The 57,671-nt window shown below is 54.6% G+C and carries 47 protein-coding genes and 3 tRNA genes (1 of these 50 running past the window's edge); 37 read left to right on the forward strand and 13 right to left on the reverse strand.

The window, feature by feature from the left end; all coding sequences use genetic code 11:
* The first annotated feature begins 287 nt into the window (after positions 1-287).
* Entirely contained in the window at positions 288-1,931 is a 1,644-nt protein-coding gene (agp, locus tag B880_RS0122730; protein ID WP_017349761.1) for a bifunctional glucose-1-phosphatase/inositol phosphatase, read from the forward strand.
* Between the two features lie 40 nt (positions 1,932-1,971).
* Here the strand turns inward: agp and B880_RS0122735 are convergent, their stop codons facing one another.
* The 3 genes from B880_RS0122735 to wrbA form a co-directional block, all read right to left on the reverse strand.
* Positions 1,972-3,348: an NAD-dependent succinate-semialdehyde dehydrogenase gene (locus B880_RS0122735; protein ID WP_017349762.1), complete on the reverse strand. Its 1,377-nt coding sequence runs from the start codon at positions 3,346-3,348 to the stop codon at positions 1,972-1,974.
* Between the two features lie 78 nt (positions 3,349-3,426).
* Positions 3,427-3,654 (reverse strand): YccJ family protein, encoded by a 228-nt coding sequence (locus tag B880_RS0122740; protein WP_017349763.1) that lies wholly within the window; start codon positions 3,652-3,654, stop codon positions 3,427-3,429.
* A 21-nt stretch (positions 3,655-3,675) separates the two neighbouring features.
* A complete protein-coding gene (gene wrbA / locus B880_RS0122745) occupies positions 3,676-4,275 on the reverse strand; it encodes an NAD(P)H:quinone oxidoreductase (RefSeq protein WP_017349764.1) in 600 nt (199 codons plus the stop codon).
* 158 nt (positions 4,276-4,433) lie between these two features.
* Between wrbA and B880_RS0122750 the strand changes: the two genes are divergently transcribed.
* A complete protein-coding gene (locus B880_RS0122750) occupies positions 4,434-5,351 on the forward strand; it encodes a DMT family transporter (RefSeq protein WP_026042855.1) in 918 nt (305 codons plus the stop codon).
* Here the strand turns inward: B880_RS0122750 and rutG are convergent.
* Genes rutG through rutA form a run of 5 tightly spaced genes read right to left on the reverse strand, consistent with a single transcriptional unit; the run spans position 5,348 to position 9,696 of the window.
* Positions 5,348-6,667: a pyrimidine utilization transport protein G gene (gene rutG, locus B880_RS0122755; RefSeq protein ID WP_017349766.1), complete on the reverse strand. Its 1,320-nt coding sequence runs from the start codon at positions 6,665-6,667 to the stop codon at positions 5,348-5,350. The two genes, B880_RS0122750 and rutG, sit on opposite strands and share 4 nt — an antisense overlap.
* Positions 6,668-6,689: 22 nt before the next feature.
* Positions 6,690-7,481, reverse strand: a complete 792-nt coding sequence (gene rutD / locus B880_RS0122760) for a pyrimidine utilization protein D (RefSeq protein ID WP_017349767.1) — start codon at positions 7,479-7,481, stop codon at positions 6,690-6,692.
* Positions 7,481-7,876, reverse strand: coding sequence for a pyrimidine utilization protein C (rutC, locus tag B880_RS0122765; protein WP_017349768.1), 396 nt, complete (start codon positions 7,874-7,876; stop codon positions 7,481-7,483). The genes rutD and rutC overlap by 1 nt, the downstream gene beginning before the upstream one ends.
* Positions 7,877-7,894: 18 nt before the next feature.
* The gene (gene rutB, locus B880_RS0122770; protein ID WP_017349769.1) at positions 7,895-8,605 is read right to left on the reverse strand and encodes a pyrimidine utilization protein B; all 711 of its coding nucleotides are present in this window, start codon (positions 8,603-8,605) and stop codon (positions 7,895-7,897) included.
* The gene (rutA, locus tag B880_RS0122775) at positions 8,605-9,696 is read right to left on the reverse strand and encodes a pyrimidine utilization protein A (RefSeq protein ID WP_017349770.1); all 1,092 of its coding nucleotides are present in this window, start codon (positions 9,694-9,696) and stop codon (positions 8,605-8,607) included. The genes rutB and rutA overlap by 1 nt, the downstream gene beginning before the upstream one ends.
* A gap of 292 nt (positions 9,697-9,988) precedes the next feature.
* Here rutA and rutR point away from each other — a divergent pair, with 292 nt between their 5' ends.
* The gene (rutR, locus tag B880_RS0122785; RefSeq protein WP_026042856.1) at positions 9,989-10,624 is read left to right on the forward strand and encodes an HTH-type transcriptional regulator RutR; all 636 of its coding nucleotides are present in this window, start codon (positions 9,989-9,991) and stop codon (positions 10,622-10,624) included.
* A 61-nt stretch (positions 10,625-10,685) separates the two neighbouring features.
* Here the strand turns inward: rutR and cycA are convergent, their stop codons facing one another.
* Together cycA and B880_RS0122795 are read right to left on the reverse strand one after the other, a co-directional pair.
* A complete protein-coding gene (gene cycA / locus B880_RS0122790) occupies positions 10,686-12,077 on the reverse strand; it encodes a D-serine/D-alanine/glycine transporter (protein WP_017349773.1) in 1,392 nt (463 codons plus the stop codon).
* Positions 12,078-12,359: 282 nt separating this feature from the next.
* The gene (locus B880_RS0122795; RefSeq protein WP_237761041.1) at positions 12,360-12,980 is read right to left on the reverse strand and encodes a DUF4396 domain-containing protein; all 621 of its coding nucleotides are present in this window, start codon (positions 12,978-12,980) and stop codon (positions 12,360-12,362) included.
* A 500-nt stretch (positions 12,981-13,480) separates the two neighbouring features.
* Between B880_RS0122795 and sdiA the strand changes: the two genes are divergently transcribed.
* Both sdiA and B880_RS0122810 read left to right on the forward strand, forming a co-directional pair.
* Positions 13,481-14,203, forward strand: coding sequence for a transcriptional regulator SdiA (sdiA, locus tag B880_RS0122805; RefSeq protein WP_017349776.1), 723 nt, complete (start codon positions 13,481-13,483; stop codon positions 14,201-14,203).
* Positions 14,204-14,325: 122 nt separating this feature from the next.
* On the forward strand, positions 14,326-14,934 hold the full coding sequence (locus B880_RS0122810; RefSeq protein WP_026042857.1) for an acyl-homoserine-lactone synthase: 609 nt from the start codon (positions 14,326-14,328) through the stop codon (positions 14,932-14,934).
* A gap of 35 nt (positions 14,935-14,969) precedes the next feature.
* Here B880_RS0122810 and B880_RS0122815 read toward each other — a convergent pair whose 3' ends face one another.
* Entirely contained in the window at positions 14,970-15,194 is a 225-nt protein-coding gene (locus B880_RS0122815) for a DUF2594 family protein (RefSeq protein ID WP_017349778.1), read from the reverse strand.
* A gap of 203 nt (positions 15,195-15,397) precedes the next feature.
* On the opposite strand from B880_RS0122815, the gene uvrY reads away from it, so the two are divergent.
* The 28 genes from uvrY (at position 15,398) to B880_RS26825 (ending at position 51,017) form a co-directional block, all read left to right on the forward strand.
* On the forward strand, positions 15,398-16,066 hold the full coding sequence (gene uvrY / locus B880_RS0122820) for a UvrY/SirA/GacA family response regulator transcription factor (protein WP_017349779.1): 669 nt from the start codon (positions 15,398-15,400) through the stop codon (positions 16,064-16,066).
* Positions 16,050-17,882, forward strand: a complete 1,833-nt coding sequence (gene uvrC / locus B880_RS0122825; protein ID WP_017349780.1) for an excinuclease ABC subunit UvrC — start codon at positions 16,050-16,052, stop codon at positions 17,880-17,882. The genes uvrY and uvrC overlap by 17 nt, the downstream gene beginning before the upstream one ends.
* 69 nt (positions 17,883-17,951) lie before the next feature.
* The gene (gene pgsA, locus B880_RS0122830) at positions 17,952-18,500 is read left to right on the forward strand and encodes a CDP-diacylglycerol--glycerol-3-phosphate 3-phosphatidyltransferase (RefSeq protein ID WP_017349781.1); all 549 of its coding nucleotides are present in this window, start codon (positions 17,952-17,954) and stop codon (positions 18,498-18,500) included.
* Positions 18,501-18,676: 176 nt separating this feature from the next.
* Positions 18,677-18,752 (forward strand) — tRNA-Gly (locus B880_RS0122835).
* Between the two features lie 43 nt (positions 18,753-18,795).
* Positions 18,796-18,869, forward strand: a tRNA-Cys gene (locus B880_RS0122840).
* Positions 18,870-18,881: 12 nt separating this feature from the next.
* A tRNA-Leu gene (locus tag B880_RS0122845) sits at positions 18,882-18,967 on the forward strand.
* An 897-nt stretch (positions 18,968-19,864) separates the two neighbouring features.
* Positions 19,865-21,241 (forward strand): autotransporter strand-loop-strand O-heptosyltransferase, encoded by a 1,377-nt coding sequence (locus tag B880_RS25450; RefSeq protein WP_017349782.1) that lies wholly within the window; start codon positions 19,865-19,867, stop codon positions 21,239-21,241.
* Positions 21,242-21,315: 74 nt separating this feature from the next.
* Complete coding sequence (locus tag B880_RS0122855; protein WP_017349783.1) at positions 21,316-21,771, forward strand: phage tail protein; 456 nt, start codon at positions 21,316-21,318, stop codon at positions 21,769-21,771.
* Between the two features lie 27 nt (positions 21,772-21,798).
* Positions 21,799-23,067 carry a phage tail sheath family protein gene (locus B880_RS0122860; protein ID WP_017349784.1) on the forward strand — a complete coding sequence of 423 codons (1,269 nt, stop codon included), beginning with the start codon at positions 21,799-21,801 and terminating at the stop codon, positions 23,065-23,067.
* 27 nt (positions 23,068-23,094) lie between these two features.
* Positions 23,095-24,522 (forward strand): phage tail sheath C-terminal domain-containing protein, encoded by a 1,428-nt coding sequence (locus tag B880_RS0122865; protein ID WP_017349785.1) that lies wholly within the window; start codon positions 23,095-23,097, stop codon positions 24,520-24,522.
* Positions 24,523-24,670: 148 nt separating this feature from the next.
* Positions 24,671-26,062, forward strand: a complete 1,392-nt coding sequence (locus B880_RS25725) for a phage tail sheath C-terminal domain-containing protein (protein WP_017349786.1) — start codon at positions 24,671-24,673, stop codon at positions 26,060-26,062.
* Positions 26,063-26,134: 72 nt separating this feature from the next.
* Positions 26,135-27,409, forward strand: coding sequence for a phage tail sheath C-terminal domain-containing protein (locus tag B880_RS0122875; protein ID WP_017349787.1), 1,275 nt, complete (start codon positions 26,135-26,137; stop codon positions 27,407-27,409).
* 64 nt (positions 27,410-27,473) lie between these two features.
* Complete coding sequence (locus B880_RS0122880) at positions 27,474-28,670, forward strand: phage tail sheath family protein (RefSeq protein ID WP_017349788.1); 1,197 nt, start codon at positions 27,474-27,476, stop codon at positions 28,668-28,670.
* Between the two features lies 1 nt (position 28,671).
* Positions 28,672-29,136 carry a phage tail protein gene (locus B880_RS0122885; RefSeq protein WP_017349789.1) on the forward strand — a complete coding sequence of 155 codons (465 nt, stop codon included), beginning with the start codon at positions 28,672-28,674 and terminating at the stop codon, positions 29,134-29,136.
* The gene (locus B880_RS0122890) at positions 29,133-29,312 is read left to right on the forward strand and encodes a DUF5908 family protein (protein ID WP_017349790.1); all 180 of its coding nucleotides are present in this window, start codon (positions 29,133-29,135) and stop codon (positions 29,310-29,312) included. Before B880_RS0122885 ends, B880_RS0122890 begins: the two co-directional genes overlap by 4 nt.
* Positions 29,309-30,040 (forward strand): CIS tube protein, encoded by a 732-nt coding sequence (locus B880_RS0122895; RefSeq protein ID WP_017349791.1) that lies wholly within the window; start codon positions 29,309-29,311, stop codon positions 30,038-30,040. The genes B880_RS0122890 and B880_RS0122895 overlap by 4 nt, the downstream gene beginning before the upstream one ends.
* A gap of 17 nt (positions 30,041-30,057) precedes the next feature.
* Positions 30,058-31,698: a phage baseplate assembly protein V gene (locus B880_RS0122900; protein ID WP_017349792.1), complete on the forward strand. Its 1,641-nt coding sequence runs from the start codon at positions 30,058-30,060 to the stop codon at positions 31,696-31,698.
* Positions 31,699-31,716: 18 nt separating this feature from the next.
* Complete coding sequence (locus B880_RS0122905) at positions 31,717-32,160, forward strand: GPW/gp25 family protein (RefSeq protein ID WP_017349793.1); 444 nt, start codon at positions 31,717-31,719, stop codon at positions 32,158-32,160.
* Positions 32,157-32,591 carry a hypothetical protein gene (locus B880_RS0122910; protein WP_017349794.1) on the forward strand — a complete coding sequence of 145 codons (435 nt, stop codon included), beginning with the start codon at positions 32,157-32,159 and terminating at the stop codon, positions 32,589-32,591. Before B880_RS0122905 ends, B880_RS0122910 begins: the two co-directional genes overlap by 4 nt.
* A gap of 44 nt (positions 32,592-32,635) precedes the next feature.
* A complete protein-coding gene (locus tag B880_RS0122915) occupies positions 32,636-35,404 on the forward strand; it encodes a hypothetical protein (protein ID WP_017349795.1) in 2,769 nt (922 codons plus the stop codon).
* Positions 35,404-38,427: a hypothetical protein gene (locus B880_RS0122920; RefSeq protein ID WP_017349796.1), complete on the forward strand. Its 3,024-nt coding sequence runs from the start codon at positions 35,404-35,406 to the stop codon at positions 38,425-38,427. Before B880_RS0122915 ends, B880_RS0122920 begins: the two co-directional genes overlap by 1 nt.
* Before the next feature lie 54 nt (positions 38,428-38,481).
* Positions 38,482-40,617, forward strand: coding sequence for a contractile injection system tape measure protein (locus B880_RS26820; protein WP_017349797.1), 2,136 nt, complete (start codon positions 38,482-38,484; stop codon positions 40,615-40,617).
* 127 nt (positions 40,618-40,744) lie between these two features.
* On the forward strand, positions 40,745-42,292 hold the full coding sequence (locus tag B880_RS0122930) for a hypothetical protein (RefSeq protein ID WP_017349798.1): 1,548 nt from the start codon (positions 40,745-40,747) through the stop codon (positions 42,290-42,292).
* A gap of 23 nt (positions 42,293-42,315) precedes the next feature.
* Positions 42,316-43,248, forward strand: coding sequence for a Pvc16 family protein (locus B880_RS0122935; RefSeq protein ID WP_017349799.1), 933 nt, complete (start codon positions 42,316-42,318; stop codon positions 43,246-43,248).
* A gap of 55 nt (positions 43,249-43,303) precedes the next feature.
* Entirely contained in the window at positions 43,304-45,367 is a 2,064-nt protein-coding gene (locus B880_RS25460; RefSeq protein WP_017349800.1) for an ATP-binding protein, read from the forward strand.
* 213 nt (positions 45,368-45,580) lie between these two features.
* Positions 45,581-47,956, forward strand: a complete 2,376-nt coding sequence (locus tag B880_RS25730) for a phage tail sheath C-terminal domain-containing protein (RefSeq protein WP_017349801.1) — start codon at positions 45,581-45,583, stop codon at positions 47,954-47,956.
* A gap of 66 nt (positions 47,957-48,022) precedes the next feature.
* A complete protein-coding gene (locus tag B880_RS25735; protein WP_017349803.1) occupies positions 48,023-50,674 on the forward strand; it encodes a phage tail sheath family protein in 2,652 nt (883 codons plus the stop codon).
* A gap of 172 nt (positions 50,675-50,846) precedes the next feature.
* On the forward strand, positions 50,847-51,017 hold the full coding sequence (locus tag B880_RS26825) for a hypothetical protein (RefSeq protein WP_017349804.1): 171 nt from the start codon (positions 50,847-50,849) through the stop codon (positions 51,015-51,017).
* A 171-nt stretch (positions 51,018-51,188) separates the two neighbouring features.
* Here the strand turns inward: B880_RS26825 and B880_RS0122965 are convergent, their stop codons facing one another.
* Positions 51,189-52,682, reverse strand: coding sequence for a SulP family inorganic anion transporter (locus tag B880_RS0122965; protein WP_026042859.1), 1,494 nt, complete (start codon positions 52,680-52,682; stop codon positions 51,189-51,191).
* A 339-nt stretch (positions 52,683-53,021) separates the two neighbouring features.
* Here B880_RS0122965 and B880_RS0122970 point away from each other — a divergent pair, with 339 nt between their 5' ends.
* The 4 genes from B880_RS0122970 to B880_RS26920 all read left to right on the forward strand — a co-directional run bounded on the left by B880_RS0122970 (position 53,022) and on the right by B880_RS26920 (position 57,123).
* Positions 53,022-53,453 (forward strand): MarR family winged helix-turn-helix transcriptional regulator, encoded by a 432-nt coding sequence (locus B880_RS0122970; protein WP_017349806.1) that lies wholly within the window; start codon positions 53,022-53,024, stop codon positions 53,451-53,453.
* Between the two features lie 500 nt (positions 53,454-53,953).
* Positions 53,954-56,185, forward strand: coding sequence for a TonB-dependent receptor (locus B880_RS0122975; RefSeq protein WP_017349807.1), 2,232 nt, complete (start codon positions 53,954-53,956; stop codon positions 56,183-56,185).
* Between the two features lie 601 nt (positions 56,186-56,786).
* Positions 56,787-56,921, forward strand: a complete 135-nt coding sequence (locus tag B880_RS27250; protein ID WP_272947544.1) for a hypothetical protein — start codon at positions 56,787-56,789, stop codon at positions 56,919-56,921.
* Between the two features lie 37 nt (positions 56,922-56,958).
* Positions 56,959-57,123, forward strand: coding sequence for a hypothetical protein (locus tag B880_RS26920; RefSeq protein WP_017349809.1), 165 nt, complete (start codon positions 56,959-56,961; stop codon positions 57,121-57,123).
* Here B880_RS26920 and B880_RS0122990 read toward each other — a convergent pair.
* On the reverse strand, positions 57,120-57,671 hold the 3' portion of the coding sequence (locus B880_RS0122990; RefSeq protein ID WP_017349810.1) for a hypothetical protein. 597 nt of this gene lie beyond the right edge of the window; the window shows 552 of its 1,149 coding nt (coding positions 598-1,149); the start codon falls outside the window, past its right edge — the gene reads right to left on this strand; it ends in the stop codon at positions 57,120-57,122. The genes B880_RS26920 and B880_RS0122990 overlap by 4 nt on opposite strands.

Raw genomic sequence — 57,671 nt, forward strand, 5'->3', positions numbered from 1 at the left:
GAATCTCTGTTCCTCCGCCACATTTTACGGGCTAGCACAATGTGCTGGCCCGTTTGCTTTTGTGCGCAGTAAATTATCCCCTGTCTGAATTTCACCCCAATGCCTGCACAGGCCCAGATCCCTTGCCCCACAGGGGCCCATCTCTGCTATAGTCCTGTAACTGTTTTTGCAGCTCTGGCACATTTTTGCTGCTGGCTACGTTACACTAGGCGGCAATTCGCTGTTATAAGACGAGCTCCTCGTTTGAAAGCCAGTGTGTTTCACAATGAACAAATGGAATAGGCACAATGATCAAGAAACTGAGTCTTTGCGCACTGTCGGTGATCGCCACTTTACCCCTTGGGTTTGCGGCGCAGGCGGCTGAGAGCGATATGCAGTTGCAGCAGGTTTTGCTGCTAAGTCGCCACAATATCAGGGCACCGCTTGCAGACAACGGTAGCGTGCTGGAACAGTCGACTAAAAAGAGCTGGCCGCAATGGGATGTACCCGGCGGCCAGTTGACCACCAAAGGTGGCGTGCTGGAAGTCTACATGGGGAATTACACCCGTCAGTGGCTGGCACAGCAAGGCCTGGTACAGAACGGCGTTTGCCCGGACAGCAACAATGTCTTCGTGTATGCCAACAGCTTGCAGCGTACCGTCGCGACGGCCCAGTTCTTTGTTAATGGTGCTTTCCCAGGCTGTGATATTCCGGTCACGCATCAGGATGAGATGGGCACCATGGACCCGGTGTTCAATCCGGTGATCACCAACGATAATCCAGACTTCAATAAGAAAGCCCTGGCGGCCATGACCGCTGCTAATGAGCAGCTTTCTCTGAAACCGGCTTACCAGCGGCTGGAAAAACTGGTGGATTACAAAGCCGCACCGGCCTGCAAAGATAAAAAGCAGTGTGATCTGGAAAACGGTAACAACACCTTCAGCGCAGATAACGGCAAAGAGCCGAACGTCAATGGGCCACTGAAAGTCGCCAATTCGCTGATGGATGCCTTTACCTTGCAGTATTACGAAGGTTTCCCGGCGGATCAGGTTGCCTGGGGACAGATCAAAACCGCTGAACAGTGGCAGGAGCTCTCCGCGCTGAAAAATGGCTATCAGGACGCGCTGTTTAGCACGCCAGAAGTGGCGCGCGAAGTGGCCGCCCCGCTGGCAGATTATATTCGCAGCCAGCTGATTGATCAGGACAGCGCGAACGCACCAAAAGTCACCGTGATGGTCGGACATGACTCAAATATCGCGTCACTGCTGAGTGCGCTTCAGGTCAAGCCTTATACCTTGCCGGGCCAGTTTGAAAAAACGCCGATTGGCGGTCAGGTGGTATTTGAGCGCTGGCACGACAAGAAAAACAACAAAGACCTGCTGAAACTGGAGTATGTCTATCAGACCGCCGATCAGCTGCGTGATGCCGATGTGCTGAGCCTGAAGAATCCGCCTAAGCGCGTGACGTTGCAGTTAGCCGGATGCCCAACAGATGCTAATGGCTACTGTAGCTGGGAGCAGTTTAATCAGGCGCTGAACGGCGCGTTACAAGGGACTGCCATGCAGCCTGCCGCGCCTGTTGCCCCGCAATCGGCCACTGCCGATCCTAGCGCGTTGCAAAAGTTAAGTGCCGATCAGGCGGCCACGACGCAGGCTCAGGAAGCCAAAGCGGCCGCAGAGAAAGCCGCAGCCGATAAAGCTGCAGCCGATAAAGCTGCCGCTGAGAAGCAGAAAGCGGACAAAGCAGCCGCAGAGAAGCGCAAAGCTGAAAAGGCTGCCGCAGATAAAGCCGCAGCGGAAAAAGACGCTGCTGAGAAAGCGGCTGCTGAAAAAGCGGCAGCGAACGAAAAAGCAAAAGCCACCGCTGAGAAGCAAGATGCGGGCACTCCGGCACCTGCTGCTACCAGCGCAGCGCCAGAGGCGAACAAAGCCGCTACTGCATCATCACAATAAGTCACCTACAGGCACAACCTCGGTTGTGCCTGTTTTTTCTTTACCCGCCGCTGATCACCACCAGCTTTTGGTTGGCAAACTCTTTAATGCCTAAATCCGACAGTTCACGACCATAACCCGAGCGTTTCACGCCACCGAACGGCAGTTCGGCAGCGGTATCACTTTGTGAGTTAATGAACACCATACCGGTTTCGATTTGTGATGCGAGTCGTCGGCCCCGGGCGATGTCCCGTGTCCAGACTGATCCACCCAGTCCGTAGTGCGAGTCGTTGGCAAGGGCTACCGCTTCAGCCTCACTTGCCACCACATACACCTGCGCAACCGGGCCAAAAAACTCTTCAAACCAGGCCGGATTATCACGCGTGATGCCAGTCAGAATGGTAGGCTGGAAATAGCACCCCACGCCAGCAATCGCCTTACCGCCATACTCAACCGTTGCCCCGTGGGCGATGGCATTGTTCACCTGTTTGATCAGCCTTTCATGGGCCTCAGCCGAGGAGAGCGGTCCCAACGTGGTTTTTTCATCGAGCGGATCGCCCGGCGTCACCGCAGCAAAGGCATCCCGCAGCTGTTGTAAAAAGGGGGCTGCGATATCCTGATGCAGGATGAAGCGTTTCGCCGCGGTACAAACCTGGCCGCAGTTGCTCAGCCGCGCCTGGGCACCCTGACGTACAGCCTCGTGGATATCTGCATCGTCCATCACCATAAAGACATCGTTACCGCCGAGCTCCAGCGTCGATTTCTTCAGATATTTGCCCGCTTGCTGTGCCACCGCGCTGCCCGCACGCTCAGAGCCGGTTAAGGCGACACCCTGAACCCTGTCGTCGGCGATCAAATCCGCAACCTGTTGATTAGAGATAAACAGATTGGTCCAGGCCCCAGCCGGGGCACCGGCTTCCTCCACCAACTGAGCAAAGGCTTCCGCACACTGTGGCACGTTGTTAGCGTGTTTCGCTAACACCGGGTTACCTAGCGCCAGGTTAGGTGCCAGCACGCGCATCAGCTGGTAATAGGGGAAATTCCAGGGCTCAACCGCCACAATGACGCCAATCGGGTGATACTCAATCCAGGCGTCACCGAGTTCGCTGGCATAGGGTTGCGGCTGGAGCTGTTGTGCTGCTTGCCGCGCGTAGTAACGGGCAATTTGCGCGCAGATTTTGACTTCACCACGGCTTTGAGCAATTAATTTTCCCATTTCCTGGCTGGCAATCACGGCCAGCGCCTCAACCCGGCTCTCTATCAGGTCGGCCAGTTTTTCCAGCACCTGCAGGCGCGGTTGGATCTCACCTTTACTCCAGGCAGAGTGGTACAGCCGATCCGCCTGTGCCAGTGCCGCCTCAACGGCCTCATCCTGGTGGTCGGGGAACTGCTTTAGTAGCTGATTGGTGGCGGGATTCACACTTTTATAGCCAGACATATCTCGCTCCGTGGTCATCAGAAGGGGGGGATTTATGACGAAAGGCAGAAAGACGCAATCGTCTCTCTGCCAGGCAAATCAGACATTTCTACGTTCGATGGTTTTATTGTCCCAGGTCAGCACGTCGTCCTGGGTTTTGGCAAAGGCGAGTTCCAGCACATCGTTATTTCCCTGCTGCTCCCAGATCGCTTCTGCTAATTTTTCGTCATACTTTGCCACTTCAAAAATCGCCTCGGCAATTTCCCGTGAGGTTTGACGAATCGTTGCCCATTCAGCCACGTGGTGAGCTTTATTTGGATCGGTCATTATTGTCTCCTGTTAATCAATTCAGCCTTTCAGTTTCACCGTCAGCCCGGCGACATACTCGCCCTGATAGCGAGCAATATTGAGCTCCTCTTCTGTTGGCTGACGTGATCCATCGCCACCGGCCAGCGTGGTCGCACCATAAGGCGTACCGCCGCGCACCTGTGAAATATCAAACAGTTCTTTGGTGCCATAGCCAATCGGGACAATGACCATGCCGTGATGGGCGAGGGTGGTCCAGACCGAGGTAATCGTCTGCTCCTGACCGCCACCGGTACCCGTAGAGGCAAACACGCTGGCGATTTTGCCGTACAGCGCACCCGAAGCCCACAGCCCGCCGGTGCGATCCCAGAAGTTACGCATCTGTCCCGCCATGTTACCGAAGCGGGTCGGCGTGCCGACCAGAATGGCGTCATACCGCGTCAGAATCTCCGGTGTGGCTTCCGCCGCAGCCTGATTCACTTTTCCGCCTACCTGGGCGAAACGCTCTGCATCCATACTTTCCGGGACACGCAAAATATCCACCTCGGCACCACTGACGCGGCGAGCCCCTTCGGCTACCGCCTGTGCCATGGTTTCGATATGTCCATACATTGAGTAGTAGAGCACCAAGATTTTGGCCATTGCTTTCTCCCTGGAGGGTTATTGGAGGTCAAAATCTCAGTATAGAAGAGCCAGCCCGAGTTGCCGCCCGAGGTAGGGCGGCTGGCTAAAAAATGCGCGGTTTGCTTTTCCCCCTGGCTATGCGCACAATGGCTACCTTCTTACTTTTCTGGTGATGTATGGCTCAACCTTCGCGTTCACTCTCCTTTGGCATTACTCGCCAGGAGTTGGTGCTTATTCTTATTACTATGGTCTGGGGCGGCACCTTTCTGGTGGTGCACCGCGCGATGCAATTCAGCGGGCCATTTTTCTTCGTCGGCGTGCGCTTTGCCGTCTCTTCGCTGCTATTGGCCCTCTGTTTTCGCCGTTATTTGCGCGGCATGACCTGGCAGGAGATTAAAGCCGGTAGCTTGATTGGCTTGTCCATTGCAGGCGGATACGGTTTGCAGACCTATGGTATGCAAACCATCAGCAGCAGCCAGTCCGCCTTTATTACCGCGCTGTATGTGCCGGTGGTGCCGTTGTTGCAGTGGCTCTTGCTGCGCCGCGCTCCGGGGCTAATGTCGTGGTGCGGAATCATGCTGGCGTTTGGCGGCCTGCTGCTGATTTCAGGGCCACAAGATGGCGAACTGGGGCTGAATCAGGGAGAGATCGCCACGCTGTTCAGCACCATCGCCATTGCGTTTGAGATCATCCTCATCAGTCGCTATGCCGGTAAAGTGGATGTGCGCCGCGTAACGCTGATCCAACTGGCGGTGGCCTCTCTGGCGGCCTTCTGTTTCATGCTGCCAAATGGGGAGAGTATTCCGCCGTTTAATTCGGCCGTGATTTTTAGTGCCATCGGTTTGGGCGCAGCCAGCGCACTGATTCAGATCACCATGAACTGGGCGCAGCGCAGCGTTTCACCCACCCGTGCCACCGTGATTTATGCCGGAGAGCCGGTGTGGGCTGGCGTGGTTGGGCGTATTGCCGGAGAACGGTTACCCGCCGCAGCATTGCTGGGTGGGGCGCTGATTGTTTGTGGTGTGATCGTCAGCGAGCTGAAGCTGAAACGAAAAAAGCGGGGCGCAGAGAGTGACGCCCCGTTACAGGATTAAAGCGCGTTCCGCGCTTTCTCTAACATCATGCCTCGCTTGCGCAGCAGAGCATGGAGCAGGATGGCACCAAAGGTCGCGGTGCCAATCCCACCCAGCGTAAAGCTGCCAATTTTCAGGGCAAAATCCCCGGCACCGAGCACCAGCGTGGTGGCCACCATAATCAGGTTGCCATTCTGGTTAAAGTCGACCTGGTTCTGAACCCAGATCCGCGCCCCTGCCACGGCAATCAGGCCGAACACCACAATCGATGCCCCACCAATCACAGGACCGGGAATGGTGTGGATTAATGCGCCAAACTTCGGCGAAAATCCTAATACCAGCGCAATCACTGCCGCCGCCACAAATGCCAGCGTAGAGTAAACTTTGGTCACGGCCATTACGCCAATATTTTCCGCATAGGTGGTGACACCGCTGCCGCCAATGGCACCTGAGATCATGGTCGCGAGACCATCGCCCACAAATGCGCGTCCCATCCACGGATCAAGATTGCGCCCGGTCATCCCGGCCACCGCTTTGAGATGGCCAAGGTTTTCTGCCACTAAAATGACCGCCACTGGCGCTATCATCACGATGGCCTGCCAGTCGAATTGTGGCGTGGTGGTATGCGGTACGCCGAACCAGGGGGCGGCTGCCACCAGGCTAAAATCCACCGGCTTACCTAACCCCAGGCCGTTAGTGAGCAGCGCATACAGCGCACAGGCGATAATTAATCCCACCAGAATCAGCAGTCGTTGCACCAGACCCCGGGTGAATACGGCCACCAAACCGATACACAACACCGTCATTACCGCCACCCAGCTATCAAAACTACTGGCGGCAACGCTGTGAACCGCAATCGGCGCTAAGTTCAGCCCAATCGCCATGACAACGGCCCCGGTGACAACCGGAGGCATCAGGCGTTCTATCCAGCCGGTTCCTACTTTCATCACAATCGCGCCAATCAGGCTGTAGAGCAGGCCACAGGCAATCACGCCGCCCAGCGCGAGGCCCAGCTGTGGATTTAACCCCTGGCCATTAAACCCGGTTACCGCAATGATTACCCCCACAAAGGCCGCACTGGAACCGAGATAACTCGGTACGCGCCCGCCAGTGACCACAAAGAACAGCAAGGTGCCTATTCCAGAGACCAGGATCGCCAGGTTGGGGTCCAGCCCCATTAGCAGGGGCATTAAGACGGTAGCGCCGAACATCGCCACGGCATGTTGCAGCCCCATCACCATGGTCTGCCCGAACGGCAGGGTTTCATCGGGAGCAATCACGCCATTGTCACTGATTGCCGATTTTTTTTGCCACTGCGGAAACCAAGAGCCAGCCATAGTGTGCCTCCAGAGAGGGAAGTTATACCGGGAGTGCTGAGGTGACGGATAGCCACTGCAACAGCAGTCGATTAAAGGTTTCCGGTTCCGTTACGCTCATGGCGTGTCCACCGGAAGGCATATAGTGCAGGCTGGCATTAGGCAGCGCCCGTGCCAGTGCATCGGAACAACTCCATGGCACCAGCAGATCGTCCTGGCTGGCGACGATCCAGACCGGGTGATCAATTTGGTTGATTACCGCGCTAAAGTCAGCTTGCATCAGTGCATGCAGGCGACGAAGCAGGTTTTCGGTTCCCTGAAAATGCTGCACCAGATGTGCATCTTCCTCCGCCAGTCGGCGCTGATGCTGCGCCATCCACTCTGCGGGGTAAAGAAACAGGGGCTGGGCGCGAACAAAGGCTTCCACGCCCACATTCAGCAGCAGATCCTGGCGTACGCGGAAGCAGCGTTGCGTATGGGGATGCAGGCTTATCCAGCCGTTAATCACCACCAGCCGTTCCAACTGTTGCGGATAATCAAGCGCCAGTTGCAGCCCTATCAGCCCGCCCAACGCATGACCAATCAGGCTGTAGCGCTCAATACCTTGTTGCGCCAGCGCAGTGGCCAACTCAGCTGCCATCATCGGCAGGCTGTAGCCTTCCGGGATCGCATCCGCGCTGCGACCGGTTCCGCGCTGGTCATACAACACCACGCGATAGCGCTCGCAGAGCGCGGCAAGCTGCGGCTGCCAAAAGCCGCTTACCCCGCCCAGTCCAGAGGAGAGCACCAGCGTAGGTGCATCAATGGCCTGTAATCCGTGGATTTCAATATGCATTACACCTCCGGGCGACCGAGGTGCGCGACGCTGGCGATTTCTACCAGCGCATCAGGTTTTACCAGACCGCACTGAATGCAGTAACGTGCGGGTTTTTCCCCTGGGAAGAACTCGGCATACACCTCATTAATGGCGCTGTAGTTGCTCCAGTCGGTGAGGAAGATGGAGTTGAAGGTGACATCTTCCATGCTGCCTCCGGCGGTTTCCACCACGCTTTTGATGGTTTCCAGCACATGGCGCGTTTGTGCCGCGGCATTGCCAACGTGGACGACGTTATTTTGTTTATCAAACGGTAAGGTGCCAGAGACATACAGCACGCCATCGGCGAAGGTGCCGGGAACGAAAGGGGCAATCGACGCGGAGGTTCCTGGTGGGATAATGACGCTTTTAGGCATTGTGTATTCCTTACAAGTTTAGTTTTTCAGGGTTTCGCAGAAGGTATCGACAGTCGATACCCAGCCAAAGAAGGTTTCGATATTGAAAATCGCGGCCTGCTGAGCAAAGGCCGGACCGGCTTGATAGGTGGCATCTTCCAGTACCACACCAAAGTATTCGAGGAAGAAGCCATCACGCAGCGTCGACTCCACACAGACATTGGTCGCAATGCCGGTAAAGATCAGATGACGGATGCCACGGCTGCGTAACATGCTGTCGAGTGGCGTGTTGAAGAAGCCGCTGTAACGTGGCTTCGGCAATACGATGTCACCGGCTTGTGGCACTAACGCATCCACCAGCGCGTAATCCCAGCTACCTTTCGCCAGCAGCGTGCCTTGCAGCTCAGGGTGTTTACGCATGGTTTTCAGTGCATTAGATTTGTGGAAGTTGGGCGAACCGCCGTCGCCTGCTTCGACGTAGTCACTGTCCCAGCCATTCTGGAACCAGATAATCTGGATACCCGCCGCCCGCGCGGCGCTGACCGCCTGCTGGATTTTGGCAATCACCGGTTGCGTGGCGGAGACGTCAAATCCAGCCAGATCCAGGTAGCCCCCTTCAGTGGCGTAAGCATTTTGCATATCCACCACAATCAGCGCGGTCTGTTGCGGCGGAAAGGCAATGGCCTCTGGCCGGGCGGGGAGCTCTTTTTGCGGTAAGGTGCTGCTGTGCGCGCAGTAAACCGTTGTCATCATGCCACCTCTTTTTCTGGTGATAGCAGCGCGCTGCGGCACTGCATCAAGGGCTGGATGTGTTGCCCAAAGGCGTCAATACCCGCTAAAAAATCATCAAAGGTCAGCAGTACGCCTGCGGTGCCGGGGACAGTAGCGACTTCGTCGAGCATGCGGGCAACACTGCTGTAGGAGCCCACCAGGGTGCCCATATTGATGTTGACGGCCGAAGTGGGGTCAGCCATCTGGCGTACGTTGGTGTCGCTGCCTGATTTTGCGTCCACCTGGCTTTGTGTCGTCAGCCAGGCGAGCGCTTCCTCATCCGCACCGGCTTTGTAGTGCTCCCAGCGTGCACGGGCTTCTTCGTCGCTTTCGGCTGCGATGATCATGAAGAGTACGTAGGAGCCGACATCGCGGCCCGCCTTGTCAGCCGCTTGCAACATGCGACTGGCAGTAGGGGCAAACGCAGCCGGTGTGTTGACGCCTTTACCAAAGCAGAAGTTGTAGTCTGCGTGTTGTGCGGAGAAGGCCATACCGGCATCGCTTTGTCCGGCGCAGATCACTTTCATCGGTTTCTGCGGCTGCGGGCTGACGCGACAATCGTTCATGGTAAAGAAGTCGCCTTTGAAGTCAGATTTGCCTGTACCCCACAGATCGCGGAGTACCGTGACGTATTCGGTCAGGTAGTTGTAGCGACTGGCAAAGTAGTCATCGCCTGGCCACAGTCCCATCTGCTCATATTCTGGCTTTTGCCAGCCAGTCACGAGGTTGACGCCAAAGCGTCCATTGGAGATGGAGTCAATCGTGGCGGCCATGCGTGCGACGATGGCCGGTGGCAAAGTGAGGGTGGCGGCAGTGGCGTAGATTTCAATTCGCGAAGTGACGGCGGCCAGCCCGGCCATCAGCGTGAAAGACTCCAGGTTGTGGTCCCAAAACTCGGTTTTACCGCCAAAGCCCCGCAGTTTGATCATCGAGAGGGCGAAATCAAACTGGTAGTGTTCAGCCTTGAGTACGATAGCTTTATTGAGTTCAAAGCTCGGCTTGTACTGTGGCGCATGGGTGGAGATGAGCCAGCCATTGTTGCCAATCGGAATAAAGACACCAATTTTCATGTGAAACCTCGTAAGTAATGAGAGGAACGTTTCACGCGCTGCCTCCTGCGGACTTCCTGTCCTGCAACGCTCAGGTTGATGGTTGCAAGGCCTGTGCCAGTTATTTTTTATCTTTATTTTTCATGTGGTTAATTTTTTATGTTGTCGTAAACTGGAGTGAGTGGTCTGTTTTGGACCATTTGGTAAAATTAAATTGCACGTTTTTCAGGCAGTGATGGTCTGTTTCGGTGCATGGGCAGGAGGCGGCAGCTTTGTTATGATGCCGCGCAAGCAGAACGGATGAGGTTTGACAGTGAAATCAGATGAAAAGATGCCGACGCGCCGTTCCCGTGCTGTCGCCGCAAAACGCAGCGCGATTTTACAGGCCGCGCTGAGTTTTTTTTCCCAGTTTGGTATTCATGGCACCAGCCTGGATAAGGTCGCTGAGCGGGCGGACGTCTCAAAGACCAATCTGCTTTACTATTTCCCTTCAAAAGAGGCGCTGTATATTGCAGTGCTGAAAGAGATTTTGGATATCTGGCTAGCGCCGTTGCGAGCGTTACGCCATGACCACCAGCCACTGGTCGCGATTCGTAACTACATTGAGCTGAAGCTTGAGGTTTCTCGCGATCACCCTGAAGCATCGCGCCTGTTTTGCCTTGAGATGTTGCAGGGCGCGCCGCTGTTAAAAGGTGAGCTGGCCGGGGATTTAAAGCAGTTGGTGGATGATAAAGCCGCCATTATTCGCCAGTGGGTGGAAGAGGGGCAGCTGGCCCCAATTGAACCCCAGCATCTGATTTTTATGCTGTGGGCCACAACCCAGCACTATGCTGATTTTGCCAGTCAGGTTGAGGCGATCACCGGTCAGACGCTACAGGATGCTCACTTTTTTGCCCAAACGGTGGAGAACGTTCAACGCATGGTGATTGAGGGAATTCGCGTTCGCTAAGCGGATCTTCAGCGAAAAAAAACGCCTCATTGCTGAGGCGTTTTTTATACGATAAAAAATCTTATGCTTTGCGGCGGCGCAACAGCCAGCCCACGGCGAGGATCACAAACCACAGTGGCGTGACCATCAGCGCTTGACGGGTGTCATCTTCCAGCGTCAGCAGCACCAGTACAAACACAAAGAACGCCATTACTACCCAGCACATCAGCGTACCGAGTGGCATTTTAAAGGTAGAGGCAGCATGACGCTGTGGATGTTTCTTGCGGTACACCAAATAGCTGCACAGAATAATAGTCCAGACAAACATAAACAGAATGGCGGAAACCGTGGTCACCAGGGTGAACACCGTCATGACATTCGGAATCAGGTAAATCAGGGCTACACCGCCAATCAGGCACAGGCACGAGAAAAACAGGCCGCGCGTAGGGACAGCGCGTGGAGAAAGACGTGCAAATGAAGAGTGGGCCACGCCTTGCTCCGCCATGCCGTAAAGCATACGGCTGGTGGAGAAAATACCGCTGTTGGCAGAAGAGGCCGCTGAGGTCAGCACCACAAAGTTCACGATGGTCGCCGCCGCAGGCAGGCCGGTCAGCAGGAACATCTCAACAAACGGGCTACGGCCTGGAATCACCTGATCCCACGGCGTTACTGCCATAATCACGCACAGCGCTAACACGTAGAACATAATGACGCGAATCGGAATGGCGTTAATTGCTCGTGGCAATACCTTGTGCGGATCGTGCGTCTCAGCGGCGGCAGTGCCTACCAGCTCAATCCCGACGAAGGCAAAAACCGCAATCTGGAAGCCAGCAAAGAAACCACTCAGGCCTTTCGGGAACATCCCGCCGTGATCCCAGATATTGCTCAGTGCCGCATGGGTGCCGTTCGGTGAGGCATAATGCATGCTCACCAGGACGATACCGACGACAATCAGTGCCACAATCGCAACGATTTTAATGATCGCAAACCAGAATTCCATCTCACCAAACATCTTCACGGTGGCGATATTCAGGCTCAGGAACACAATCACGCACAACGCGGCGCTCATCCAGACCGAGAAGTCAGGGAACCACAGCTGGAAATAGTTGCTTATCGCTACGATATCGGCAACGCCGGTAACGACCCAGCAAAACCAGTAAGTCCAACCGGTAAAGTAACCTGCCCAGGGCCCGAGCAGATCGGCGGCAAAATCACTGAAGGATTTATATTCGAGGTTTGACAGTAACAGCTCACCCATCGCACGCATGACGAAAAACAGCATAAAGCCGATAATCATATAAACAAAAATGATAGATGGCCCGGCGAGGCTAATGGTTTTTCCCGAACCCATAAACAGACCGGTGCCAATTGCGCCCCCAATGGCCATCAGCTGGATGTGCCGGTTATGTAAGCTGCGCCGCAGCTTCTCGGGTGCTTCTGCTGTGAGCAGCGTCTCTTTTGACTGGTCTACCATACAATAAGTATCCTGTTTGATGTTGTGTCAGCTCTGCTGGCTGATAAGCCCATAATACCTGCGGAATAGTGCAGGATTGCATAAGATAGAGGAAAAGAGGCAGCAACGGGTAATGCTATTTTCCTCTGTGTGAGCCGCCTGTCAGTTTGGTTCGTACCGCTATTCACAGGATGTGAGCCAGTTCCGAAAAGCAAACGATTACCCCGCATCAAGTAATGGGATTTATGCTTTCAGGGGGGATGAAGAGAGAAGGGCTGTTACCGCACGGCAACAGCCAGGCCGTCAGGCTACGGGGGTCAGCCCGCGCTTAATCACAAAATGGCTGGCGGGCCAGGAAAAGACAAAACCGGTCAGAATGGCGAGTTGCAACATAAACCAGAAATGCGTCAGTAAGGGATTAATTTCCTGATTCAACACATATTTTAACGCCAGTGCCATAAACAGAAAAACACCGGCCTGAAAAATTAGCAGCGGAAAGATTTCAGTTTTACAGGCCAGCCCGAGCACGCGCCAGAATGAATAGCCTTCACGTTGACGAATCGCCAGGAACTGAAAAAATAATCCGACAAATAAACACAGCGGCAGTGTAATTAAAGCTTCATGCCAGAGTGCCGGGTAAATAGAAAAATAATTAAGAGCAGTGACTATCGGTATTGTTATTACTTCAGCCAGAATACAGGCCGCGGCGGAAAGCGACGTGGAAACAAAAATGGTTTGCCAACCGCTGTTGCGATTAATTGCTTGCGGAATCAATTGTTTTAGTCGGATCTGCCGACCGGGTTTACGCCCCAGATACCACCAGGCAACCCAGCCAATAAACGGCATATACAATCCGGTCAATGGCCAGATGACATTCATCACGGTAACCGGATGGCGAAAGCGGAAAATATCCTTAAGTATCATTAAAGCAGTACAGAGACCAGTGATTAAAAATGGTAACGCCAGCTGATTTAACATTGCTATCTCACCTACGGGGAACCCGCCGTTTAGGGCTGAAAGAGACGGTCAAAACACCACACAACGTACTGCTATTGAGCTCAGGCAGCGCCGCCTGCACGCCTGGCTATCCTGCCATGAATGCCGCTAAGGAAAGTGGGTACAGCCCGCGCTTCGGTAAAAATGTTGCCGCAAAAGGCACGGCTGCCGATAACCCAGTGTTTCTTAAAACATTAACCTGACGTTCTCATTTTAGTTAAAGTTGAAAGTTAATTTTTATCGTTCAGATAAAAAATTAGCAGCTATATCAGGATTGCAACACCATCAGAAAAATCTTATTCTCCTGAATGGGCGAAGACCACACAGCAATCGCCTCATTTTAATAAATATTTTTACTCATAATAATTTAAATTTTTACTTACAAAAATGGAAAACCAGATAGGGCGTGAGGAGAACGCTGAGGCGATATGACAATAGACACTTTTTTTTTATGGCGGCGTGAAGTACATAAGACATTTCATGAGATAACCGCCTCTGCAGACCTTGAAGCTGCATTACAGCAACAAACAGAAGCGTTGGGATTTGAGAATTATGCCTTTCTGATTCAACACCCGGTGCCTTTTACACGACAACGCCTATTTCTTTTTAGCACTTACCCGCAGGCATGGATTAAACGCTACGAAGAAGAGAATTATTTTCAGTCCGATCCTGTATTACAGGTTTGCCAACGCACCGGGATTGGCGTGGCATGGAGCGCTGAACTTTTTCGCGAAAGTGGTAATTTATGGCAGGAGGCGAATCAGTTTGGCTTGCAGAGTGGTTTTTCCTGCTCAGCCATGGCGGCGAACCGTGCCTTAGGTATACTGTCGATGTCTTCGGCACAGCTGATTAAAACCAGTGAGTTACAGCATGAGTTAGAGGCTCAGCTACATTATCTGGCGGATTTGAGCCTGAGTGTGCTGGAGCGTTTTTCTGATAGCGCGATGCTGGTACTGAACAATGACTTTAGTCAGCGCGAGCTTGAAGTACTGAAATGGACCGCCGAAGGTAAAACGGCAGTGGAAATTTCTCTGATACTGGCGATTTCTGAGCATACAGTGAACTTTCATCAGAAAAATATGCAGAAGCGATTTAATGTTTCCAATAAAACGCAAATTGCCTGTTACGCCGCAGCAACTGGCCTGATTTAGCCAAAAAGCAACTACCAGAGTTAGTAGTTCCTAAGTGGAAACCAGTTGTCTAACCTGCGCCGGAACATATGCCAGGCTGGCGCAATGAAAACAGTGCAAACAAGGGGAAGTCAGGGCTGATGATCAAAATAATTCAAACCCAGTTTAAGGACATGCCATCCTCTTTGCTGGCGGAGCTCGGTGCTTATCGCTACAGCGTATTTGCGCGTGGTGAAGGCTGGTCGATACCGCCGAGACTCAGCACGCCAGGGCAGGAGTACGATAAATATGACCGCTCAGATGTCACATGGTTGCTGGCATGGTCAGCACGTGAGGGGATCTGCGGTTGCGCGCGGCTGATGCCGTGGAAAGAACCGGAATATGACGGCGTCGTCATTCCTTTTGAGCAGCAATCAGTATGGGAAATGTCGCGCTTTTCTGCGCGGCTGGACGTGTCCAGCGAATTGCCGCTGACGCTACTCTGGCATGCAGTTCAGATTTCAGAGCAGAACGGGATTGAGAGTATTATCAGCTCAGCGACGCCGATGCTGGAAAAAATGTTCAGTTCACATAATGTGGAGTATGAGCCACTGACGCCAGGTCTGATCCGTTCGGAGGACAACCTGTTTGCCATTCGTATTCCGGTCAAACAGCCGGCTTTGGCAGAAAAATATCGTGGTGCCAGACGCTTTAGCCCAGAAGAGGTGCTGCCTTCACTGGGGGTTTCCCTTAACTGGCAATCTCGCCGTTAATCGGTTACCGCCCCCATTGCTGGGGGCGATCTGCATTACTGACGATAGGCCGTTTTGATCTGCTGGATGGTGTTAGTAAACACTTCAGCTTCAGGCTGGTCGCCTAACGTTTTCACGTAACGTTCCATATTGATGACTACCTTGCCCGCATCTGCCTGACCAATGGCTTTCAGCATATGTGTGACCATCAACTTCAGGAAGGCAACTTCTTGCGCCAGCACTTGTGGATCGTCAGAAGTGGCAAAATTTTCATTACTCATCACTATTCTCCTTGGTGAAATAATAACAAAGGCAAACTCACTCTCAGTTACGGGCGCGAGTATATCACCCTAAATTGGGCGGTTATACATAAGCTACGTGCAAGATAAAACGGCACACCGATGTGCATTCTGGCTTAAAAACGCTATAATCCTGCCACGAAATGCTGGCCCCATGCCCCCTCTGACTTCTGGAGTGCCTCCTGTTGATCACTGTGCTTCTTGTTGATGACCATGAACTGGTACGCGCCGGTATCCGCCGCATACTGGAAGATATCAAAGGTCTTACTATTGTCGGAGAAGCTTGCTGTGGTGAGGATGCCGTAAAATGGTGCCGTACTCACCAAGCCGATGTGATTCTGATGGACATGAATATGCCGGGTATCGGTGGGTTAGAGGCGACGCGCAAAATTATGCGTCTCAACTCAGACAGCAAAATTATCATGTTGACCATTCACACCGAAAACCCATTACCGGCCAAGGTGATGCAGGCGGGTGCGGCAGGCTATCTCAGCAAAGGTGCTGCGCCACAGGAAGTGGTGAATGCGATTCGCACCGTCCACGTTGGGCAACGCTACATTGCGTCAGATATCGCCCAGCAGATGGCCCTGAGCCAGATTGAGCCGCAAAAGGCAGAATCCCCGTTCAGCTGTTTGTCGGAAAGGGAATTGCAGATTATGCTGATGATCACCAAAGGGCAAAAGGTGACAGAAATTTCTGAACAGCTAAACCTCAGTCCCAAAACCGTTAACAGCTATCGCTACCGCATGTTCAGTAAGCTGAATATCAGTGGTGATGTAGAGTTAACGCATCTGGCCATTCGTCATGGCTTGTTCAATGCGGAGCCGTTAATCAGTAGTGAGCGACCAGTTTAATCCCCAGGCGTTTCTCAGTACCGTCACCAGCCAGCCCGGTGTCTACCGGATGTATGATGCTTCGGGCACGGTGATTTATGTCGGAAAAGCCAAAGATCTCAAAAAACGCCTCAGCAGCTATTTCCGCGCACAGCAGGCCAGCCGCAAAACTGAAGCGCTGGTCAGCAACATTCAGCAAATCGATGTCACGGTCACCCACACCGAAACCGAAGCCCTGCTGCTGGAGCACAACTATATTAAGCTCTATCAGCCGCGTTATAACGTGCTGCTGCGGGACGACAAATCCTATCCTTATATCTTTCTCAGCGCCGATGAGCACCCGAGGTTGGCGATGCACCGTGGGGCGAAACATGCCAAAGGCGAATACTTTGGCCCGTTCCCGAATGGCTATGCGGTGCGAGAAACGCTTTCGCTATTGCAGAAAGTGTTCCCCATCCGCCAGTGTGAAAATAGCGTCTATCGCAACCGCTCGCGCCCGTGTCTGCAATATCAGATTGGCCGCTGCCTTGGCCCCTGCGTCAGCGGGCTGGTGAGCGAGGAGGAGTATCGTCAGCAGACGGACTACGTGCGGCTCTTCCTGGCCGGGAAAGATGACCAGGTGTTAAACCAACTGGTGAAACGGATGGAGCAGGCCAGCCAGGAGTTGCGCTTCGAAGAGGCGGGACGCTTGCGCGATCAAATCCTCGCCGTGCGCCGCATTACCGAAAAACAGTTCGTCTCCAATCAGGGGGATGATCTGGATGTGATGGGGGTGTCCTTCGATGCGGGTATGGCGTGCTTACACGTGCTGTTTATTCGTCAGGGTAAAGTCCTTGGCAGCCGCAGCTATTTCCCAAAAGTCCCGGCGGATACCACTCTGGCTGAAGTGGTCCAAACCTTTGTCGGCCAGTTTTATCTGCAAGGCAGTGAAGCTCGTAGCTTGCCGACGGAAATTTTGCTCGACTTTAGCTTACCCGAGCGCGAACTGCTGGCGGATTCCCTGAGCGAAGTGGCCGGCAGGCGGGTGAATATTCAGAGCAAACCGCGCGGCGATCGCGCTCGTTATCTCAAACTGGCGCGTACCAATGCGGCGACTGCCCTCACTACACGGCTGTCTCAGCGTTCGACCATCCAACAACGTCTGGTTGCGCTGGCGCATTTCCTCAAGCTGGAAAAAGTGCAGCGTATGGAGTGCTTTGATATCAGCCACACCATGGGCGAGCAGACCATTGCTTCCTGCGTGGTGTTTGATGCCAACGGGCCACTGCGCGCTGACTATCGGCGCTATAACATCAGTGGCATCACGCCGGGGGATGATTACGCGGCGATGAATCAAGTGCTACGCCGTCGTTATGGCAAAGCGCTGGAAGCCGATAAAATTCCCGATGTCATCTTAATTGACGGCGGTAAAGGGCAGTTGGCGCAAGCGAAGCAGGTGTTTGCCGAGCTGGACGTGCCGTGGGATAAAAGCCAACCGATACTGCTGGGGGTCGCTAAAGGCAGCGATCGTAAGGCCGGGCTGGAAACCCTGTTCTTTGAAGCGGAAGGGCAGGGGATAGCACTGCCGCCGGATGATCCGGCGCTGCATGTGATTCAGCACATCCGTGATGATGCACATAACCACGCCATCACTGGCCACCGTAAGAAACGTGCCAAAGAGAAAAACACCAGTGCGCTGGAGAGTATTGAGGGTGTCGGACCGAAACGGCGTCAACAACTGCTTAAGTACATGGGGGGATTACAGCCTCTGATGAACGCCAGTATTGAACAAATTGCTAACGTTCCTGGGATCTCTACCGCACTGGCGGAAAAAATCTTCTATTCGCTCAAACACTAGCATTGAAACAGGGGGGGCAATGTAGGAACATACGTTAAATTCTACTCATAACCAGGCAGTTACTGGCATATGCAATTTAACATCCCTACATACCTTACCCTGTTCCGCGTGGTACTGATTCCTTTCTTTGTACTGGCCTTTTACCTGCCTTTTCACTGGGCTTCAATGGCGACGGCCCTGATCTTCGTGATTGCCGCCATTACCGACTGGTTTGATGGTTTTCTGGCGCGTCGCTGGAAGCAGACCACCCGTTTCGGGGCGTTTCTTGATCCCGTCGCGGATAAAGTGATGGTGGCGATTGCCTTAGTGCTGGTGGCCGAATATTTTCATGCCTGGTGGATCACTCTGCCTGCCGCCACGATGATCGCGCGCGAAATCATCATCTCTGCCCTGCGTGAGTGGATGGCGGAAATCGGTAAACGGAGCAGCGTAGCGGTTTCGTGGATCGGTAAAGTGAAAACCATGGCGCAGATGTTGGCGTTGGTTGCTCTGTTATGGCGTCCTGATGCCACCGTGGTCGGCTTTGGGGTGTTGCTGTTGTACGTTGCTGCAGTACTGACTTTCTGGTCAATGTATCAATATTTAAGCGCTTCACGCCGTGATTTGTTTGAACAGTGATCGAAGCGATTTAAAAAGCAGCAAACAGACACAGTGCGTGAATCTTTCTGTTGACTCACTGTGTCGAATCAGTAGAATGCAACGCATCGAACGGCAGCACAGCTTCCGAAAGATAAACAAAATCAGTAAGTTCGATGCTTAGCTCGGCTAAGAAATTTGAATAGTAATACTGAATTGCGGGAATAGCTCAGTTGGTAGAGCACGACCTTGCCAAGGTCGGGGTCGCGAGTTCGAGTCTCGTTTCCCGCTCCAGATTAAGTCATTCAGGTAACCACCTGATGGCAAAAAGAATAAAGGCGCGTTGGCAGAGTGGCCATGCATCGGATTGCAAATCCGCTTACCTCGGTTCGACTCCGGGACGCGCCTCCACTTTACACCCATGCCCGGGTGGTGAAATCGGTAGACACAAGGGATTTAAAATCCCTCGGCTTATGGCTGTGCGGGTTCAAGTCCCGCCCCGGGCACCAATGTAAAAGCTGAATAAAATCAAAGCAATATGTAGTAATGTCGTGACCGCCCAAGGGCGGTTTTTTTGTTTTTCCTTCCTTGTTCCTCATCACCTTTCCAGATCATTTGCCTGCATCTGAGCACCGACGACTTAAACCGCATTAACATTACGGTTAGGCGTGCAGTTTGTTTAACCTTCAAAATACGCCTCAAACATGCTTTTCCCCATCACCCTCAGTACTATTACGTTGAACGGCGGCAGGCGTAGCTGCAGCCGCTGATTCTGACATTAAAATGAGACTAATCTTATTTATCATTCCTGCCAGTTCATTCATGTGATTTTAATCATATTGAAATAAGCCTTGAGTATTCCCTCATATGATTGTGAGTTGCTAAGGCTTACCGTGATCCTGAGATATGGATTAAATGGCATTAATTGAATGAGTTTTATCCTAATAAAGGATTTATAGGTGTTGATTACTAAGGATTTTTTTAAAAAATATGGATAAAACGGCTATTTAGACAGTAACTATAGGTCATTCTAACCCATTGCTTTGCCATGATTTTATTATAATTGACGCCTGTGTCACATTTTTCAACTACCAATAAATTATTTTTTTTTATTAAAAATCATGCAGTTAAATTTGTTTGTCCTATTTATTGTCTTACCTGCTTGCTGAATTAAGAAACCTGGTTAATATTATCACTGTCCGCAACTTCTCGCGGGCTCATGATCTACTCAATTGTTTATATCTGGCGCTCGCCAGGAATGTACTTTATTGCAAGAAAAAAATTACCAAAAATCAGCTTGAATGTCTGAGGACGGTAGTCTGCCTAAAATACTTTTAATAAACCTGCAAATAAAAACTCAACAAGCAGAAAAAATAACCTGCCCTATTTAAAAATAAAGGTGAAATATGAGTTTTTTTACGCCTGTTAACGCTGCATTTCCATCGCCTGAAAGTCGTCCGCAACCCGATCACGTCGAAGATTCAGCACCAGAGGCGTCGTACGCCGCGGCTTCTGATACTGATCTTGAAAAGTCTCCATACGCCCCCGTTCCAGAACTGCCGACCCAGCAGGGCGCAGAGGGGACCGGCATTTTGTTTGACTTTAATCATGGTTGCCGTATTCACCTACCCGAAGGTAACTGGCGCGTACGCGTAGTGGATATCCAGAATTATCATGTGTTTGGTGATACTGCGGTGCCAGGAGGTATGGTCGAGAGCAAACACAAATACTACGTGCCATTTGCTTTTCAGGTGCAGAAAGACGATGAAATTGTCTTTTTGCACGTCATGGATTTGTTTCAGCAACAGGTGCTGATACAAATCCCCGAAGATACCCTGGGGGATACCCTTGCCTGGCTGCCCTCAGTGATGCGTTTTCAGATACGCCATCAGTGTCGTCTCACGGTCCGTGTCGCGGCACGCTTCCACGACGTTTTCGCCAGCAACTATCCGCAAATTCGCTTTATTGACCTGTCTGAACCGGATGAAACCGCCTATTACGCCACCTACTATTTGAATGCAGGTATAGGGGGTACGCAGGGGGAATACTGCCCGGTTGAAGGTCAACAAACGCCGCTACACCACATTGCCAGCGCTATTCTTGGCCTTGTCCCAGATGAAAACCCCGCACAGTTCAGGCTGGCCGACATCAGTCGGCCGATTGCGGAGCCTTACGTCTGTATCGGCGTTCAGTCTACCTCGCAGTGTAAATACTGGAACAATCCCACTGGCTGGATACAACTGGTGCGGGAGCTTAAAGATCGTGGTTATCGGGTGATCTGCATCGACCAGGCGACCACGGTAGGGCGCGATCTCACCTGGACTCACATTCCCCATGGCGCTGAAGACGAAACCGGCAACCGCCCCCTAAGCGAGCGCCTGCGCTGGTTGATGCATGCGGAATTTTTTGTCGGCCTCAGTAGCGGGCTCTCCTGGCTGGCCTGGACCGCAGGCACACCGGTGGTGATGATCAGCGGATTTAGCAATCCAGCGACCGAGTTTGCCACACCCTATCGGGTCACTAACCCCCACGTTTGCAATAGCTGCTGGAATGACACGCGCTATCAATTTGATCGAAAAGATTTTTTCTGGTGTCCACGTCACAAGGGCACCAGTGCACAGTTTTCCTGTTCGAAGTTTATCAGCGTTGAGCAGGTGCTCGGCGTAATGGCGCCACTACCAGGGATCCACCCCGATTCTGTGATCGCACAAGATTCCAGATTCGCTTCTAACAATAACCTGTCGCAATTAGTCCCCCTGAGGTCAGCCACCGGGACCTCGTGAAATCAATGTTGTTCATCCATCCCAACTGCCAACAGGCAGCGGATACGTTCAAACCTGCAAAGTGAGAAATAACCATGGCAGATACCACTGATATCATTGATGCAAGTTATCCGGTTCCCGGTTTTCGCTTCACTGTCACCATCGACGGCGATGTGATCCGCTGTAGTTCAGTGAGCGGCCTCGACCAACAGTATGAAAGCTATGAATACCGCGATGGTATGGGCGGATTGTTCCGCAATATCACGCGTATTCAGTTACCTTCTATCACCCTTTCTCAGGCGATCTTCCCTGGCGAGTGCAAGCTGTATGAGTGGCTGTATAACTACGCCAACCACGCAGATGGCAAAAAAGATATCGCAATCAGTCTGACGGATGAATCCGGCAAAAAGCTCTACGTCACCTGGAACGTCTTCAACTGCTTCCCAACCGGGATTACCGGGCCAAGCCTCGAAGCTTCCAGCAATGAAGTGGCAGCGAAGCAGATCACTCTGAATGCCGACCGTCTCACCGTGGAATGCCACGCCCTGTAATGTACTGCTTAACCTTCTGGAGGTTATATGGCTGTATTTACTTTACCAAAAGCGCCGGGCGTGTATGTGGATGAGGTGGATTTACCCTCATTTAGCATCAGCAGCTCGGCGACGGCAGTACCGGTGATTCTGGACGGCGAAGCGAAATCTGTACGTTGGTGGGAAGCATTAGGCGAAAAACCTGCTTTGCTCAATTCGTTTGCGGATGTACTCAGTTATTTCTCCGCCAGCGGAACCAAGTCGGAGGGGGCGGCCTACTACTCGCCGCGTGCCGTTGTTAGCCTGTTTTCACGCCGTTCTCGCGGCGGGCCAGCACATCATCCTCGCCTTACCGATGCCATCGGCACGAGTGCCAAAGCCGCAGATACCCCTGCATGGGATCGACATACGTTGCCAGCCCTTAAAGCGTATTTTGATAATGGTGGCGGTTATTGTTATCTGCTGCCTCGAGATAAGCTCGAATGGCTGGAAAAATTGCCCGATGTCACCCTGGTGGTACAGGCGGGTCAGGACACAGCAACGGCTGAGATTCTTAAGTTCACCGCAGAGGGAAGTGGACGTTTTGCTCTGCTGGACGGGCCGGAGGAGTCAAAAGGGGATGTCAAAGATGAGCTTGAAAGCGCGCTAAGCGGTATTCAGGCTACGGAGCATGCGGCGGTTTATTACCCATGGCTGAAAGCCAACTGGAGTATTCCAGGGGTGACAAAAATTGCGAATGTCGCGCCAAGTGCTGTCGCAGCGGGCATCATCTGTCGGACCGACAATAGCGTAGGCCCATGGAAAGCCCCGGCAAATGCGGCGGTCGCTTCAGGGTTGAGCCCGCTGGTTAAAGTTGGGGCAGCCACGCAAGCCCTGTTTACCAGCGCAAACCACACCACCAAATCCGTCAATATTCTGCGCGAATTCAAAGGGCGCGGCCTGCTGCTATGGGGCGCTCGCACGCTGACCATTGGCGGCAATGCGTGGGGATATGTCCCGGTGCGCCGTACCTTTGATATGGCAGAGCGCGATATTGGCCGGGCACTGGAATCGGTGCTGTTTGAACCCAACGGCCAGGCAACATGGGAAGCGGTGCGTGCCGCCGTAGAGAACTACCTCTACAACCTGTGGAAAAAAGGCGCGTTACAGGGGAATTCGCCGGAAGAGGCCTTCTTTATTCAGGTGGGGCTGGGGGTGACCATGACTCAGGCCGATATTGATAACGGCATCCTCAAAGCGCGTATCGGTATTGCGGTGGTGCGTCCGGCGGAATTTATCGTGCTGGAGTTTAGCCAACAAGTTGCCAGTGGCGCGTGATCACGCGCCTTTTCATGAGGATCGATCATGAATAGAAATCCCGGAGTGAAAATTATTGAAAGCAACACCCCTTCGGTGGGTGCTGCGGGCATGAGCGGCCTGGTGCCGCTTTTGGTGGGGGCCTTTTGGAAAAAGGACGGAACGCAGGCAAAGGCGGCAGATGGGGCAGTCTATGTGGCTAACTATGCTGAGTTTGCGGAAAAATTCGTGGCGGCTCCGCTGATTGTTAAACTGGCGGAGGCATGGGGTGAAGCAGCTTCCTCTCCTCCTCCCCAAGGCAGTGATGGAGAAAACGGTGAAGAGGCAGGCGCCGTAGAAGTTAAAAAAAGTAAAAAAGCGACCAAAGAGGCGGATAGCGTGGCGGTGAATGCGGCCACTGAGGTGCCTTTTACCAGCGGCAGCCCAACTAAAGTTATCGCCACTCATTTGTATGATAATTCCGCTGCCGCAGTGGCCAGTTATTTTTCAAACGGAGGCGGCGCTTGCTACCTACTCGCTTTAAGCGCTTCTGATGGAAAAACGGAATTAGAAAAAGCCACGGCAGAGTTGGATGAAGTCTCGTTGTATGTGCCTTTGAATGCCAGTGCGCAAGATCTTGTTAAAGACAGTATTGCAGCGATTCAACAGCACAATCCGCAATCCCTGTTTATTGCCCATGCAGCGTTTACCAGCGATACGCCACCGGCCGGCCCGGTCATGCCTGACAATGAATTTTCTGCCAGTTACACACCAGAACTGAAGCTGGAGAGCAATTTAAACGTGGTGAATGAAAGCGGTATTTTCCTCGGTAATAAGCTGCTTTCCGATTGGCGAGATTCGCCTATGACTGTGGCAACCTACCACATTGTAAAAGCCAATCTGGCACTCGCTCCGCTGGATTTCTCAGCGGTGAGTTCGCTAACCCTCTCGCCGGTTGCTGCGGTGGCTGGCGCGTATTGCACCACCGAGCGCAACCGTGGAGTGTGGAAAGCAGCGGCGAACGTTTCGCTCGTGGGGGTCACGCCAGTGCACAATATCAGTGCCCGGGAACACGGTGACTTGAACGGCGTCGGGGTCAATGCCATTTTGTGGTCGTCGCAGAAGGGCACTTCCATCATGGGAGCGCGCACCTCCGCAAATCCCGACATTACCAACTGGCGCTACGTCCCGGTACGCCTGTTATTTAACACCGTGGAACGGGATGTCAGCGCCATGCTGGCACCGATCATCTTCCAGCCGAACTCAGCCCCCACCTGGCAAGCGGTGGTGGCCGGTATCAGCAACTATCTGCACGGTATCTGGAAACGCGGCGGGCTGTTTGGCAACTCGCCAGAAGAGGCCTATCGGGTGCAGATTGCGCTGCAAGACGGGGATATCGACAACGGCATCCTGCGCGTACGCGTCAGTCTTGCTGCGCTGCGCCCGGTGGAGTTTATCGACCTGGAGTTTACGCAGGAACTGTTAGCCGTCGCGTAATCACGCTGTTTTGGGCGGTGTTCACCGGCTGCTCATGCTTCACCGCCCCTTTTTCCCTTTTCTTGCCGTATCACACTTATATTTTGCCCGTGGCTAATCGCGCCGTCCTGTTACGGTGGGTGATACGCCATCATGATGAGGAGCTGTTATGAGTAACATTCCTGGTGTGCGTATTACTGAAGTGGATTCATCAAGCCAGGGGGCTGCCGCCGCGAGTGGTCATGTGCCGTTGTTGTTGGGATGTTTTCTGGGCTATAGCGGCGATCCTGACCAGAATGTTAATGCACCGCTATGGATCGACAGTTATCAGGCCTTTCAGGCGAAATTTGTGCCGTTTGCCCGCACCATCGTTTTAGCGAGTGGTTGGGGAGAACCGATTGTTGAAAAGGGGAGTGATAGCAAACAAGGAGAGGAGTCGCCGTTGGATGCATCCCCCTCCGCAGTGGAAAACGAGGTGGCATTCGCTGCAGTGCCGGTACCTGAGAATAATCAAATTGTGGTGCTTAAATCATCAGACATCGCTACGGGGGCCGCTGGGGTCAAATGTTATTTTGATAATGGTGGCAGCCCTTGCTATGTCATGCACTGCGGCAGAGAGCCACAAGGGGAAACAATCGCGGCTTCCTTACAGGAATATAATGATATTACCCTGTACGTGGCGCTTGATGACCCGGCCAACGTGGCCATGCAAACCGCTTTTCCGCTATTACAAACAATTAACCCGCAAGCCATGCTGATTACTCATCAGCCGTATCCCGGTACCACGCAACCGCTGCCGGATAACAGCCAAGTGGCAACCTACACACCGGCACTGAAGTTTGCTGCGCCGGGCGGTGAGCTGGAAGAAGAGAGCACCCTGCTCGCCGGCACCGGTAAAACCCTTGCACAACTTAAAGTCAGCGATGATGAAAAGCAAAGAGAGCAATATGCCAATGTCACCGCCAGGCGTAACACGGACCAGTTCGATAGCAGCATTCTACGATTCATTACCCTGGCCCCCTCCGGTGGCGTTGCCGGGGCCTTCTGCAAAACGGAACGTGAACGCGGCATCTGGAAAGCACCGGCCAATATTCAACTGACGGGTCCCGCGCCGACCCATAACTTCACGCCGCCGCAGCAGGCGGAACTCACTCAAGCCGGTTTTAACCCGCTGCTGTGGTCGCCGCGCACCGGCACGGTGATCGCCGGGGCCCGCACCGCAGACACCAGGGATCTCAACTGGCGCTTCATCTCGGTACGCCTGCTGTTGAACGCAGTGCAGCGCGATCTCCAGGCGGTAATCCAACCGCTGGTGTTCGAACTTAACGGGCCACGTAGCTGGCAAGCGGCCACGGCGGGCATCCGCAATTACCTCTACCTGCTGTGGAAACGGGGGGGATTACAAGGCGTGACCCCGGAGCAGGCCTTCCAGGTGCAGGTAGCGCTGGGTGAGGATGACGAGGCTCAGGGGATGATGCGCATTCGTGTCGCCCTGGCGCCGCTCAGACCCGCAGAGTTTATTGAGCTGGAATTTACCCAGCAGCTACAGGTGCTTGCCTGAATCGACCACCCACCACCTGAACCCGTTCGCCGTCAGCCGCCCTGCGGCCCGACTGATTCCCAGGAGAAGAGGATGAGCAATTATCCCGGCGTATTTATTAAAGAGAGCAACGGGCTGGCGCTGGCCAGCCCTGGCATGAGCAAGTTGGTGCCATTGCTGGTAGGGCGTTTTCGCCAGCAGGACAACACGCCACTAAGCCTGAGCTATGGCCCGGTGTGGATTGAAAACTGGCAGCACTACTGCCAGCTGTTGCAGGGAACGCAAGTGTGGGTGGAAGTGGATAGCACCGCACTGCCAGACAGCTTAGCGCCAGAACTCAGCGCCGTTCACAGCGCAGCTTTTGCCCTGCGCAGCTACTTCGAAAACGGCGGCGGCCCTTGTTACATCCTGTCGCTGGCGCAGGATGATGAGATTGTGCGCCTCAGCGAAATCCTTGCTCAACGGGATGATATCTCGCTGATGGCGCTGATTGATGTGGGCAGCGATGATGAGGCTATTCTGGCGCAACTCGGTAACTTAACTTCACGGTTACCACAGTCGTTTTTGCTGCTGCGCTATGTGCTCGGCAGTGGCAATCCACGGCGTTACGGCGAGCAAGCACAGAGTGCCTGTTACACGCCGGATCTGGTGCCGCGCCAACCGCTCAGCATTAAGGCGTCTGATATCTGGCTCAGCGACCTTGCATGCCGCCTCAGCTCACTGGCGCAGGGGACGGTGGAACAGCGGGAAACCTATCGCAAGGTCAGGCAGTGGCTCAGTCTCGTCACCGTGGATTATCAGCACCTGAATACCTTCACGCTCTCACCCTGTGCATCCGTTGCAGGGCTTTACTGTCGCACTGAACGTGAACTCGGCGTGTGGCAGGCCAGCGCCAATCTCGCGCTGGAGGGCGTTGACCCGCAGCGTGCCATTGGGAACGCTCAGCATGGCGACCTTAACGAACGGGGCGTTAACGCCATTCTCTGGCAGCAAGAGAGTGGCACGACGGTGATGGGGGCTCGCACGCTGGCCACCGGTAGCGACAGCAGTTGGCGCTACATCCCGGTGCGGCTGCTGTTTAACACCGTCGAGCGCGATATTCGTAACCTGCTGCTGCCGGTGGTGTATCAACCCAACTCAGCGGGCACCTGGCAGGCGGCACGGGCGGCGATTAATCACTATCTGCACCGTCTGTGGCAGCAGGGAGGGCTGTATGGGGAAACGCCACAGCAGGCGTTCCAGGTTGAACTGGCGCTGACGGCCAGTGAGTTAAGCCTTGGCGTTTTGCGCATCCGCATTGGGCTGGCGGCGCTACGTCCGGTGGAGTTTCTCTGGCTCGACTTCTCACAGGATCTGATGGCCGCTTAGGGGCTGCCCACACGTTGGCACGTCTCCTGTTACCTTTCATAAACAGACGTAAAGAGGTTAAGCCATGTCCTTGAACAGTGATTTCAGTCAGCCCGGCGTCTCTTTTCACCAACAGCTCATTAACATCAGCCAGCGGGAAAAACTCACCGCACTGCCGGTGTTTATTGGTTATGCCGACCATCCTGATGCACCGGTACTTGAACGAGCACAGGTCACGTCACTGCAAAACTATTATGACCAGTTTGGCCGTGATGCTGTGCGTAATGGTGGCTATCTCGCCGATGCCATGCGCCTCTACTTCAGCCATGGTGGTGGCCAGTGCTATGTGATTTCCCTCGGCAAGCTGATCGAAGATGCGCCCTCTGTTGCGGGCTACGAAGAAGCCTTTGCCCTGCTGGCCGACGAGCCCGCCATTACGCTGGTGGTGCTGCCAGAACTCCCCCTGTTAGATGAGAACCAGTGGGAAAGCGTGGTCAATCAACTGGCTATCTGCTGCGCCACGAGCCTGAACCTGACGGGGTTAATTGACTATCCGAGTGCGCCTGCTGATGCAGAGAAATACAACGCAAAATGGGGCAATGAACACTGGGCACACCTTGCAGGCTATTGGCCGTGGGTGATGGTCAGCGAAGATCCGGCCTTTCCCACGCGTGCGCTGCGTGCCGTACCTCCGGGTGCCGCCGTGGCGGCCAAAATGCAACAGTCTGATAAGCAACGGGGTATCTGGTACGCCCCCGCTAACCTGCGGCTGGAGCGGGTGCTTAAACCCCAGTATGACCACCTCACACCGGTCACGTTGTTCCATCCGGATCCCCGCACCGGTCGCTCGGTGAATCAGATCCGCAGTTTCCCCGGTCGCGGCGTTAAAATTTGGGGTTGCCGCACCTTGAGTAAGCAACCTGACTTGCGCTTTGTCTATCTGCAAAATCAGCGATTGATCAAGTGGATTAAACAGACGCTGAAAGACGCTATGCGCCCTTATGTATTCGAACCCAATAATGAAATTACCTGGTATCGGCTGCATGCTGTGGTGCGCCAACAGCTTAAAAGGCTGTGGGAGCAAGGGGGGCTGGCCGGGGGCGTAGAAGATGATGCCTATAAAATCAGCGTCGGTCTGGATGAAACCATGTCAGCCAGTGAAATCGCCAGCGGTTTGCTGCGCGTCCGGGTGGCGGTGGCGACCCAACGACCGGCTGAGTTTATCCATATTAATCTCGACTTCTATCTGACTGCCGAGCATGTCGCGGCCACGGGAGGATAACGTGAGCATCTATCAGCCTGAACTGAATCACCGTTTTCTCGCCTCTTTTGTCTTGTTGGGCTTAGTGCCAGACCCGTTGAGTTTTAAGTTTGCCAGTATCACCGGGCTAGGCTACCAGCTTCAAACCCGATCGATACACGAAGGTGGGCATAACGCCAGCAACCGGGTACTCCCGCAGCGTTCGACCACCTCAAACCTGGTGTTTGAACGGGGTGTGATGATCCCCACGCCGATGAGCGTGGGGGTGCAGTTGATCCTGAGCGAGTTCCTGACCTCAATCACCTATTTCGACATTACCATCATGCTGTTAGGAGAGTCTGGCATGCCGCAGTCAATCTGGATGGCGAGTGATGCACTCCCGGTGCGCATGCAATACGGAGCGCTGGATGCCAATTCGGGCCAGCCGCTGATTAACAGCTTTGAGTTTTCCTGTCGCAGCATTGAATGGCTGGGAGTCAAACTATGACCATTGAAATTCGTGAACTGATCATTGAGGCACGCGTCACTGATGATATCACCGAGCGGCCACCGGCAGCCTCTCTCACTCCGGTTATCGAAGCGGACCTGGTCAATCGTATCTCGCGCCAGGTGATGAGCCAGGTGATGGCAAAAATACGTGATGAAGCCTGGAGGTTCAGATGAGTGTTGTCAGCCAACTGAAGAGCATGATTCCCGCCAAAGCGACGTTACATGCGCGCAGTGATGAGGCGTACTCCATCGGGGTTACCGCACCGGAACTGCTGCCGTTTCCATTAGGTATTCCTCTGCATTTCAACCCCGACAATTTGCAGACCACCCATACGGCCAGCTACCAGAGTGTCAGCAGCTTATCCGGCGGTAAAGACCAGGAGATACGCACTCAGACCAGCGGCGTGACGATGCATCTGTCGTTAACCCTTGATTCCACGCTGCCTGAAAAACGTGTTTATTCCGTGCAGCAAATTATTGAGGCGTTAACGGTCCTGGTGCATGGCGAAGATATGCTGACCTCGAATCCGGTACGGGTGAAATTTGTTTATGGTCCAACGACCTATGAAGGGTTAATGACCAGCCTGAGCATCAACCGCACCTTGTTTAACCGACAGGGCGAACCGATTCAGGCCAGCGTCAGCTTCTCGATTAAAGGCGTGCATTACAAAACGGATACCACAGTTGGTGCTGGCTTGAAGGTTCCCAATCTGACCGTTCCTGACCTGACAGTGCTGCCTGCGGTTATTGCCCTGATCGCGGGACTGACAGCGGCTGCGGCTGCTTCGGCGGCTGGCGAGCAGGAGGGGGATAGCGTGGATTACGTGGGCACCGCAGTGGATAACGATTTAGACAGCCTGAATCAGCCTCAGGTGGGTGAGAACCTTACGGTCAGCCAGTAATCTGCGGGAGGAACGAGATGGCCAATTATTTGTTAGAAGTAACCGTGGCAGATAAAGTCCTGGTTGATCCCACTAAAAAAGCCAGCGCGCTCAAAGGGTTTCGGCTGGTTGAGCTCACCACCCTCAGCCGACTCAATGAGGTATCGACAGCCAGGCTGGTGTTTCAAGGCCCAAAACCAGGCAAAGTGCCGAATCCCGAGGTGGAAGCCGAACTGGCATCGTTCGTGCCGGGCGCTCTGGCCACGATTATGGTGGATAAAACCGCGCTGTTTCTGGGACTGCTGACGCGCGCACAACTCTCGATGGATGATAAGTCTCGCACCCTGGAGCTGCACCTCAGCCATGCGCTGCAGTTGCTGAAGTCAACGTATCAGAGCCAGGTCTGGCCGATGATGACGGATGAAGCGATCCTGCGCCTGATCCTGACGCAGCACGGCATCGTCGCGGGTAAAGTGGAGGGGATGAAAATCAGCCATCCGCAAATGATTCAGTTCAACTGTTCTGACTGGCGCTATGTGCAAACCCGGCTCAATGCCTGTGGCCTGATGCTCGCCACCAACGGCATGGGCGTGGTTTCCGCGATTAAGCCGCTGGCGGCGGGACCGGCTCTGAGTTTGACCCCAAAGGAAGGGGGACTGCGCAGGTTAACCATTACACACAACAACGAGCAGCTGGCGAAGGGGATAAAGGTCGGTGGCTGGAACGTGCCAACGCAGAAGCTCCTCCCGGGGGCTGGCCTGCCCGCGATGCTGGGGTTAATGGCATACGATACAAAGAGTGTTAAGCCGTTAAACACCGCCACCTGGCAGCAAGGCTATAACATGCTGGATGTGGGCGAAGCGGTTGAGTTAGCCACTGCCCGCCTGCAAATGAACCATCTCAGTGCTGTCACTGCGGAGCTGACTATTCAAGGTAGTGCCAAAATTGAGCCGGGCAACAGCGTGCTGCTGGCAGGGTTTGGTCCCGCCAGTGACGGAACGGCGCTGGTGACGGGGGTGCGGCACCGCTTCTCTGCCGCTTCACGGGGTCTGGAAGACTGGGAGACCCTGCTGGAAACAGGCAGCGAGTATGCGCCACCCATGACCAACGAACGCGTGCCACGCGCGCCGGGCTTGCATGTGGGGGTCATCGGAGAGAATCCCACGGGTCCGCTGCCTGCGGATAATACGTTGGCTATTGACATCCCGGCGCTCCAGCTCAGCAAACCAACGCCGATTCGGGCTCGCCTCACCAGCCCTTACGCAGGCAAAGGGCATGGCTTTAGCTTCTACCCGCAACAGGGCGATGAAGTGGTGGTGGCGTTTATTGATGAAGATCCCTGTTACCCGGTGATTCTCGGTTCGATGCACAGCACCCTCAATCAGACACCGTTCCTCACCCCGGCAGACGGCGTAGGGATCGTGCATACCAACAGCGAAAAACAGCTAAAGCAGTCTCTCACGCTCAGCCCGGCTACCGGTATTACGCTGCAACAGGAGCTGGCCGGGGTGAAAAGTTCACTGGTACTCAATAAAGGAGAAGCCACGCTGGATGTGGATACCAATGCCACCATCAAGGCGAAAGTGAACATCAAACTGGATGCCACGGCGAAAGCAGAAGTGGCGGGTAAAGCAGGTGTTGATGTCAAAGGGGCGCTGGTCAGCCTGAAACAGGGTTAACAAACGGGAAGGTGAAGAATGCCAACATTAGACGAGATCCACGGGCGTGGTTGGGCCTTCCCGCCACGTTTCTCCCTCAACAGCGGCGCAGCACTGGCGGCCAACTACGTAGAAGATATCCAGCAGAGCCTGCGCATTCTGTTCAATACGCTTCCGCTGGAACGGGTGATGCACGCCGGCTACGGCTGTGACCTGCATGAAGTGGTTTTTGCTAACGTGAATGCGGATTTGCTCCAGCGGATTACCACGCTGGTCCGCGAAAGTATCACCCGTTATGAACCCAGGGTCGCACTCCTCAACGTTGAGGCGTTGTTTGAGGATGTCAGCGTGCTGCGCACCGGGCAGTCGGGTTTCAACGTGCTACGGTTACAGGTTTCCTACAAAATTCAGGGTTCTGACATCGTGCTAACCGAAGAGGGGTTCATGGATGTCGCGGACGGGCGAAGCGGGGTATTTGCATGAGCAAATTTATTGTGGTGACCGGCGATAAGGTGATCTATGACCCCACTTTTTTGACCCGGACCGTGGTGCCGGTGCCGGCGGTGATGACCGGTACCGGCCATGCCGATATTAATAAACTAAAGGTCTGCGTCGCCGCAGATATCAATCAACTCTCCACCAAAGTGATGTTGACCACGTATACCGCACCGCCGTATACCGTGCCGGGCACCTGCAAGCTGGAGATTCAGGCTTTAAACGCCGACCAGCTTCAGGTCTGGTGTGACAGTAAAGGCAACGTCATCACCGTGGGGACGAAGTTTATCGCCGTGTGTACCGGCATAACACCGGCCACCCTTCCGCCACCCGCCTCAACCCCCGATCCCACTGTTGGGTCACCGATGATCGGCACCGGCAGCTTTATAAATAGTCAGTTCTTCGTCACCGCTGGTTAAATCTTACTCGCCTGCTTTTTCGGCCCTGACCGCAGGATACTTCTATGACATCGCCAGAAGAGTTTATCTATGATAATCGTACGTTGCTTACACACCTGCAGAATTTCCAGACATACACCGGTGCTATCCCATTCAACGATCTTAAGAACTGGGATGAGGTTTTCTTTAATGATGGTCAGACACCGCAATCTCTCGCCGCTCTGCTGGAGCAAGCAGCATCGGCACCGGGTACGCTTCAGCCGCAGCAGGCGTTTCTTCTCGCATTCCTCAAAATGATGGAAACTCCGCGCCGGTTGATGAACACCTTGCCAGCGCGGCATCGCGAACTCTATTTTCGCGGCGTGCTTGGGGTTAAGCCACTGCCCGCAGTGGCCGACCAGGTGATGCTACAGTTCACGCCGGATGAACTGCACCAGACGCTGAATTTACCCGAGGGACTGCTGTTCAGTGCCGGGCAAGACAGTGCGGGTGCACCGGTGAATTACCGGTTGGATGCCCCGCTGCTGATAAACCATGCACGTATTACCGATATTCGCTGGCTGCTGCCTGATGCCGACACAAAGGCCGTTCGCGCCTGTACCCTGCTCGATCTGGCTGCGGGCATCACACCGCCAGCGGGAGGGGTGCGGCTGTTCTCACCTCAGGTAGGCGGTAAGCCGGGGGTACCGCAAGATGAAACTGTACGCTACGGTTGGCTGCTGGTGATTCCCACCCTAAAAGCGGCTGGCACGGGTCAGCGTAAGTTAACGTTGACGTTTGGCGCCTCGCCTGAAGGCTTAAAGGCCGAGGTGAGCATTGGCACGCAATGGCAGCAACTGGAGTGCACTACTAACGAGAGTACGCTAACCGCCACCCTGGAAGCCAGTCTGAACCCGGAAGCGCCGGCGGAGTATGCGTTGTTGGCCGACCCGGTAATACGCCTCTACCAGGAAACGTCTACCCCGACGTTACCAAACGTGACGGCGGTGGAGATTACTGTCGTCAGTGCTTCAGACGTGACGGTGACCACCGCTGAAGGCGTTACAGCGCCGGTTAAACAGGTAAGCTATCTCTTTGGTCATGCGCCGAAAGCGGGCAGCTCGTTTACGCTGTCATCTCCGGCATGGCGCAACGCCAGCGGTCAGACGTTGACGCTCACTCTCACCCCGAAATGGCAGGGGCGTCCGGCGGATCTCAAGGCCTGGTACATCAATTACCCCAATAATGCGGTCTCGGATAACGGGGTTTTCACGATTAAGAGTGAAGACCTGGTGCAAAAAGAGGCCTCGTTGTTTGGCGAGGGGCAAAGCGACAATCCGCTGATCTTTTCCCGCACCCTAAAGGAGGGGGACAATACGCTGGTGGTGAATTTAGGGGCCATTGACTTCCAGCATGCCCTGTACGACAAGACGTTTAAAGAGGGGAAGATCACCGAGGATAAGCTGCTCAATCCTCCTTACGATCCGCGTCTGGAGGATATTGATGTCAGCTATAGCCTTGCTGGCGTTGCATTTACCCCGTACGCGCTGCTGCCCTATGGCTATGCTCAAACCAGCGTGGGGATCGGCAGCCCGCACGTCTATCTCGGTTTGACGGATATTCATCCCGGCCAACAGCTGAGTCTCTACTGGTCGTTAGATACCCCAGTACCGTTCGCGTCAGATGGGCTGGTGTGGGAGTACTTGTCGCAGACTAACGCTGTCGCTCAGTGGAAAGCGTTAAGTAAGCAGCTGAGTGATAATACCGGCAACTTTGCCCGTAACGGCAGTGGTGCAGTGACGCTGCCAGTGGACGCGGCTAACAAGACAACGCTGATGCCCACGGGGCGTTACTGGCTGCGGGTCAGTAAGTTTGCACTCACCGACCATCAGGTGCAATTGCCGGTCTATATGACCCAGGATCTCAGCGCCACTGAGCAACAGAAACTACTGGCTATGCAGCCTGACGTGGAGCCATACCCGTGGCTCAATGGCTTATGGGCCAATGCCCAGAGTGCCACGCTGGTGGATGCCGCCACGATTGCACCTGAGCACTTCGCCACGCCGCTGCCCGCCGGTACTGTGCGTAGCACGGTTGTGCCGTTTAATGGGTTGTCAGCCGTGCTCCAGCCGCTGCCGGGCTGGGGAGGGGAGGCACAGGAGAGCGATGCCGCCAGTATGCAGCGCATTGCTGAACAGGTGATGCACCGTGGCCGTGCCTCTAACTGGCGCGATATTGTTCAGTTGGTGATTGCCAACTTCCCGGACGTGCATCATGTGCGCCTGCCCGGCACGAAAATCCTCGACGGTTTGTATATTCCGAAAGCGCCATCAGACAGCTCGCGCACTAGCGCAACAGCAGAACCGGTATTAGATCCCGATCGCGTGCAAGAGATTATGGTGATCCCGCAGGCGGGCATCAACCAGGGGAAGGACCCCCGTAAACCGATATTAAGCCCGGCACGGTTGAAAGCGATTCAGCAGTTTATTACCGATCGTGCTTCCCCCTGGCTCAATCTGCGGGTGCTCAATCCCTGCTATCTCGAGGTGGAGGTGGAATATGACGTGGCGGTGGATGCCAGTGTCAACCCGGCCAATCTGCACAGTCAGTTGGATGAGAAGCTGCGCCAGCACTTTATGCCCTGGCTGAATGGCCAGCAGCGGGTGCAACCAGGGGACACCCTGACCATTAATGACATCATGCAGGTGCTGCAACAGCACCCTGCTGTGCGGTATGTCACCGATGTCACCTTGAATGGTAAATACGATGCGATTGAAACCACGCTGGCGGTGATTGTTCTCAAACTGTCCAGTGATGCCAGCCTGCTATTCACTCAGCCAGAGGAGACCGCGTAATGAGCGATAACTATGTCCCGCCTTCGCTGGTGGAAGCAGAAAAAGAGAACATCCACTTCAATACGTTGATGCGTGATGCGCGTGAGGTGGTAGCACAACTGGCGGGGAAAAACTGGACCGATACTGCACTGCACGATCCGGGCATTACGCTGCTGGAGGCGCTGGCGTGGAACATTTCTGATATCAGCTACCGTTGCCTGCTACCGTTGCAGGACCTGCTGACGCTGGAAAACGCGCCCGTAGGCAGTGGGCTGTTTCCGCCCAATTTTGTGCCGGAAGAGATGCTCACCACCAGCCCGGTGACGGCGGAAGATTATCGCCGTGGCATTCTTGATCTTTATCATCAAGGCACGCCGCGTGGTTTTTACTTTGCCGATGCGGCGATTACGCGCGATCCCCGCGTGGCCGCCGATGGCGAGCCAAACAGCCGTTTTCACTACTATTACGATGCCGCAAACCGTAATTTTGTCTTTAAACAACCGAAAAAAGAAACGCCTGAAGTTCCGGATCTCCCCCGCATGGAGCTGTTTGGCAGCTATCAGGTGGTGGCACAGATTTCACAGTTGCCGCGACTTAACCTCGATGACACTGAGTATAAAAACACACTGACGAATTATCTGGAACAGCATCGCAACCTGTGCGAGGTGTTCCGGAGTGTCTCGGTGCTTAGTGAAGAAGAGGTGATCAGTCTGTCAGCAAGGGTCGAAGCTGACGAACTGCTGGAAGATGTCGATACGTGTTACGCCAACCTCTATCTGGCGCTGCAAAACGTGCTGGCAGCGCGGCTGGAACGTCAGGAAAAGGTCGATCTGGCGCGTGGGGAATACCACGGGCCGAAGGCAACCTATGGCTGGATTACCGCACTTCCTCCCGGCCAGTTGGGTGGAGAGAAGGTGATTTCACTCAGCCACTTTAATACCGCGCTGGCTACGGTGGAGGGCGTGAAAGCGGTACGTGAGTTGGCGTTTGATGGCGAAGTAGGGGAGAGTAAATTTTCCCGTACGCTGACAGATAAATTGCCGGTGCTGTGGGGAACAAGTCGCGATCTGAATCAACACGTGAAGCTGATGCTGGAAAAAGTGTCGATCTACCGTAACGGGGTGCAAATTACCGGTACGGCCAGTAACATTGTAGCGTTAATTGAATCGCGTTTCGCGCCCCCGCAGAGCCTGGTCTCACCGCCTTATCCCCTGGGCCGTTATCGTCATCTGCGCCGTTACTACCCGGCCAGCCTGGTGGTGCCACCGCTCTACCAGCTACAGCAAGCCGATCCGGACCCGGAAGTCCGTCAGTTACACCACTTTCTGTTGGGGTTTGAGCAGCACCTTGCCAGCAACCTGCAACAGCTGGAAAACCTGACCCGACTGCTCAATCTCTCCACTGAGCATCTCAGTTTGATGGAAGCCTACGGTGCGCAGTGGCCGTTTGCTGAAGGCAGCGTGCTGGATGCGGTCTACCGCGACCATCAAGATGTCGATCTTAAAGAGAAATTAATGAATACCGCTGAGCTAAACCAGATGGATCTCAGCGCCATGCTGCGGCTGATTCGCTACTTATTAAATTACTTCGGCATTGAAGACTTTAATAAGCAGATCACCACCAGCCAGCAGCTGCTGGATAATCTGCATATTGGCCTGAATCTGCTGCGCCAGGTGCCCGAAGCAGGCTACAAACGCACCGTATTTATCAACAATCAGGTCTCTTCCCTGCAGCGCCGCCTTGCCGGGCAGTTGGGTACCGGCAGGGAGATGTTCAGTGACGCGCCCGATATTAGCCAGCTGTCGTTTTATGTGGTGGAGCATGGCCTACTGCTGCCGGATATGCCGCCAGAGCAGAGCCAGGTCCCGCTAAAAATTTCGCGGGCCAAAGAGCTTACTTATGGTGCTGAAAAGTTCCTGGTACTGGAGACGAACAGGCCGCTCGCGGGCTATATGACGCGCAAGCATATGGTTGATCTCACGTATAAAATTGACGCCATGCCGCAGGTGCACATTGGCAACCTGCTGGTGATGCTACTGGGTGTTGATGTGCCAGTAGATGAGTGGCCAACAGGCCCGGATGCACCTAAACGTGAAAACAGCTTCCTGCTGCTGCCGGGTAAATTTGTGCAATTGCGCGCGGTAAAAAACGAGATTTTGGCGCTGGATCTGACGCAGACGGCGCTAAGCGCCAGCTTCAGCGATATCTGGCTTAACGAAATGAAGTACCTGCTGGATAAAGAACACGCTGAAGTGATAAGCGCAGCGGAAAAAAAATATAAAATCACCACCAACAGCGACCAACCGTGGCCATCGGTGCTGCGCAAAGGGGATACGCTTACCCTGGAGCGCACTTACCATATCGAGTCTAAAACCAAAGAACCTACCGCCAGCAATGATTATCAGTATCAGGCCACCGTTGATGCTGTCGACCCTGTCACGGGCTCCGCCAACATTACGGTGACAGATAAAGTGGACGATCCCATTGACTTTGAAAAATACCGTTATTACTGGCACATCAACCCTAAAGGCACGCAGGGCACACTTGCACTCCATGACGATCTGCTACAGCGCGATCGATTCTCCTTCATCCTCAGCGTGGTATTGCCGCTGCGTTATATGGGGGATGTGAAACAGAAGACGGCACTGCAGATTGCCGCCGAAGATCAGCGGGTGCGCAAAATTGTGCAGGGGGAGGTGCCGACGCACATTCAGGCGCGGGTGCTGTGGTTAACCGATCAACAGTTTGCCAGCTTTAGCCACACCTATGGCAGTTGGCAAAACCAGGGTATGGCGGTGGGGGAGGACTCCCTCAAGCTGATGCGCATGCTCTCTCTCGGTATGCTGGCCGAGCTGGTCGAAGGGGTTGGTTTGGCGCGCATTCCGGACAGTGCAGAGTCGGAGAGGCTTACGGCGATTGAAGCGCTGGAAACCGATGCTAATGGGGAAGTCAAACCCTTTAACGAGTGGACGGTGGAAAACCAGGCTGCATGGAACGAGGAGGTGAACGATAACTTCCTGCTGTTTGTGGCACCGGACAATTAAGCCCGCGCGCAGTCATAGCCTGTGTCGGGCTCTGTACTGCGGACAGGAGAACGTATGCCGATTGATCGTGTCACCGTCTCGCTAGCCACCTCCCGGACGCATGCGGCCAGTCTCCAGCAGCAGGTGAGCCAGCTAATGCAGCAGCTGAACCCACAGCTCGCTGCGCTACTGGCGCGTTATCTTCCCGCAGATGCCATGCTCACCGCGCCGCTACGGCTGAATATTGGCACGCTGCCGCTCAGCCAGTTCTCCTCGCAGTTTGCGCCACGGCTGCTGGCCGCGCTGGAACAGGTGCTACAGCAGTGGGAGATTGATCCGGCGGATAGGTTCGCCGTTCCTGCCGATCAGGATCGGGACACCGCCGATGGGCGTGTGGTAAGCCATAACCCTGAGGTGCAGGAAAGCCACAGGGAGCTCAGCGGAGACACGCCAGGTGTCAGCCCTGTGGTTGAGGCCGCCCCACCAGAGTGGTCGACATTGCTGCGTTACCTGAGCAATGGCTATTGGCCTACCTTCGCCACGGTGGCACAACCTGTTGCAAGCGGGGCAGTGCAACCTGACGCTACAGCGTTTAAGCAGCAGGGTGAGCCAGTTGCGAACGCTCAGGCGGGAAGCCGCCGCACGCCGCAGCGGTTGTCAGGGCAGCGCCACAGGTCGCAGCCGTTGCCGCGCCAGCGAGTGGCGGGCCAGCGGAAAAGTGCACCCGTTGCGGTTAACGCTCCGTTGGACAGCCGCCATACGCCCCAGCGGTTGTCAGGCCAGCGCCACAGGTCGCAGCCGTTGCTGCGCCAGCGAGTGGCGGACCAGCGGAAAAGTGCGCCCGTTGCGGTTAACGCTCAGGCGGGAAGCCGCCACACGTCTCAGCCGTTGTCAGGGCCGCGCCGCACGCCGCAGCATTTGCTGCGCCAGCGAGTGGCGGACCAGCGGAAAAGTGCGTCCGTTGCGGTTAACGCTCCGTTGGACAGCCGCAACACGCCGCAGCGGTTTTCAGGGCAGCGCGACACGCCGCAGCCGTTGCTGCGCCAGCGAGTGGCGGACCAGCGGAAAAGTGCGCCCGTTGGGGTTAACGCTCAGGCGGGAAGCCGCCGTACGCCCCAGCAGTTATTACGCCAGCGCCTGATGGGCCAGCCGGCAATTTCCCCGAACGAGAGGGCTGCGCTGATCGGTGCATTACAGTTGCCTGGCGCGCGCCAGCGGCTGTTGCGGCTGATGACGGCCAGCGACTGGCGGCAACTGTGCGCCCTGTTAGCGCCAGCGGCCCGGTTGAGCACGCCATCCCCGCTGGCGCTGCTGCTGTTACTGTGGCAGCAGCCCGGACTCCCGGTGTTGCAGGGCTTTAGTGCGGCCGAACTGCGTCCGCCACAGCCGCAGGAGCTGCGTGAGCTGGAGCGGTTATTAACGGCGGACAACCCGCAACCGTTGCTGGCACTGCAACCCTGGCTGGCACAACAGACGCAGCAACCGCCAGCCGCTGTGTTAACCGCTGAAGTGGCCCGCCAGCCTGAAGGTTCGCTACGCCCCGTTAACCAGAGGCAGGGCTGGCAGCAGCGGCTCTCTGCGCGGGCGCAGCAGCAGCTGGCACGACTCAAGCCCGCCACCCGCAATGCTTCACCGCCAGCACCCAAGCCGCAACCGCTGCCCGAGCAGCTGGAGCTGCATCACGCGGGGCTGGTGCTGCTCTGGCCACTGCTACCCGGCTGGCTGCGTTCGCTCGGCCTGGTGATACAAACCGAGCCACAGGCACCGCTGCGTTTTAGCGGGCCCGAGGCGCAGCAACAGGCCATAGCCCTACTGGATGCATTGATCTGGCAAGACGATGCAGGCGGTGAGTGGCGCAGCCTGTGCAGCAAGCTGCTGTGTGGCTGGCCGCTGGAGTGGCCGCTGGATCAAGCGTGGCCGCAGGAACTGGCGCGACAGCAGGCGCAGCAGCTGGAACCGGCGCTGCAAGCGCTGCTGCTCCAGCTACCGGGCCTGAAAAATCTCAGCCTGCCAGAGTTGCGTCAGCTGTTTCTCCAGCGCCCCGGCACCCTGGAGCAACAGCGCTTCGGCTGGCAGCTCAGCGTGCAGCCGCATCCGGCAGATATTCTGCTGCGCCATATTCCCTGGCCGCTGGAACAGATCCACTACAGCTGGTTATCCGAACCGGTCACTCTGCACTGGCCGCGCCCTGGCGACGCGTTCGCGTTGTAGTCTCATCATTCCTGCGCGGTTAGCCCTGAAGCTGTACTGCAAGCCGCAGGCTAACCGCCGTCAAACCTTCCCGGACAGCCGCCGCTGTCACTATGTTGCATAACGTTTTCTAAACCGGAGAGTTATCATGGCTAAAAAGACCCCAGCAGCACCGGAAAATGCCCAGGATTCAGCGCAGAAGCAGCCTGAAGCCAAGATCGCGCCGCAGGCGGAATCCGCCTCTGAGGCGGGCAGCACCTTGCCCTTTGCGCAAAAGCGTGACGAATTAATCAAAAAATTCCGCGCCAATGCGGTGCCGCGTGAAGCGGATTATAAACAGCTGTTGGATCAGCACTATGACGTCGCCGGTGCGCTAGGAATGGCTAATAAAGACGATAATAATGGCGGAAAAACTGGTAATGGATTGGTGTTTGACAGCACCAGTGGCAAATTGCAGGTCAAGGCGAATGCCACGGGAGGGTTGGTTTCTGATGCCAATGGCGTCAGCCTGGCAGCGGGTAAGTCATTAGAAATTGGCGCTGATAATAAAGTTAATGTAAAAATAAGTAATTCAAATGGGTTGATAAAATTAACTAATGGTGAGGTCGGGGTTAATTTACGTTCAAATAATATTGATAGTGAAGATGTATCTGCGGCTGTGATTATTAATAATACACGTGGCACTAGTGGTCTTTGGATTAATGTTGGTATTGCAGGGGATAAAAAAGGTCTTAAGCAATATAGAAGCATATCCACTGATGGTGCGGTTTTAGGGGTCAGTCATGATGGGTCGTTAAAAATTGATAGCACTACCGGGAAGCTGGGGGTAAGTGCCAACAGTCAGGGGGGCTTAGTCGCAAACGCAGCTGGCTTGATGATTAATACTATTGGAATGTCAGGTTTAAAAATTGAAAATAATGTATTAAAGCTGTCGACGGGACCGTCGTTAGAGATTGGTTCTGATAATAAAGTTAATGTAAAAATAAGCGGTTCAAATGGGTTGACAACATTAACTAATGGTGAGGTAGGGGTTAAGTTACTTTCAAAAAATATGAATAGTGATGACGGTAATGCTGCTGTCATTACCAATGTCCCAACGGCTACTGATGGTCTTGGGGTTAATGTTGGTTATATGGGGAATAAAAAAGGCCTTAAGCAATATCAAGACACAGAGTCTGTTTTTGCGGTTTTAGGGGTGAGCCATGATAATACGTTAAAAATTGATAGCACAGGGAAGTTAGGTATTAATACCGTTCAGTTCCAGGTGAGAAGTGTTTCATGGCCTTTGAGTGCTACGGCGGGAGATGTAAAACTCCACACAGATAGTTCTTTGGCTGTTAATAGTTCTGGGCAGTTGGGGTTTTCAAAAGACAGGACGGAAGCTATAAGGTTATATGGTCGGGTTCTGAATGCACAATGTTTTGCTTATGATGATCTTTTTGTATTGTATACTTATAGAAGTTATTTTATTTTTATTGTTTCTCTCTACTATCAAGATCTGTTTGACACGATTTCATCACCAGAAAGATATAAAACTTTTACTGTTAAAAATGTTACGAATAATACAATTCAAAGTATTAATTATATATATGGTGGTGGTATTTATTCCGGAATGATGCCGAAAGAATTTTCCTATGGTGATGAGGTTTCATTTACTATAGCCGGTACCTATAATTTTAAACTTCGCTCTATATGATAAACTATCAACCGGAAAATCCCATGCCTAAATCCCTGTTCGACACGCTCGCAGCCAGCGAGATCGGTGAATTTAATACGTCCCTTAAACGCCACTTACACACCTGTTTTGGTGTTCCCGAAGGCGACGATAAACTCAACTTCCGCTTCGATGAGCCCAACTATAAAGATGCGTCAATTAACAGCCCCACATTCCACTTGTTTATGTACCTGATTCATGAAGACCTGGCGATTCGCCACAGCTCACCCACCGCCTATTTACCGCAAAGCGGGCAGTTTGAGCCGGATCGCGCCTTTATCCGCTGCCTCTACCTGGTGACCTACTGGGAGCCGCCGACCAAAATCAGTGCCACCTCACCGCAGGCGGAACCGGACAGCGACTCGGTAAAAAACCACAGCACCATGATTCGCGCACTGCTGAAGCTGCGTAAAAACAGCGCGTTTAAAAAGTACCAGCTGCGCATTATCGAGCCGGAAGCGCTGAACAGCCTCGGCAACTTCTGGCAGGCGCTGGGGGATAAGCCGCGCACCATTCTCAACTTTGCCGTCACCATGCCCGTGGTATTGGATGATATTGAAGCGATTCTACCGGTGAAAAAGGTGGAATCGACCTTTGAACAGCTCTCCGGCCACGATCAACTGCGGTTGGAGCAGGCACTGTATGCCGAACTGGCTCATAAGCTGCCGGGAGGGGCGCTGGCGCGCGTCACCGTGCGGGCGGCACCGGCTTTAACCACCCGGCGTAAGAAAGCCGGTGAACCGGTGCAGGAGGTGGATGTAGGCGTGGCTGGGCTGGTACTGGCAGAACAGGCTAAGCAGCTCGAGGAGACCGCCAACGGCTGGGCAGGTAACACCTTTGATCTGGCCGGTACGCGCTGGTTGGTGAAAAAGGTCGATCTTGATGGCCTGGTGCAGGTGCCGGAGAAAGACGAGGAAGCCTTGCCCACCACCCATTAATGACGCATCCCGGCCCCCCGATTTCCCCCCTTTGTCCTGACAAACGGATCGCCCTATGAACCTGATGCCCGAAGATTACCCGGCGGCCGACAGCGCTGCGGCGGAAGATCAACTCTATACCTTTCTGGCGGCCGTGGCGCAGGTGGATGCCATCCTGCTGCGCCACCAGCAGCAGTATCAATTTGATCCACACAGTGATTTCTACCCGCCCAGTAGCGAGCTGGAAAACGCCACGCGCGCCATGCCTTACTGGGCCGGGCGCAGTGCCAACTGGCAAAGCAATATCCCGCAGTTCGATCTGCCTGCCGAAAGCCGCATGGCGCAGCTGGTCGATCAGTATCAGCTGAGTGAGTTCGAACTGGCGGTGCTGCTGTTGGGCTGCCTGAACAGCTTTGAGCCGCGCTATCGCCAGCTGTTTGCCCAGCTTCCGCTGCAGCAAAATGAAGGCCCGAGCTTTGGGCTGGTGCAGGCGCTGTTCTGTCCGGGCACTTTTCTCCGCCATGCCCAGCGCGCCAGCCTGCAGGCGGATGCCCCGCTACAGCGCGACGGGCTGATCGAGCTGTTGCCCCGGCGCAATGCTGGCGAAGAGCAGGGTTATCGCACTCACGAGATGGTGCTCGACTGGCTGTTAGGCAGTGAAAGCCTGCCTGCGGCGTTACAGGGTATAGCGCGCTGGGTGGAGGATAAACACAACGATCGCAGCCATCAGGCGGCGGTGAGTCAGCTGGCGTTTCACCAAAGCCTGACCCCCCTGCTCGACATCCGCAGTGAGGCGGGTACCGATCGTGAAGCCTATATTGCTGAACTGGCACGCCACTTCAATAGCCAGGCGCTGTTGGTCTCCTGGCTGCAACTGCTTAACGCCGGTCGCGATGCGCCGCTGTTGCTGCGCCAGCTGTTTAACTTCACCCGGCTGACGCGTTCGCTGCTGGTGCTGGACCTCCCGCCACCCAAAACGGCGGGGGAAGGGGGCGACAGCTACAGCGCCCTGGTCGAGCAGCTGGAGCAGATAGTGGAGCAACAGGTGCGCGACGGGCTGCCATTGCCGATCTGCACCCTCAGTGCGGCGCAGCTTTCACAGTTGCCCTTTAGCCGCCTCAGCCGCCACGCGCTGGAGATTAGCGTGCCAGGCCTGGAGGATCGCTACAACTACCTGCTCTCTTTACTGGGCGGCAATGCGCCGCAGTGGGATGCCCGCGCCCTGGTGCAGCGTATTGCGCTGCCGTTCGATACCATGCGCAGCGCGGTGGCGGAATCCCACGCGCTGGCGATGCAGCGCGGCAAAATGTGGCCGCAGGAGGAAGATTTTCGTGCCGCCTTCCTGCGCCGCGCCAGACAGAATTTCAATGCGCTGGCCCAGCGCATCACGCCGCAGCGTAACTGGGATGACATCATTATCAGCTCAGGGCTACGCGAGCAGCTGGATGAAGTGCTGTGCGCAGTACGCCAGCGCGAGCGGGTGCTGGAGCGCGGCTTTGCGCGCAAAGTGGGCAAGGCCACCGGCATCAGCGCCCTGTTCTATGGTGACCCCGGCACCGGCAAAAGCATGGTGGCGGAGGTGATGGCGGGGGCGCTGGGCGTGGATCTGATCCGCGTCGATCTCTCCAGCATCATCAACAAATACATCGGGGAAACCGAAAAAAACCTTGCCCGCGTGTTTGATCTCGCCGAACAGGATGCGGGGGTGCTGTTCTTTGACGAAGCCGATGCGCTGTTTGGTAAGCGCAGTGAAACCAAAGATGCCAAAGACCGGCACGCCAACATCGAAGTGGCTTATCTGCTACAGCGGCTGGAGCATCACCCTGGGCTGGTGATTCTCGCCACCAATAACCGCAGCCATCTGGATGATGCCTTTACCCGCCGCTTCTCGTTTATTACGCATTTTGCCTACCCCAACGCCGAGCTGCGCGAGAAGATGTGGCGTGCGGTGTGGCCGCCGCAGATCAAGGTGGCGAAAGAGGTCGATTTTGCCCGGCTGGCGCAGTTGGCGCTGACCGGTGCCAACATCCGCAACGCCGCGCTGCTCGCCAGTTGGCTCAGCGCGGAGAAAAAAACTATCTCGCTGGAGCATATTGAACGCGCCATCCAGCGGGAACTGAGCAAAATGGGGCGCGGCTAGCGATAGCCGGGTTCAGGCTTGCAGTTACCTCTCAGGTCAAATGGCGCTTTCGCCAGGTCTGCCCTCCGCCGGGGGCAGATCGTTTTTTCCTGAGGTGCCAGGTAGCTGCGCTGAACGATCCCGTTACCCGATCGCACTGAACCAGCCCATCAATCATGCCCTTAGCACCGGCTGCTATAACCGTGGCCGGGCCACGTTCTGGAGACCTGCACTATGTCGCAATTGCCACTCTCTCCCGGTGTTTATGTTGAAGAGGTTTCACACTTTGATCTTGCTCTCGGCACGTCCTCCCGCGCCGTGCCCGTGCTGCTCACCTCTGCGGGCAGCCGTTGGTGGAGCGAACAGCAACAGCCGGTTCTGATCGGTAGCCTGGAAGACTACTTCGCGCTGGAAGGTGCGGGCAGTCTGGGCATGGGCAGCCTGAGTTTAGCAACGGCCAGTCGCTGGCTGGCTGACAACCACGGTCAGGTGGCGGTGGCGGATGCACCAGGTGCACAGAGTTCTGCCGATCCCGGCAGCCTTGAAGCACTGGCGCTGCGTGCCTATTTCGCCAATGGCGGCACTGCTTGCTATCTCTGCCCGGTGGATCAGCTGGCGCAGATTGAAGCGCTGAGCGATGTTTCGCTGGTGGTGCAGGCCGGGCAAACCCGGGAAGTGATAGCGGGAATCCTCAACCTGTGCCAGCCCGGCAGCGGACGTTTTGCCCTGCTGGATGGCCCGCAACATCCGGGATTTTATTCCGCAGCGTTGCTGCATGATTTTCTCGGTGAGATCTCACCGAGCAACAGCGCCGCGCTCTACTACCCGTGGCTCAATGCCCGCTGGGCATTGCAGGGCGGCAGAGTGGGGAGTTACGCGGTGCCACCCAGCGCCGTGGCCGCCGGATTAGTGATGAAAACCGATAGCGCCAGCGGCCCGTGGCGCGCACCTGGCAATCTACCGCTCAGCAGCGGACTGAAACCGCAGGTGACACTGGGCGACAATGCCCAGCAAGCGTTCACCAGCAAAGACTTCACCACGCCTTCAGTGAATATGTTCCGCGAGTTTGCCGATCGCGGTGCGGTGCTGTTGGGGGCGCGCACCCTGACCAACAGCGGCCCGGCATGGGGCTATATTAACGTGCGCCGCACTTTTGATCGGGTGGAGCGTGATTTACAGCAGGCCATGCAGCGTTTTCTGTATGAACCCAACGGCCCGGTGAGTTGGGAAGCGCTGCGTGCAGCGGTGGAAAATTATCTCTACGGCCTGTTCCGCCAGCAGGCCTTCGCCGGAGATAGCCCGCAAAGCAGCTATCGCGTTGAAATCGGCCTTGGCAGCACCATGACGCAGCAGGATATTTTGGCGGGCATCATGCGTATGCGCATCGGCCTGGCAGTGGTGAAACCGGCAGAGTTTGTGTTCCTCGAGTTTAGCCAACTGCTGGGCGGGGCTTCACTGACGGGGGGACCGGCATTGCCGGAGCCAGAGCCGGAACCAGAACCAGAGCCAGAGCCAGAGCCTTATTTAACCTTTGAGTATTCCGCTGTGCAGATTCCAGATTATCAAGGCGAGGTCAGCAACGCCCATCAAGGAGGATCTTTAGCCTTTAGCCAAAACGGACTTGTTTTGATCACCGAGCCGTATTACCCCGGATTTGCAACGCGTGTGCTGCATTTCGAAAATAACCAGTGGTCTGAGCAGGAGGCATTCGCTCGGCAGGGGAATGACAGTAAAAACAAAAGGGTGTCGATCAATTTTGATGGCTCTACCCTGGCAGTGAGTTATCCGGATGTGAATAAGGTTTACAGAAAAGGTTTTTATCTTCCTGACGCAGATGGGATGAATGGCTATGATTTAGCCATATCTTCTGATGGGACAATGTTAGTTTCTGGTGCACCTGAAACACAGATTGATGAGAATAAAGTCGGTGCTGTAAATATTTATCATGAAAATGAATTTAGTAGTGTATTAACGTTGCATGATCCTGAAGTGGATGATGCTTTCGGCAGCGCGGTTGCGGTATCTGCCCTGGGAGACAAAGTTGTCGCATCAGCACCTAATGCCTTGGCGGGCAAAGGATTGGTGGCCACCTTTGTTAAAGCAGAGGAGGAGTGGATTGAACAGGATGCCCCTTTAACCCATGACCAGAGTATTAAATTTGGTCTCAGTATCGCGATGAACGCAAGTGGTGAGCTGTTAGCGGTCAGTGGGACTAACGAAAGCACCAATGAGATCAGTGTCTATTTATTTCGCTGGTGTAATAATTTATGGGAAAGTGATGCGGTAATAAAGGTGGGTAAACCAGGCCAATATAAAGGGGTTAAAGAGGTGGTGTTAAGTGGTGATGGTAGTGTCCTGGCAGTGTCATCAACGGTTATTCATCAGGATGGAGAAGAGCGCGGTGTTGTGAAATTATATCATGCCTCGCGAGACTGGCGGCTTGAACAGACTTTAGATGATCAGGATAGCGTAAAAACTAATTCACTTTTTGGTGCTTCAATATCACTAAATAATGATGGCAGTAAATTAGCAGTGGGGGCGCCTGATTATCATGAGGAGGATGGTGAGATAACGGGAAGAATCTACCTCTACGACTTTATCAGGCCGTGATTCTTTATTTGGTTGATTAGCACGATCAGCAACAGAAAATTCATCCTCATCTCGCTGGAGAACCCCATGCTTAATTTCCCGCTTGCTCCTGGTGTGCATATTGATGACATCACCCGCAGTTCACTCACTGTAACCACTGCCACACCGGGCCTTCCGGTGATGGTCATCGGCACTGACGGGCCGTGGTCGGCGCTGTATCAGCCTTATCTGGTCGGCAGCTTTGCTGAAATTGAGCGCTGGCTGCAGGGGGAGAGTGGCGTCCGCAGCAATAGCGTTAGCGCCGCAGGCTTTGCCAGCGCCCGTCCGGTGCGTAAGGGCGGTAACCCGGCACATCAGCGCCTCAGCAGCCTGATCTCTGGCCCCGAAAACCAGAGCAGCAGCGAACCGGACTGGACTCATCCCAGCTTCAGTGCGCTCAAAGCCTATTTCGACAACGGCGGCGGTGCCTGCTACCTGTGCCGCAGTGACCAGCTCAACCAGATTGCGGATCTGTCGGACGCCACGCTGGTGGTGCAGGCGGGGCAACCGCTGGAGGTCGGGCTGGCTATTTCTGCCCTGTGTCAGCCCGGTAGCGGGCTGTTCGCCCTGCTGGACGGGCCGAATGATGCACCGCCAGCAGATGATAATGCTGAAACGGTGAAGCTCCAGCCGAATTTTGATGCTGAGGCACTGGCAGCGTTCGTCAGTGAGTACAATGCCAACGCCAGCGCGGCACTTTACTATCCGTGGCTCAGCCCACAGTGGCTGCTTTATCAGCGCAGCGGTGAGCCGGTGGGAAGGATTCATCCAGTGGCCCCCAGTGCGGTGGCCGCGGCCCTGATTCAGCAAACCGACAGGCAGATTGGCCCGTGGAAGGCCCCCGCCAACCTCACTTTGCAGCCCGGCCTGCAACCGCTGGTGAAGGTGGGGGATGCTTCGCAGGCGCGCTTTAACCAGGACGGCAAGCTGGCGGTGAATATGCTGCGCGAATTCCCCGGCATCGGCGTGCAGCTGTGGGGGGCGCGTACCCTGAGTGCGGGTGATGTCGCATGGAGCTATGTGCCGGTGCGCCGCACCTTTGATCGCATCGAGCGCGATATGCAGCAGTCGCTGCGCAAAGTGCTGTTTAAGCCCAACGGCCCCCAGACCTGGCAACAGCTGCGCAATGCGGCAGAGAATTACCTGTTCAACCTGTTTGAAGCCGGGGCTTTTGCCGGCACCACGCCGGAGCAGAGTTATCAGGTGCAGGTCGGCGTCGGCAGCAGCATGACCGAACAAGACCTCAATGACGGCATTCTGCGCATGAATATCGGCCTCGCCGTGGTGCGCCCTGCAGAGTTTATTGTGCTGGAGTTTAGCCAGACCATGGCCAGTGCCGTAAGCGGCGATGTGATTACGCCAATTCGGGAGCCGCTGCGATTCTACTCACTTTCGCCATTCCAGCTGCCTGATTTTCCTCCTTCGCCATCAGGACATCCTCAACCCGTGGGGATGGGTCGCTGCCTGTCTATGGGCGGTACTCGCTTATTACTGCGCTCCACTAACTATTTTCAGGCTGAAGAAGAGCAGACGAATCTAATCATTTATCAGCGTGGTGCAGCTGGCTGGAAGCAAGAATTTTTTGAGGTTATGCCTTATGTGAATATTCCCGGAGCCACCCTGGATAATGTGATGTTGTCACCAGATGGAAATTATGCTTTTTATAACACATTCTCATTTGATGATGATGAACTGATAAGTGGTGTTTTTTGGGCTAAAAACAATAATGGAGTATGGCCAGCTTTGTCTGAATGGAATAAGCTAACGCTGCCGGAGGACACCGGGATGGATGTTTTTGGCATAACTATGAGTAGTTATACGGGATATGATAGCTGGCTGGCGATATCAGTAGCCAATGTCTTTAAGGAGGGTTACGTAGTAGAGTCAAAGGTATTGATGTATAAGCTTGAAGGTGATGAGTGGTTATATCATCAGGTGCTCGATAGCAGTGGAGAGGTATTAAATCCAAGGCTGTACGGCGGTGCGATCAAATTCGACTCAACAGGAAGTGTGCTGGCAATTTCCGCGCCTAACTCTCCTTTTAATCCAGATGTGATGGTAAGAAAATTATCTCCTGCCAATGAAGGTGGAACTGGTATTGAAATTCATCTTGGTGCCGTAGATATTTATCACCGGGTGAATGAACTGTGGGTATACCACACAACACTGACGCCAGAAGATGATAACGAAGCGGCTTTTGGTACTGATCTGGCTTTTAATCAACGTGGTGATTTAGTGGTCTCGTCGGCTGCTATGAAATTTAACACAGAACTGAATGTATCAGAATTTTCCGGCAGGTTGTATCTTTTTACGAATAAAGAGGGTGTGTGGCAACAAGAGCACCGGGTTGAAGAACAGTCCCAAAGTAAAAAATTCACCGGATACCAGTTGTGCTTTGCCGGAGAAAATGAACTGGTCGCCAGTTCAATAGCAGCCTCAAGAGCCGAACCTATTGGTGATGGTGAGATTGAAATTAGCTTGTCTTATGGCGTGACGGTGTTTTTCTGTAAGGACGGGACATTGAGCCGCCAGTATGATTTAACTGATGGTGCAACTGGGGGAAATAAGTTTAGATTTGGTTTTGGTTTTGGTTTTGGCTTGTCATCTTCTGGGAATTATTTCTCAGTGTTTGGTGATGCCGAGACCAACGAAGAGGGGGGGGTTAAACGCAATAAAGTGCGGGTTTACGAAAAGCGTTAATTTAGATATTTTGGCTGAACTAATTAATGCTTGCAGGTCTAACCATACAAAATATCCTGTCGAAAAATAATATGAAGAGGGTTGAGCAGCGAGGTTCAGCCCTTATTTTTTTCTGCCCTGAGGATAGAATATTTACGGAGAAACTCATGATCCAGCTCCCGCTTGCGCCCGTGTGCATATTGATGACATCACCCGCATTAGCGCGCCGGAGGAGGTCGATTTTACGTTCTCCTCGAGCCTGGCGACAGATTATGCCGCCACCCGGCTGTTTATCGGCAAGGGGCAGTACAGCAGTGAGGAGGTATCAAGCGCTGGTCGGGCGTGGATTTACGATAAGCAATAAGTCTTACAATCAACGGGGCTTATCCAGGTAGCAGAGGTGGGATGGGGTCCGGCAACCCATGCGGTTTACCTTACCCCCTGCCCGATGTGCATTTTAATGCCCCCGTTTTTCGCTGGTGTAAGCCGCCACGGCTATAGGTTATCTATCCGAACCCATAGCCGTGCGCTATTTTCACCCCAACTTCCCACTCAGCCGTTCATGAAACTCCCCGCTGCGCCCATCCAGCCCGATAATCTCTACCTGCACCCCATAGCGCCCGTAGCGGTGCACAATCCCGTCTAATGCTGCCACACTTGAGGCATCCCAAATCTGCGCATGGGTTAAATCAATCACTACCGTTTTCGGATCGTGGGCATAGTCAAAATGCTCAAAAAGGTCATTACTGCTGGCAAAAAACAGCGGGCCGCGCACGGTATAGGTCGCCACTTCCCCCATCACTTCGCGCTCGGCGCGAATCACATGCGCGATGCGGCGGGCAAACAGCATCATCGCTACGATTACCCCGGCCAGCACGCCCAGCGCCAGGTTGCTGGTCCAGACGGTGATCGCCACGGTTAATACCATCACCGTGGTTTCTGACCACGGCATGCGTTTGAGCGTCGCCGGTTGCAGGCTGTGCCAGTTCACGGTTTTCACCGCCACCACCATCATAATCCCCGCTAACACCACCATCGGGATCTGCGCCATCAGCGTGGAAAGCCCGGTCACCAGCAACAGCAGCACCAAACCCGCCACCACGGTGGAGACGCGCGAGCGCGCTTTGCCCATCTCCACGTTCACAATGGTCTGGCCGATCATCGCGCAGCCCGCAATCCCGCCGTAAAAGCCCGCCAGAATATTGGCGATGCCCAGCCCCCAGGATTCACGGCGCTTGCTGGATGGCGTATCGGTAATATCATCCACCAGTTTGGCCGTCAGTAATGACTCCATTAAGCCCACGAAGGCTACGCTAAGCGCAGTCGGCCAGACGATTTGTAAGGTGTTGAGGTTCAGCGGCACCAGCAATTGAGTGAAACTGGGCAGTCCGGCGCTCATCGGGCCTTCATCCGCCACGTTCGGCACGCGCCAGCCCAGTAATAAAGCCGCGGCAGTGACGGCAACAATCGCCACCAGCGGGGAAGGGATACTTTTAACAATACGCGGTAGTAACAGCACAATCACCAGCGTGGCGGCAAACAGCCCCCACACCAGCGGTGACTGGCCCCAGACGTGCGGCACCTGAGCAAAGAAGATCAAGACGCCCAGCGCATTGACAAAGCCCAGCATTACCGAGCGGGGAATGTAGCGCATCATGCGCGCCAGCCCGGCGAGGCCGAACAGGATTTGAATCACGCCGCCCAGCACCACCGCAGGCAGAATGTATTCTACGCCGTGGGTGTGGACCATCGGGCCAATCACCAGCGCCACCGAACCCGCAGCGGCCGTGACCATCGCCGGGCGTCCGCCTAACAGGGATAACGTCAGGCACAGCACCACCGAGGCGATCAGGCTGACTTTGGGATCGACCCCGGCAATTACCGAGAAGGAGATCACTTCCGGGATCAGGGCCAGTGCGGTAATCACCCCGGCAAGGGTTTCCCGCGTCAGAAGTTTGGGGGAGCGCAGCACGTGCGACACGCGTATATCGTCCGTCTGTCCTGCGGACATCGTCTCTGTTTTACTCATGGTTTCTCGTTTTTATTTGCTCGCGTTGACACTGCACGAGGCGGGAGGGGGGGAATCACCGCCAGATGGTAGCGGGAAGCGCGAGGGGATGCCAGAAAAACCAGCAAGGTCTTGATTGAGCGGCGGCGCGTTCCGGTTGGAAAATCAAGCGTTTGGTGGAGCAAAGCCGAGACAAAAACGTGTCTGAACCGCGTTATACAGCACTAAAAACGCCTTTTATCGCAGCCGCGTGTTACCCGTAGCGTAGCGCGCCAGATGGATTGCGCTTCGTGAGCAAACTGTTATGCTTTGTCACTTGTTTCTCAGGGTTATTCTACCCATCGTTGAGGCACCACCATTTTGAGCACCACCAGTTGGACCTTCACCCGTTTACTCCACTCCACCGCCCACGCCTGGCGTTTGGCCGTTGACCGGCATTTGAAAGAGAGCGGGCTTAGCATGAGCGCCTGGCTTGCCATCGCGACGCTGGAAAATGCGGAACATCCCCTGACCCAAACCGCCCTGGCCCAGCTCCTCGGGCTGGAAGATGCCAGCGTGGTTCCGCTGATCGATCGGCTGGTGAAACAGCAGTTAGTGACGCGCGTACAGCCACCGGAAGATCGGCGCAAGCGCCTGCTGGTGTTGACCGAGCAGGGCAAAGAGGCCTTTCTCCGCGTGAAGGCCGAAGCCGACGCGCTGCGTGCAAGGCTGCTGGAAGATGTTGATCCCGAAGCGCTTAAGGTGACCGAAGGGGTATTAGGGCAGATGCTAAAAAGGCTCGATACGCTGTAATTCGCCACTGGCCGCAGACCGTTGCAAAAGCATCCGTTATCTCTCTGAGGTAGCGGATTTTTTTTTGGGGTTGCGTTTGCATTGGTAATGGGGGCGTTTCAGTTAGAGGTTATGCGTTCCAGTCGCAGATGACGGGGAGTGCCGTAAAGACGCCGTGAATCCCTCCCTGGAGGCTCTGCCGCCGCATCCTTGCGGCGGAAGCTTTACTCTACTCCCCGTCATCCCCGCCTTCATGTGAATACTGTGCAGACCCGTGACCGCGCAGTTTGTGGCTATATCACTAAAATTTGCCGCCCAATGCGCTAATTGGCTCGCTGGAGAATGTAAGGATCATTAAGTCATCGCGGTCTGGCGATCTAAGATATATCTCATGCCCTCACCACGATAAAACGTTGTTACGTTCTCTCATAATTCGCTTGCAATCACCGATGCGCTCAGGATAATCGCAACGTCAATAATAATGATTCTCATTTTTTTTCATCTCATCAGGTATCAACATTATGCGCCGTACGTTCTCAACGCCCGGATTCAAACCGACGCTGCTTGCCTTACTGGTCAGCACCGGTTCTTTGCCAGTGACGGCAGCCACCACAACCACGACTCAACCTAATGTCACTGCCAAAGCCGCAGCGGATGCGAATGCAGCAGCCAATACTGACAAAACGTTAGTCGTTACTGCTACGCCACAGCAGGACTTCAAGCCAGGCGGCAACCAGCTGGTGCCAGCCTACCTTGATGGGCAGATTGCGCACGGTGGTCGTCTTGGTATGCTCGGCGAGCAAAACGCCATGGACGTGCCGTTTAACGTGATTGGCTTTACCTCTAAAGCCATTCAGGATCAGCAGGCACAGACCATTGCTGACGTGATCCGCAATGATGCCACGGTACAAAACGTAAAAGGTTACGGTAACTTTGCGGAAAGCTATCGCATCCGTGGTTTCCTGATGGATGGCGACGATATGACCTTCGGTGGCTTGCAGGGTGTTGTGCCACGTCAGGTCATGGATGCTTCGCTGATTGACCGCGTCGAAATTTTCAAAGGGGCTAACGGCCTGCTCAACGGTGCCACTACCGCAGCGGTTGGCGGTATGATCAACCTCGAACCCAAACACGCGGATGATACGCCGCTGACGCGTATCGGCGTGGATTACACCTCATCATCCCAGGTGGGAGGAAACGTGGATATCGGTCGCCGCTTTGGTGATAACAACCAGTTCGGCGTGCGCTTCAATGCCGTTCATCGTGAAGGTGAAACCGGTGTAGACGGTGAGAAGAAACGCACCACCGCCGCCTCAATCGGCCTGGATTATCGCGGTGAACGCCTGCGTACCTCACTGGATGTCGGCTACCAGAAAAAGACCTTCCATGATGGCCGTATGGGGATCAACGTCAGCGGTGTGGATTCTCTGCCTGCTGTACCGTCCAACTCGACCAACTACAGCCAGCCGTGGGTGTTCAGCAACATTGAAAACGAGTGGGGCCTGGCAAAAGCCGAGTATGACCTGACAGATAGCTGGACCGCCTATGGCGCATTGGGTGCACAGCATAGCCATGAAATTGGTAACTATGCCACGCCGAAGCTGCTGAATTCCGACGGCGACCTCAGTATCAACACTTTTGATACCAACCGTCGTCAGGACAATATGAGCGGCATGTTTGGCCTGCGTGGTAACTTTGATACCGGCTTTGTCTCGCACAAAGTCAACGTAGGTTACTCCGCCCTGACCAGCAATGCGAAAAATGCCTATCGCATGTCCTTCGCGGGCAACGACTACAATATGTACGATCCGGTGAATGTGGGACGTCCAGATCCTACTTACGCGGGTGGCGAATACTACGATCCCAAAACCACTCAACGTAACCGTTCACAGGGCTACCTGCTGAGCGACACCTTAGGCGTATTGAATGACAGCCTGTTGCTGACCGTAGGGGCGCGCCATCAGAAAGTGTGGGTACGTAATTACGATTACAACACCCAGGCAGAAGATACCACTTCGCGTTACACCAACAGCCGCTGGATGCCTACTTACGGTATCGTTTATAAGCCGTGGCAGTTTGTTTCTTTCTATGCCAACCATACCGAAGCGCTGCTGCCGGGCGATGCGGCACCAAAAGGCTCAGACAACTACGGTTCTGTAACCGGTATTGCTCACTCCAAACAGAACGAAGTGGGTGTGAAAACCGACTTTGGTCGTGTGGGCGGTACGTTGGCGCTGTTTGAGATCAAAAAGCCTTCCGGCATTTTGGGTAGCGACAATGTCTACCGTATGGATGGCGAACAGCGTCATCGCGGCGTGGAACTGAATGTCTTCGGTGAACCGGTACTGGGCTTGCGTATCAACGGTAGCGCTACCTGGATCGATCCGATCATGGCGAAAACGTCTGGCGGGACTTACGACGGCAAAGAGGCAATCGGCGTGCCGCGCTTCAACTACGCGCTGGGTGCAGAGTACGACATCAAACCGATTGATGGCCTTACTGCTACTGCACTGTTAAGCCATACCGGGCCACAGTGGGCGGATTCTGCTAACACCAAGCGTATCGACAGCTACACCACGCTGGATTTGGGTGTGCGCTATCACACCAAAATCAACCAGAATGACGTCACCTGGCGCGTAGCGGTTGAGAACGTGACCAATGAGAAGTACTGGGCGAATATCGACTACTCAGGCACCTACCTGACTCAGGGCGATCCACGTACGCTGAAAGTCTCGATGAGCTACGATTTCTAAGCCATCTCACCCTCTCCTGCGGGAGAGGGTATTTCCCTCGCTCACCAGAACCTGTCAGTTTTACCTCTGCAATCCACCCACCGTACGATCTTCTGACCGCTATCAGAATTTGTCCGTCTTAGCTCTGCAATCCACCCATCGCACGATCTTCTAACCGCCACCAGAACCTGTCAGTTTTACCTCTGCAATCCACCCACCGCACGATCTTCTAACCGCCACCAGAACCTGTCAGTTTTACCTCTGCAATCCACCCATCGCACGATCTTCTGACAGCCGCAATGTGGCTCATGGGGGAAACCAAGGGGGGTATGATAGCGAGTGCGTCCACGACATGGACGTCGTGGTCGATCGGCAGGAGCAATCTTCCCGAGCAGTCATACCCCCCTTGGTTGACCTGGGTGCCCAAACCACCGCGACACCTCCCAGGCCTGAGTACTGAACCCAAATCCACCCCGACACCTCCCAGACCTGAGTACTCACCCTAAATCCACCGCGACGCCTCCCAGACCTGGCACCCAACCCACTACAGAATTTGCTGGCAAAAAAGGCGGATTCCCTTAAACTACCTCACCTTTGCTGGCCTTCCTGCTAAAACCACACTATGTCGCCACCCTCTGAACCGCAGGAACCGCTACGTGACAGCATGGATGATGCTCACTTTGCCATCATGGTGCTTGCAGTCACCTCGGTGACGCTTATAATCTTCGTGTTATTGATCACGCTGTGGATGAGCTGAACAGATCGGCAGGCACACCTTCGTCAGGGAGATTGCTATGGAAGCCAGAGACGACAAACTTATTGCTATTATCGGTTTACTGACCGCTTGCCTGATCGGCGTGGTGTTTCTGTCTGCCATGACCTGGCTGGCTGATGTGCGCCGCCCGTCTGAATCCTCCCTTGATGTGCAAAACTGCTACGCGGCAAAACCCCACCGTTAAACTTCCTGATAGCGGCTCTGTAATTTGATCTGCTGACTGCGCAACTCCAGCGCCAGCGCTTCATGCAGCGTGCGGTTGCCGTTAGGATCGCCCAGACCTAACAGCGCCCCCGGCGAGCGGCGATCATCTGCCCACATTGGGTATTCCACCACCGGATAAACCGAAATTCCCTCTACCGCAATGCCCTGATTTAACGCCAGCGTGACCTCTTCACTCACCTGACGCAGCCACGGCGCGCGCGCATCCCCTTCGGCACCGGTTTCGGCTAACAACAGCGGGCGCTGATAGCGCTGCCAGTACTGGGCGAGAAGCTGGTGCAGTGGCAGACGTGCAGGGTGATCAACCGGCATCGGTGCGCCCGCGAAAAACCAGTGGTTATCGGGATAATAGTTGAGTCCCAAAATATCCAGACAGTCCAGCGACCCGCCCAGCTCGGGAGCCTGTATTCCGGCCAGCATATCCCAGGCTTCGAACTGCGCCTGATGCTGCGCATCCGCATGGGGCTTACTGTCGGGATTGTCCGGCTCGGCGGCAATTTGTACCAGCGG

Source organism: Pantoea sp. A4, from assembly GCF_000295955.2.
In the GTDB taxonomy this organism is placed as follows: Bacteria; Pseudomonadota; Gammaproteobacteria; order Enterobacterales; family Enterobacteriaceae; genus Pantoea; species Pantoea multigeneris.

Coding starts and splice junctions, on each gene's coding strand:
- B880_RS0122740 (WP_017349763.1), bottom strand. CDS start 3,654: ATGACCGATCCAAATAAAGCTCACCACGTGGCTGAATGGGCAACGATT.
- B880_RS0122795 (WP_237761041.1), bottom strand. CDS start 12,980: ATGATACTTAAGGATATTTTCCGCTTTCGCCATCCGGTTACCGTGATG.
- rutC (WP_017349768.1), bottom strand. CDS start 7,876: ATGCCTAAAAGCGTCATTATCCCACCAGGAACCTCCGCGTCGATTGCC.
- B880_RS0122890 (WP_017349790.1), top strand. CDS start 29,133: ATGACCATTGAAATTCGTGAACTGATCATTGAGGCACGCGTCACTGAT.
- B880_RS0122860 (WP_017349784.1), top strand. CDS start 21,799: ATGGCTGTATTTACTTTACCAAAAGCGCCGGGCGTGTATGTGGATGAG.
- pgsA (WP_017349781.1), top strand. CDS start 17,952: ATGCAATTTAACATCCCTACATACCTTACCCTGTTCCGCGTGGTACTG.
- B880_RS25735 (WP_017349803.1), top strand. CDS start 48,023: ATGCTTAATTTCCCGCTTGCTCCTGGTGTGCATATTGATGACATCACC.
- B880_RS0122900 (WP_017349792.1), top strand. CDS start 30,058: ATGGCCAATTATTTGTTAGAAGTAACCGTGGCAGATAAAGTCCTGGTT.
- B880_RS26920 (WP_017349809.1), top strand. CDS start 56,959: ATGGAAGCCAGAGACGACAAACTTATTGCTATTATCGGTTTACTGACC.
- B880_RS0122930 (WP_017349798.1), top strand. CDS start 40,745: ATGGCTAAAAAGACCCCAGCAGCACCGGAAAATGCCCAGGATTCAGCG.
- B880_RS0122915 (WP_017349795.1), top strand. CDS start 32,636: ATGACATCGCCAGAAGAGTTTATCTATGATAATCGTACGTTGCTTACA.
- B880_RS0122935 (WP_017349799.1), top strand. CDS start 42,316: ATGCCTAAATCCCTGTTCGACACGCTCGCAGCCAGCGAGATCGGTGAA.
- rutB (WP_017349769.1), bottom strand. CDS start 8,605: ATGACAACGGTTTACTGCGCGCACAGCAGCACCTTACCGCAAAAAGAG.
- B880_RS25450 (WP_017349782.1), top strand. CDS start 19,865: ATGAGTTTTTTTACGCCTGTTAACGCTGCATTTCCATCGCCTGAAAGT.
- B880_RS25725 (WP_017349786.1), top strand. CDS start 24,671: ATGAGTAACATTCCTGGTGTGCGTATTACTGAAGTGGATTCATCAAGC.
- B880_RS0122965 (WP_026042859.1), bottom strand. CDS start 52,682: ATGAGTAAAACAGAGACGATGTCCGCAGGACAGACGGACGATATACGC.
- B880_RS0122735 (WP_017349762.1), bottom strand. CDS start 3,348: ATGTCTGGCTATAAAAGTGTGAATCCCGCCACCAATCAGCTACTAAAG.
- B880_RS0122875 (WP_017349787.1), top strand. CDS start 26,135: ATGAGCAATTATCCCGGCGTATTTATTAAAGAGAGCAACGGGCTGGCG.
- B880_RS0122855 (WP_017349783.1), top strand. CDS start 21,316: ATGGCAGATACCACTGATATCATTGATGCAAGTTATCCGGTTCCCGGT.
- B880_RS0122865 (WP_017349785.1), top strand. CDS start 23,095: ATGAATAGAAATCCCGGAGTGAAAATTATTGAAAGCAACACCCCTTCG.
- B880_RS0122895 (WP_017349791.1), top strand. CDS start 29,309: ATGAGTGTTGTCAGCCAACTGAAGAGCATGATTCCCGCCAAAGCGACG.
- B880_RS0122920 (WP_017349796.1), top strand. CDS start 35,404: ATGAGCGATAACTATGTCCCGCCTTCGCTGGTGGAAGCAGAAAAAGAG.
- B880_RS27250 (WP_272947544.1), top strand. CDS start 56,787: ATGTCGCCACCCTCTGAACCGCAGGAACCGCTACGTGACAGCATGGAT.
- sdiA (WP_017349776.1), top strand. CDS start 13,481: ATGACAATAGACACTTTTTTTTTATGGCGGCGTGAAGTACATAAGACA.
- B880_RS25730 (WP_017349801.1), top strand. CDS start 45,581: ATGTCGCAATTGCCACTCTCTCCCGGTGTTTATGTTGAAGAGGTTTCA.
- rutG (WP_017349766.1), bottom strand. CDS start 6,667: ATGGCTGGCTCTTGGTTTCCGCAGTGGCAAAAAAAATCGGCAATCAGT.
- B880_RS26820 (WP_017349797.1), top strand. CDS start 38,482: ATGCCGATTGATCGTGTCACCGTCTCGCTAGCCACCTCCCGGACGCAT.
- B880_RS0122975 (WP_017349807.1), top strand. CDS start 53,954: ATGCGCCGTACGTTCTCAACGCCCGGATTCAAACCGACGCTGCTTGCC.
- wrbA (WP_017349764.1), bottom strand. CDS start 4,275: ATGGCCAAAATCTTGGTGCTCTACTACTCAATGTATGGACATATCGAA.
- rutA (WP_017349770.1), bottom strand. CDS start 9,696: ATGAAAATTGGTGTCTTTATTCCGATTGGCAACAATGGCTGGCTCATC.
- B880_RS0122815 (WP_017349778.1), bottom strand. CDS start 15,194: ATGAGTAATGAAAATTTTGCCACTTCTGACGATCCACAAGTGCTGGCG.
- B880_RS0122750 (WP_026042855.1), top strand. CDS start 4,434: ATGGCTCAACCTTCGCGTTCACTCTCCTTTGGCATTACTCGCCAGGAG.
- cycA (WP_017349773.1), bottom strand. CDS start 12,077: ATGGTAGACCAGTCAAAAGAGACGCTGCTCACAGCAGAAGCACCCGAG.
- B880_RS25460 (WP_017349800.1), top strand. CDS start 43,304: ATGAACCTGATGCCCGAAGATTACCCGGCGGCCGACAGCGCTGCGGCG.
- B880_RS0122910 (WP_017349794.1), top strand. CDS start 32,157: ATGAGCAAATTTATTGTGGTGACCGGCGATAAGGTGATCTATGACCCC.
- B880_RS0122880 (WP_017349788.1), top strand. CDS start 27,474: ATGTCCTTGAACAGTGATTTCAGTCAGCCCGGCGTCTCTTTTCACCAA.
- agp (WP_017349761.1), top strand. CDS start 288: ATGATCAAGAAACTGAGTCTTTGCGCACTGTCGGTGATCGCCACTTTA.
- rutD (WP_017349767.1), bottom strand. CDS start 7,481: ATGCATATTGAAATCCACGGATTACAGGCCATTGATGCACCTACGCTG.
- B880_RS0122905 (WP_017349793.1), top strand. CDS start 31,717: ATGCCAACATTAGACGAGATCCACGGGCGTGGTTGGGCCTTCCCGCCA.